This window comes from Streptomyces sp. WAC05374 (assembly GCF_004353505.1).
In the GTDB taxonomy this organism is placed as follows: domain Bacteria; phylum Actinomycetota; class Actinomycetes; order Streptomycetales; family Streptomycetaceae; genus Streptomyces.
This window is the reverse complement of the sequence record NZ_SMNQ01000014.1, coordinates 1-55,436: the sequence shown is the minus strand read 5'-3', so window position 1 is coordinate 55,436 and position 55,436 is coordinate 1. Positions and strand designations below refer to the sequence as shown.

Genomic DNA, 55,436 nt, shown 5'->3' with positions numbered 1-55,436 from the left:
CAACCACCTCGTCGCCGACCGGATCTGCGGACTGCTCGCCGCCCACCTCGGTCGCACCGCCGACGCCACCCTGCGCCGCAAGGTGCTCGTGGCCGTCGAGGCCACCGACGCGCTGCTCCAGCTCGCCTTCCGGGCCGGACCACCCGGGGACCAGGAGCTCATCGACGAGACCCGCGCCCTGCTGCGGGCCTATCTGGCACCGGTCCTCCCGGACTGAACCCCCCGCGCCGGTCCTCGGGGCGGACCGGATCCGACCCGGCGCCCGTCCTCTTGTAAGCGCGCCCCGCGCCGGTCCTCGGGGCGGACCCGACCGGCGCCCGTCCGCCCGCCCCACCCCTCCCCTCCGGGCCGAGCCGGCCGGCCGGTCAGCCCCGCCGCATGCGTCCGCTCCGGACCATCGCCAGCATGCCTACCGGTCGGTATGCTCGGCGGGGTCCGCGCGTCCCCGTCAACGCCGCCGCCCCGGGAGGCCCCATGCCCACCGCCCTCCGCATCTGCCCGCTCTGCGAAGCCACCTGCGGACTCACCCTCACCCTCGACGGCACCCGCGTCACCGGTGCGCGCGGCGACCGGGACGACGTCTTCAGCCAGGGGTTCATCTGCCCCAAGGGCGCGTCGTTCGGCGCACTCGACGCCGACCCGGACCGGCTCCGCACGCCCCTGATACGGGAGGGCGGCGCGTTCCGGGAGGCGACCTGGGACGAGGCGTTCGACCTGATCGCGCGCCGGGTGCCGCCCCTCGTCGAGCAGTACGGCGCCGACGCCGTCGGGGTCGTCCTCGGCAACCCCAACGTCCACACCATGGCCGGCGCGCTGTACCCGCCCGTCCTGCTGGGCGCCCTGCGCACCCGCAACCTGTTCACCGCCTCCACGCTCGACCAGATGCCCAAGCACGTCTCCTGCGGGCTGATGTTCGGCGACCCCTTCGCCGTCCCCGTCCCGGACCTGGACACCACCGCCCACCTGCTGGTGATCGGCGCCAACCCGGTGGAGTCCAACGGCAGCCTGTGCACCGCCCCCGACTTCCCCGGCAGGCTCAAGGCGCTGCGCCGGCGCGGCGGCACCCTCACCGTCGTCGACCCGCGCCGCACCCGCACCGCCCGCCTGGCCGACCGGCACGTCGCCATCCGCCCCGGCACGGACGCCCTGCTCCTCGCCGCCCTCGTCCACGTGCTGTACGCCGAGGACCTCACCGGCCCGGGGGTGCTCGCCGAGCACGTCGAGGGGTTCGAGGAAGTGGAGGCCGCCGTACGGGAGTTCACTCCCGAGGCGGTCGCCGCCGCGTGCGACGTGGACGCCGCGACCGTCCGGGAGCTCGCCCGCGAGCTGGCCGCCGCACCCTCGGCCGCCGTCTACGGGCGGATCGGTGGCAGCACCGTCGCGTACGGCACCCTCACCAACTGGCTCGTCGACGTCCTCAACATCCTCACCGGCAACCTCGACCGGCCGGGCGGCGCCCTGTTCCCGCTCTCCGCCACCGTGCCCGCGCCCCGGCCGACGGGCCCCGGCAAGGGCTTCACGCTGGGGCGCTGGTCGAGCCGCGTGTCGGGCCACCCGGAGACGAAGGGCGAACTGCCCATGGCCGCCCTGGCCGAGGAGATCGAGACTCCCGGGGAGGGCCGCGTCCGCGCGCTCATCACCGTCGCCGCCAACCCCGTGCTCTCCGCACCCGACGGCGACCGCCTCGACCGGGCCCTGGGGCAACTGGACTTCATGGTGAGCGTCGACCCGTACCTGGGCGAGACCTCCCGCCACGCCGACGTGGTCCTGCCCCCGCCGCCGCCCTCGCAGAGCGCCCACTTCGACTTCGCGTTCAACGGCTTCGCCGTCCGCAACCAGGCCCGCTACACCCCCGCGCCCGTCCCCCTGGAGCCGGGCCGCATGGACGAGTGCGAGATCCACGCCCGGCTGATCCTGGCCGTCACCGGCATGTACGGGGCCGACCCGGGCGCCGTCGACGACATGGTCATCGAACGCACCCTCGCCAAGGCCGTCACCGAACCGCACTCACCCGCTCACGGCGAGGACCCCCGCGCGTACGCGGCCCGCCTCACCGGCCGTACGGGAGCCGAGCGGCGCCTGGACCTGATGCTGCGCCTGGGCCCGTACGGCCTGACCCTGGACCGGCTCCGGGAGGCGCCGCACGGCATCGACCTCGGCCCGCTGGGGTCCCGCGTCCCGCAAGTCCTCAAGACCCGAAGCGGCCGGATCGAGCTGCTGCCGGGCCCCATCGCCGCCGACCTGCCCCGGCTGCGCGCCGCCCTGGGCGCCCCCGGCGACCCCCTCGTCCTCGTCGGCCGCCGCCACCTGCGCTCCAACAACTCCTGGATGCACAACGTCCCCGGCCTCACCGGCGGCACCAACACCTGCACCCTCCAGGTCCACCCCGACGACGCGGCCCGCCTCGGCCTCACCGACGGCGCGCCCGCCCGGGTCAAGGCCGAGGGCGGGGAGCTGACGGTCCCGGTGGAGGTCACCGACACCGTGCGGAGGGGCGTGGTGAGCCTCCCGCACGGCTGGGGACACGACCGGCCAGGGACGCGGATGACGGTCGCCGCCGCCCGCCCCGGCGTCAACGTCAACCAGCTCCTGGACGGGACCCGGCTCGACCCGCTGTCCGGCACCGCCGTGCTCAACGGCTGCCCGGTCCACGTATCACCAGCGCTATGACCTGGGCTTTTGCTCGTATTGCTCACGCGTCAACATCTTGTTAAGCGCCAAATGAGGCACCTAACGTCATCCGGGCCGCCGCCCCGGTGGAGTTCAAGGGTGAACGTTAGGTGTCCTCCATGCTGACAGTCCTCGGCTTCGCCATGATCGCGACCTTCCTGGTCCTGATCATGATGAAGAAGATGTCGCCGATCGCGGCGCTCGTCCTCATCCCCGCCCTCTTCTGCGTCCTCGTCGGACAGGGCGCACAGCTCGGCGACTACGTGATCGAGGGCGTGGGCAACCTCGCGCCCACCGCCGCGATGCTGATGTTCGCCATCGTCTACTTCGGCGTGATGATCGACGTCGGCCTCTTCGACCCGATCGTCCGGGGCATCCTGCGCTTCTGCAAGGCCGACCCGATGCGGGTCGTGGTCGGTACGGCGGTGCTCGCCGCGATCGTCTCCCTGGACGGGGACGGCTCGACCACCTTCATGATCACCGTGTCGGCGATGTACCCGCTCTACAAGCGTCTGAAGATGAGCCTGGTCGTGATGACGGGCGTGGCCGCCACCGCCAACGGCGTGATGAACACCCTGCCCTGGGGCGGTCCCACCGCCCGCGCGGCCACGGCGCTGAAGCTGGACGCCGGCGACATCTTCGTCCCGATGATCCCGGCACTCGGCGTCGGCCTCCTCTTCGTCTTCGCCCTGGCGTACGTGCTGGGGCGGCGTGAGCGCAAGCGTCTCGGGTACCTGGCGCTGGACGAGGCCCTGGAGCCCCGGACCGAGACCGTGCTGGTCGCCACCGGCGGGGGAGAGGAGCGTCCCCGGACCACCACCACCGGCGGCGCCGCGGACGGGCCGGAGGCCGTGGAGGGCTTCCAGGGACTCGACCCGGACCGCCCCACCCTCCGCCCCAGGCTGTACTGGTTCAACGCGGCCCTCACCGTGGGCCTGCTCACCGCCATGATCATGGAGCTGCTGCCCATCCCGGTGCTCTTCCTCCTGGGCGCGGCCCTCGCCCTCACGGTCAACTTCCCCCACATGCCCGACCAGAAGGCCCGCATCGCCGCCCACGCCGACAACGTCCTCAACGTCGCCGGCATGGTCTTCGCCGCCGCCGTCTTCACCGGCGTCCTCACCGGCACCGGCATGGTCAAGCACATGGCCGACTGGCTCGTCGGCGCCATCCCCGACGCCATGGGCCCGCACATGGCGCTCGTCACCGGCCTGCTGAGCCTGCCGCTGACGTACTTCATGTCCAACGACGGCTTCTACTTCGGTGTCCTGCCCGTCCTCGCCGAGGCCGGAGCCGCGCACGGCGTCGCACCGCTGGAGATCGCCCGCGCCTCCCTGGTGGGCCAGGCCCTGCACATGTCCAGCCCGCTGGTGCCCGCCGTGTACGTCCTGGTCGGCATGGCCAAGGTGGAGTTCGGCGACCACACCCGGTTCACCGTGAAGTGGGCCGCGCTCACCTCGCTGGTGGTGCTCGGCGCCGGAATACTCTTCGGCATCGTCTGACATGGGCAGGGGCTGGCTGCTGCGCCTCGTCGTCGCCTTCGGCTTCGCGCAGGGGGCGGTGTCGATGGCGCGGCCCGCCGTCTCGTACCGCGCCCTCGCGCTGGGCGCGGACGAGCGCGCGGTCGGGGTGATCGCCGGCGCGTACGCGCTGCTGCCGCTGTTCGCCGCCGTACCGCTCGGGCGCCTCACCGACCGGGGGCGGTGCGCACCGCTGCTGCCCGTCGGCGTGGCGCTGATCGCGGGCGGGTGCGCGCTGAGCGGGGCGGCGGGCTCACTGGCGGGGATGGCGGCGTGGAGCGGGGTCATGGGCCTCGGCCACCTGTGCTTCGTGATCGGTGCCCAGTCGCTGGTCGCCCGCCAGTCCGCGCCGGCCGAACAGGACCGGAACTTCGGTCACTTCACCATCGGCGCCTCGCTGGGGCAGCTCGTCGGGCCGGTCGCGGCGGGGCTCCTCATCGGCGGCGACATGGGCCGCAGCAGCGCCCTCGCCCTGCTGGTCGCGGCCGCCGTGGCCGCCGTGTCCCTCACGTCCCTGTGGCGCGTGGAGCACCGCACCGCGAAGGCGTCCCACGCGCGCGGGGAGCCGGGCACGGTGCCCGTCCACCGGATCCTCCGTACGCGCGGAGTGCCCGCCGGGATCCTCATCAGCCTGGCCGTGCTCTCGGCGACCGACATCCTGACCGCCTACCTGCCGGTGATCGGTGAGCACCGCTCGATCGCCCCCGCCACGGTCGGCCTGCTGCTCAGCCTGCGCGCCGCCGCCACCATCGCCTGCCGGCTGGTGATGACACCGATGATCCGGCTGCTCGGCCGCACGGCGCTGCTGACCGTGACCTGCTTGCTCGCCGGACTGCTGTGCGCGGGCATCGCGCTGCCCGTCCCGGTGTGGGCCCTCGCCGTGATGCTGGCCGTGCTGGGCTTCTGCCTCGGGGCCGGCCAGCCGCTGTCGATGACGACCGTGGTCCGGGCCGCCCCGGACGGTGCCCGCTCCACGGCTCTCGCCCTGCGTCTGACGGGCAACCGGCTCGGCCAGGTCGCGGCGCCCGCGTCCGCCGGGCTGATCGCCGGCCTGGCCGGCACGGGCGCCCCGTTCGTCATGCTGGGCGCCCTGCTGCTCGCGGCCGCGGGTCTGGGCGTGCGGGTGGGGCGGGCGCCCGGGGCCGACCCGGCGGGCGCGGTACGCCGACGGGCACGCCAGCGGGCGTGACGGGGCGCCCACCGCCCGTTTCCGGCCGAATCCGGTGGGTCGGCCGGGCAGGGCGGCGGCGGACCGCCAGAGTGGTCGGCGCTCAGCAACCCGCCGCACGGAAGGGCCCGCCATGCCGCTCCTCACCGCCACCCGCACCCGCCTCGCCGTCACCTCGGCCGCCCTCGTGCTCGCCGCCGGCGCCCCCGCCGCGTACGCCACGCTCGGCGGCGGCCGGGAGACCGGCGGCACGGTCACCGCCCGTGGCGCGGCCTACCTGGAGACCCGCCTGCTCTTCGGCACCGACCGGCCCGACGGCGGCCCGGACGTCACCGACGCGCAGTTCATGGCGTTCGTCGACCGCGAGGTCACACCCGCCTTCCCGGAGGGGCTGACGGTGCAGGAGGGGCGCGGGCAGTGGCGCGAGTCGAGCGGGCGGATCGCGCGGGAGCGGTCGTACGAGCTGATCCTGCTGTACCCGGCGGCGGAGGCGAAGGCCCGTGATCCGAGGATCGAGCGGATTCGCGGCGCCTACGAGCGTGCCTTCGGCCAGGAGTCGGTGGCCCGCCTCGACGAACGGACCTCGGTGGACTTCTGATGTGATGTGGTCGGCCCCGCACCCCCTGGCGCCAGAAAACTACCACCGCTAGTTTGGTGCCGGACGACCATGCGGCACAGCTCCGAAGGCCCACGAAGGAGAAGCGGATGAAGGCGCACGACGGCATGTACATAGGCGGGGCGTGGCGGCCCGCCGCCGGCACCGACACCATCGCCGTGGTGAACCCGGCGGACGAGCAGGTCATCGCCCACGTCCCGGCCGGCACGGCCGAGGACGTGGACGCCGCGGTACGGGCCGCCCGGGCGGCCTTCCCCGCGTGGGCCGCCACCACGCCCGCCGAGCGGGCCGCCCGGCTCACCGCCCTGCGCGACGCGCTCGCCGCGCGCCAGGACGAGATCGCCCGGACGGTGACGGCGGAGCTGGGCGCACCCGCGCAGCTCGCCGAACAGGTGCACGCCGGGCTGCCGGTCCTCATCACCGGGACGTACGCCGAGATGGTGGCCACGTACCCGTTCGAGGAGAAGGTGGGCAACTCCACCGTCCTGCTCGAACCGGTCGGCGTGGTGGGCGCGATCACGCCCTGGAACTACCCGCTCCACCAGGTCGTCGCCAAGGTGGCGCCCGCCCTGGCCGCGGGCTGCACCGTGGTCCTCAAGCCCGCCGAGGACACGCCCCTGACCGCCCGGCTCTTCGCCGAGGCCGTGCACGAGGCGGGGCTGCCCGCCGGGGTGTTCAACCTGGTGACCGGACTCGGGCCGGTCGCGGGCCAGGCGCTGGCCGAGCACGACGGCGTGGACCTGGTCTCCTTCACCGGCTCCACCGCGGTCGGCAGGCGGATCGGCGCGCTCGCGGGCGGCGCCGTCAAGAGGGTCGCCCTGGAGCTCGGCGGCAAGTCCGCCAACGTCATCCTGCCCTCCGCCGACCTGCCCAAGGCGGTCCGGACCGGCATCGCCAACGCCCTGTCCAACGCGGGCCAGCGGTGCAGCGCCCTGACCCGGGTCCTGGTCCACAAGGACCAGTACGACGAGGCCGTGGCCATCGCCGCCGAGGCCGTCGCCGCGTACACCCCCGGCGACCGGCTCGGGCCCATGGTCAACGCCAAGCAGCTCCAGCGCGTGCGCGGTTACATCGACCAGGGCGTCCGGGAGGGCGCGCGGCTCGTCGTGGGCGGCACCGAAGCACCCCTGGACCGGGGCTACTACGTGAGCCCCACGATCTTCGCGGACGTCACTCCCGAGATGACCATCGCCCAGGAGGAGATCTTCGGCCCGGTGATCTCGTTCCTGCGGTACGAGGACGAGGAGGACGCCCTGCGCATCGCCAACGGCACCGTGTACGGCCTGGCCGGCGCGGTGTGGGCCGGCGACGAGACGGAGGCCGTCGCGTTCGCCCGCCGCATGGAGGCGGGCCAGGTCGACATCAACGGCGGCCGGTTCAACCCGCTCGCCCCCTTCGGCGGCTACAAGCAGTCCGGCGTCGGACGCGAACTCGGCGCGCACGGCCTCGCCGAGTACCTGCACACCAAGTCCCTGCAGTTCTGACCGACACCGGGAGCCAACGATCGTGGTCCGCGCCGCCGTCCTGCCCGCCATAGGTGCCCCGCTCGAGATCACCGGCATCGAGCTGCCGGAACCCGGCCCCGGCCGCGTGAGGGTCCGCCTCGCCGCCGCCGGTGTCTGCCACTCCGACCTGTCCCTGTCCAACGGCACCATGCGGGTGCCCGTGCCCGCCGTCCTGGGCCACGAGGGCGCCGGCACCGTCGTCGCGGTCGGCGAGGGCGTCACCCATGTCGCCCCCGGTGACGGCGTCGTCCTCAACTGGGCGCCGTCCTGCGGCTCCTGCCACCCCTGCCGGCTCGGCGAGGTGTGGCTGTGCGCCGACGCCCTCACCGGAGCGGGTGCCGTCCACGCCGTCACCGCGGACGGCACCGCGCTCCACCCGGGCCTGAACGTCGCCGCGTTCGCCGAGGAGACCGTCGTCGCCGCCAACTGCGTGCTGCCCGTCCCCGACGGCGTGCCGCTCACCGACGCGGCCCTGCTCGGCTGTGCCGTGCTCACCGGGTACGGGGCGGTGCACCACTCCGCACGGGTCCGCGAGGGCGAGTCGGTCGTCGTGTTCGGTGTCGGCGGGGTCGGTCTCGCCACCCTCCAGGCGGCCCGGATCGCCGGCGCGGGCACCGTCATCGCCGTCGACGTGTCGCCCGAGAAGGAGGCGCTCGCCCGGCAGGCGGGCGCCACCGAGTACGTCGTCGCCTCCGACACCACCGCCCGGGAGGTGCGCGGGCTCACCGGCGGCCAGGGCGCCGACGTGGCGGTCGAGTGCGTGGGCCGCGCGGCCACCATCCGTACCGCCTGGGACTCCACCCGGCGCGGCGGCCGCACCACGGTGGTCGGCATCGGCGGCAAGGACCAGCAGGTGACGTTCAACGCCCTGGAGATCTTCCACTGGGGCCGCACGCTCTCCGGCTGCGTCTACGGCAACTCCAACCCCGCCGAGGACCTCCCCGTCCTCGCCGGGCACATCCGCGCCGGGCGCCTGGACCTGGGCGCGCTCGTCACCGACCGGATCGCGCTGGAGGACATCCCGGCGGCGTTCGACAACATGATCGCGGGCAAGGGCGGGCGCGCGCTGGTCGTCTTCTAGGCCGCCCGGCCCGCCCTGCCGAACACCCCGGTCGCCCCGCGCGACCGGGGTGTTCGTGCTGCCCGGAAGCGTGCGCGGACCACGGAAAGCGGGCGCGAAAACTGTGACCGTACGGGCCGTTGACCGACGTACCAGCCGGTCGGTACGGTCCCCGTCAACTTCACGGCGCCGCCCCCCTTTCGTCCCCCGCACCCAACCGGAGTGTGCACCCATGGACACGGCACCCCCTCCCGCCTCACCCACCTCCGCCCCCGCCGACCGGCACCGCCGCAAGGTGGCCACCGCGGCCGCCCTCGCCTCCGCCGTCGAGTGGTACGACTACTTCGTCTTCGGCATCGCCGCCGCCCTCGTCCTCGGCGACCTGTACTTCCCCTCCGGCAGCGCCTCCGCCGGGGTCCTCGCCGCCTTCGCCACCTTCGCCGTCGGCTTCCTCGCCCGCCCCATCGGCGGCATCGTCGCCGGGCAGCTCGGCGACAAGCGCGGCCGCAAGCCCATGCTCGTCCTGGCGCTGACCCTGATGGGCCTCGCCACCGCCGGAATCGGCCTCCTGCCCACGTACGAGACGATCGGCGTCGCCGCCCCGCTGCTGCTGGTCCTCTTCCGCGTCCTCCAGGGCATCGCCGTCGGCGCCCAGTGGGGCGGCGCGATGCTCATGGCCACCGAGTACGCCCCCGAGGGCAAGCGGGGCCTGTACGGCAGCCTGGTGCAGCTCGGCGTCCCGATCGGTGTGGTGACCGCCAACACCGTGTTCCTCGTCGCCGGGGCGTTCACCAGCGACAAGGAGTTCGCCGCCTGGGGCTGGCGGGTGCCGTTCTTCGTCGGGTTCCTGGTCCTCGTCCTCGCCTGGTACATCCACACCCGGGTCGAGGAGACGCCCGAGTTCAAGGCGGCCGAACAGGCGCTGGCGGAGCGGGAGAAGAGCGAGGTGCGCTCGCCGCTGGGCACCATCCTGCGCCGGCACCTCGGCACGGTCTTCCTCGCCGGCGGCTCGTTCGCCGTCAACACGGCGACCTTCTACATCATCATCACCGGCGTGCTGGACTACGCGACCCGCGAGCTCCACATGGAGCGCAGCGCCGTCCTGATGGTGTCGCTCGGTGTCAGCCTCACCCAACTGGTGCTGATCCCCGCGGCGGCGGCCCTGTCGGACCGCATCGGACGGCTGCGGATCTACGCGCTCGGCGCGGTCGGCCTGCTGGTGTGGGCGGTCCCGATGTTCCTGCTCATCGACACCGCCTCGCTGCTCTGGCTGGCCGTGGGCACCTTCGTCACGAGCTGCTTCCTGAGCATCATGTACGGGCCGCAGGCGGCGCTGTTCGCCGAGCTGTTCACGGCGGAGATGCGCTACACCGGGGCATCGCTCGGCTACCAGATCGCCGCGGTGTTCGGCGGGGGACTGGCGCCGTTCGTGATGGTCCTGCTGCTGGAGGCGACCGGTACGTCGATGGCCGTCTCCGCCTACATCATGGGCCTGGCCGTGATCGCCCTCGTGTCCATCAAGATCCTGGCGTCCCGGGCCGGTGCCGCCGGCGGCGAGAGGCCGTAGGGATCACCGCGCTCCCGGCCGCCCGCCTTCCTCCCGCGGCCGGGAGCGTGCCGCGCCTGCGGCCTCGTACTGGACCGCCAGTCCGTCGAGCAGCGCCCGCAGGCCCGTCTCGAAGGCCCCCTCGTCGACCTTCTCGCGCCGTTCGGCGAGCAGGTGCGCCTGTCCCAGGTGGGGATAGTCGGCCGGATCGTACGCCGTCGCGTCGTCGACGAAGCCGCGGGCGAACGAGCCGAGGGCCGAGCCGGTGATGAAGTACCGCATCAGCGCACCGATGTGGGTGGCCTGGGCCGGGGGCCAGCCCGCGCGGACCATCGCGCCGAAGACGGCGTCGGCCACCCGCAGGCCGGCCGGCCGGCGGCCCGGACCGCGGGCCAGGACCGGGACGATGTTCGGGTGGTCGGTGAGCGCCGCCCGGTAGGAGACGGCCCAGTCGTGCAGCGCGGTGCGCCAGTCGCGGCCGTCGCCCTCGGCGAACATCGACAGGTCGACCTGGGCGCTGACCGCGTCCGCGACCGCCTCCAGGATCTCGTCCTTGGTGCGGAAGTGGTTGTAGAGCGAGGGCCCGCTGACGCCCAGCTCGGCGGCGAGGCGCCGGGTCGAGACGGCCTCCAGTCCCTCCGCGTCCACGAGCGCACCGGCGGTGGCGACGATGCGGTCTCGGCTGAGGAGGGGCTTGCGCGGTCGGGCCATGCGGCACATAGTAGGCGTGGCACAAGAAACTAGCAGTGATAGTTAAAGTGGGGGTGTCCGCGGGTGAACCTGGAACCGAGCGAGGAGCAGGTGGCGGTCCGGCGGCTCGCCGAGGACTTCGTCACGCGCGAGATCGCCCCGCACGTCGTGGCGTGGGACCGGGCCGAGAGCGTCGACCGGTCGATCGTGAAGAAGCTCGGCGCACTCGGCTTCCTCGGCCTGACCATTCCCGAGGAGTACGGCGGCTCCGGCGGCGACCACCTCACGTACTGCCTGGTCACCGAGGAACTCGGCCGCGGCGACTCGTCCGTGCGCGGCATCGTCTCCGTCTCGCTCGGCCTGGTCGCCAAGACCGTCGCCGCCTGGGGCGACGAGGACCAGAAGCGCCACTGGCTGCCCCGGCTCACCTCCGGCGACGCGATCGGCTGCTTCGGCCTCACCGAGCCCGGCACCGGCTCCGACGCCGGCAGCCTCACCACCCGGGCCAGGCGCGAGGGCGGCGACTACGTCATCAACGGCACCAAGATGTTCATCACCAACGGCACCTGGGCCGACGTGGTGCTCCTGTTCGCCCGCACCGGCGACGAACCCGGCCACCGGGGCGTGTCCGCCTTCCTCGTGCCCACCGACACCCCCGGCCTGACCCGCCGCACCATCCACGGCAAGCTCGGACTGCGCGGCCAGGCCACCGCCGAGCTGGTGCTGGAGGACGTCCGGGTGCCCGCCTCCGCGCTCATGGGGCCGGAGGGCAAGGGATTCTCCATCGCCATGTCCGCGCTCGCCAAGGGCCGCATGTCCGTCGCCGCCGGGTGCGTCGGGATCGCCCGGGCCGCGCTGGACGCCGCCGTGGGGTACGCGGGGGAGCGCGAGCAGTTCGGCAAGCCGATCGCCTCGTACCAGCTCGTCCAGGAGCTGATCAGCGACATCTCCGTCGACGTGGACGCGGCGCGGCTGCTGACCTGGCGGGTCGCCGACCTCGTCGACCGGGGCCAGGAGTTCGCCACCGCCGCCTCCAAGGCCAAGCTCTTCGCCTCCGAAGCCGCCGTACGCTGCGCCAGCAACGCCCTCCAGGTCTTCGGCGGTTACGGCTACATCGACGAGTACCCCGTCGGCAAGCTGCTGCGGGACGCCCGCGTGATGACGCTGTACGAGGGCACCAGCCAGATCCAGAAGCTCATCATCGGCCGCGCCCTGACCGGCGTCTCGGCGTTCTGAGTAGCCCCTGAGTACGGGAGCGGATGCGGGCCGGGGCCGGGCCGCGCATTCTTGCGCCCATGAGTGACACACCGGTCAAGCAGCAGAACACGGCCGCCTACTACGGCCAGGCCGTGGCCTCCTTCGCGATCGCCCTGGGGGCGGTGGCCATCGGCATCGTCAACCTGGAGGCCGATGCCTGGGTGCGCGCCTTCCTGGGCATCGCGGTCCTCTACCTCACGACCTCCGCCTTCACGCTCGCCAAGGTCGTCCGCGACCGGCAGGAGGCCGGGCAGATCGTCAGCCGGGTCGACCAGGCGCGGCTGGAGAAGCTGCTCGCCGAGCACGACCCGTTCCAGAAGCTCTAAGCGCTTGCTCACTGTCGGGGTATGGTGTTCGTCCCCGGGACAGCGGATGGTCCCGGACACGGGAAGGGGCGAACGATGAGCACGGCGGAGGAAACGGCCGGCGGCGAGGACACGCCGTGGGACGAGGTGACCCCCGACGCGGCCAGGCGGCTGCTGGTCGCCGCCGTGGACGCCTTCGCCGAGCGCGGCTACCACGCCACGACCACCCGTGACATCGCGGGCCGGGCCGGGATGAGTCCGGCCGCGCTCTACATCCACTACAAGACCAAGGAAGAGCTCCTCCACCGGATCAGCCGCATCGGCCATGTGAAGGCCCTGGAGATCCTGGAGGCGGCCGCCGGTGGCCCGGGAACCGCCGCCGAGCGGCTCGCCGACGCCGTACGCTCCTTCGTCCGGTGGCACGCCGGGCGCCGCACCACCGCGCGCGTGGTCCAGTACGAGCTGGACTCCCTCAGCGACGAGCACCGCGACGAGATCTTCGAGCTGCGCCGCAGGAGCGACGCCGCCGTGCGCCGCATCATCAACGAGGGCGTGGCGGGGGGCGAGTTCGACGTCCCGGACGTCTCCGGCACCACGCTCGCCGTGCTCTCGCTCTGCATCGACGTGGCCCGCTGGTTCAACACCGAGGGGCGCCGCACGCCCGACGAGGTCGGCGCGCTCTATGCCGACCTCGTCCTGCGCATGGTGGCCGCGAGCCCCGGAAGCCCTCAGAAGTAGTAGCGGGAGACCGACTCGGCGACGCACACCGGCTTGTCGCCGCCCTCGCGCTCCACCGTCACCACGGCCGTGACCTGCACGCCGCCGCCCGCGTCCGTGACGTCCTCGAGGCGCGCCGTCGCGCGCAGCCGTGACCCGACGGGCACGGGGGCGGGGAAGCGGACCTTGTTCGTGCCGTAGTTGACGCCCATCCGCATGCCCTCGACGCGCATGATCTGCGGGACGAACAGGGGGAGCAGCGACAGCGTCAGGTAGCCGTGCGCGATGGTCGTCCCGAACGGCCCGGCCGCGGCCCGCTCCGGGTCCACGTGGATCCACTGGTGGTCGCCCGTGGCCTCGGCGAACAGGTCGATCCGCTTCTGCTCGATCTCCAGCCAGTCGCTGTGCCCGAGCTGCTCGCCGACCGCGCCGCGCAGCTCGTCGGCGGACGTGAAGATCCTCGGCTCTGCCATGTCCCGCTCCCTGACTCTCGATGTCTAAGCGCTTGCTCAGCATGCTGGCGCGGGGCGCTCCTGTCAACGGACCGCCGGGGGCGCCCAGTAGGCTCCGAGGGGTGCCGCAGATTCCAGAGAAGATCCACGAGCTCACCGTCGGCCAGCTCTCCGCCCGCAGCGGAGCGGCCGTCTCGGCCCTGCACTTCTACGAGTCCAAGGGCCTCATCAGCAGTCGCCGCACCAGCGGCAACCAGCGCCGCTACAGCAGGGACGCGCTGCGCCGCGTCGCCTTCGTGCGCGCCGCCCAGCGCGTGGGCATCCCGCTCGCGACGATCAGGGCCGCGCTCGCCGAGCTCCCGGAGGAGCGCACGCCCACCAGGGAGGACTGGGCGCGCCTGTCCGAGGCGTGGCGCTCGGAACTCGACGAACGGATAAAGCAGCTCGGCCGGTTGCGCGACCACCTCACCGACTGCATCGGGTGCGGCTGCCTCTCCCTGGAGACGTGCGTGCTGTCCAATCCGGACGACGTCTTCGGTGAGCGCCTGACCGGCTCGCGCCTCCTGCCCGAGGGGCGCCGGCCGGCGCCGGGGGAGGCGGCGCGGTGACCCCGGCCGCCCGGGCCTCCGGGGGCGGGCGGCGCGTGGGTGTGGCCGCCCGGGCCTCCGGGGGCGGGCGGCGCGCGCCTCCGGGGGCGGGCGGCGCGTGGGTGTGGCCGCCCGGGCCTCCGGGGGCGGGCGGCGCGTGGGTGTGGCTGCTCAGGGCTCCGGGGGCGGGCGGCGCGTGGGTGTGGCCGCTCAGGCCTCCGGGGGCAGCCCGGGCTCGCTCATGCCGGCCGGGCCGGGCTCGCTCATGCCGGCCGGGCCGGGCTCGCTCATGCCGGGGCGGCCGAACAACAGGTCGTAGCCGGGCGGCAGTTGGAGCAGGATGCGGCGCATCAGCTCCTCGTCCGCCGTGTCGGCCACCACGCTCAGGACGGCGCCGATGTCCCACTTGGCCGTCTCCTCGGTGGCGCCCTCGATCCACGCGGCCGTGGCCCGCACGAACCGTTCGGGCCCCAGCGGTTCGGCCGCGGGCAGCGGATTGAGCAGCACCAGCGCGCAGGTCTCCGGCAGGCCGGCGGCCAGCTCGGCCCGCTCGTTGCCGACGAGGTGCGCGCCGAGCAGGGCCAGGACGACGCGGGCGGCCCGGTCGGCCTCCCGCCGGGAGGGGTATTCGCCGCGCTCCTGCACCGCGGCGAGGAACGCGTCCCACTGCATGCGCATCTTTCTCCCTCGGCCTCGATCGATGGGCATGGGCGGGGCCGGGCCGGGAAAGCCCGTCCCCGCCCATCATGCGGCGCGGTGGGCCGGATCAGCCACTGATCTGCCTGCGGTCGCTGCCGCCGCTGATCTCGATCTTCCGCGGCTTGGCCTGCTCGGCGACCGGGATGCGCAGGGTCAGGACGCCCATGTCGTAGGACGCCTCGATGCGCTCGGTGTCCAGCGTCTCGCCGAGGAAGAGCTGGCGGCTGAACGTGCCGGCCGGCCGCTCGGCGATCACCATCTCGGCGTCGCTCTGGGGCGCCGTGCGGCGCTCGGCCCTGACGGTGAGCACATTGCGCTCGACGTCCAGGTCGATGCTCTCGGGGGTGACGCCCGGAAGGTCGAGCAGGACGACGAAGGTGTCCCCGTCGCGGTAGGCGTCCATCGGCATGGCCGCCGGATGCGCGCTGGTGCCCAGCAGGCGTTCGGTGAGCCGGTCGAGCTCACGGAAGGGGTCGGTCCTCATCAGCATCATCGGTTCCTCCTTCGCGCTCACGGATGGTGCTGACCGTCTGCGTTATTTCTTATAGCTCGCTCCGCGAAAGTTGACAAGGGGGCACTCAAGAAAGCTCACTCGTACTCCGTGCCGCCCTTCCGGGTCAGATAGGCGGGGCTGATCGCCTTGGCTATCGCCCGGCCGCCCACCACGGGGCTGTACCGCTCGGTGGCGGACCGGATGACCACGCCTTCGCGCAGGTGCAGCTCCCGCCCCGAGACGGTCTCGCGCCCGGTGGCCAGCTCCAGCACCTTCGCGATCTCGTACGGCCCCGTGTACAGCCGGGGCGCCAGCGGCAGCTCGCCCGCGACCAGCTCGGCCGCGTCCAGCCAGCGGACCTGCCCGTCGATCTCCGCCGACACGTCGAAGACCGCGTACCCCAGCCCCTCGCTGCGTCCGTCGGCGCCGTATGCCAGGTCCTGCACGCCCGCGCCGTAGACCTCCCCGAACACACCCACCCGGGTGGCGCCCAGCGCGGCGGCCAGGCGCGCGGCCACGGCCGGCACGCCGTACGCGCGGATCGCGCGCCAGTACAGATTGCGCGGGTCCTCCCTCAGCGCCAGGCCCTTGGCGCCGAAGCCCTTGGACGAGACGCGCACCCGCTCCTCGGCGGCGACGTACGTCATCAGGCAGGCCGTGCCGTGCAGCTTCTCCGTCAGCACCACCGGCTCGCCCGGCTCGAAGATGCCCGGGTACCGCTGGATGTTCTCGATGTCGACCCACGGCAGCAGGTCCGGCGCCGCCTCCACCTCGCCGCTCATCGTCGTGGGCACCGGAGGCACCCACTTGGTGATGCCCAGCACCTCCGCGAAGTCCGTCCCCTCGGCCGCCGCCCGCGCCAGGTCCACGTCCGCCAGGGCGCGCGGCCGGCACACGATGCCCTGGGACAGCTCCCCGCGCAGCCGCACCGCCTTCACCCGGTCCGACGCCTTCCCGGCCAGCCTGCCGGTCAGGCCCAGCTCCTCGACCAGCGCGGGCGGCAGCACCGCCTGCTCCGGGATGTAGACGGCGACATCGCCGGTGCGGTAGGCGCCCTTGGCCACGACCGCGCGGTACAGGCCCACTTGGGCCAGCTCCAGGGCGTCGGCGTTCGGATGCTCGTGGACGGTCAGCGGCTCGGCGGTGACACGCAGCGTCGACATGGGTGTGCTCCTCGGGGTGCGGTTCTCATCGCCACCCACTGTCGCGGCCGGGGAAACCGCTGGCCCACCGGATTTGGCGCCTGATAGCGTCACGCTCCTCCAACGCCGCAGCGACCAGGCGGGCGTTGGACCGCGCGGGCCGCCCGTCCGGCAGGAGCGCCGTGTCCTCCAGGCCCGTCCGCGCCGCGAGCCCCCGCCGCACCGCCAGGCGCAGCACGGGCCACGCGCCGCCGCCCCGGCCGTGCAGCAGCACGGGCACACCGGGGGCGCCGCCCAGCTCCGCCAGCAGGGCGCGGGCCGACGCCGGGGCCGTCACCGGGTCCCGGTCCGCCACCCCGGCCACCACCCGTGACACACGGGGCGCCAGGGGCGACGCCAGGAACCGCCGCGCCCCGTCCGTCCCCGAGCGGACGTGCGCCTCCACACCCACGCCACGCCCCAGCAGCGCGGCGGCCACCTCCTCGGCACCCGGCTCGTGCCAGTCGACCGACGCCCGGTCGGGCAGCACCGTCCACGAGCGCACCCGCTCCACCCGCCGCCCGGGGTCCGGCTCGGCCCACGCGCCGGTGGGCACCCCGACCGGGACGCCCACCACGTCCCGCACCGCCGTGAGCACCGCGGCCAGCACGCGCGGGGAGAGCGTGTCGTCCCCGCAGGGCGTCCTGGGGTGGACGCGCACTTCGGTGGCCCCGGCCGCGACCGCGCCGGCGGCCGACTCGGCCATCGCCCCCGGTGACAGGGGCACCGCCGCGGAATCCCCCGTTCCGCACGGCCCGTTCAGGCAGACCTGGATCATGCCCCGATGGTGACACCCGCCACTGACAACGGGGGCGTACCGATGCCGGCGCCCGCCCCCGCGCCGTCACGCCCGCCACCGGCCTCAGGCCGACACGAGCTCCCTGCGCCGCCCCCGTTTGGCCGCCGCCAGTGCCCCGGCCGTCAGCACCGGCTGCGGTATCACCACGCCGCACCCCGTGCACACCGGGCCGAACCACGGCTCGCTGGACAGGTCCGGCCGCCAGACGATCTCGTCCGCCGCGCAGATCGGGCAGTGCTCACCGGGCTCCGCCTCCAGGGCCTTGATCAGCCGGCGCAGCGCCTCCGCCAGCGCCACCGTCGGGTGCACCGACGGGTCGTCGCACCGCGCGATGCCGTTGCCGCCCCAGGTGCGCCGGTGCCAGTCGTCGATCCAGCCGGGGCGCCGCAGCCCGTCGTGCTTCTCCCGCTTGCGGCGCTCCGCGAACTTCTCCTCGTACGCGAGCCACACCGCCCGCGCCTCCTCCAGCTCGTCGAGCGCGGCCACCAGCCGCGCCGGATCGGGGTCCCGGTCCTCGGGTCCGAACCTGTGCCTGGTGCACAGGTGGTCCCAGGTCGCCCGATGCCCATAAGGGGCAAACCGCTCAAGGCACTTGCGCAGCGAATACCGCCGCAGCGCCAGATCGCACCCCGGATCACGCACCTGTCTCGCCAGACTCCGGAAACCGGCCACAGCCCTGCCACCTCCGTCACTCGTACTTCGGCGTCGATGAATGGACGTACGGGTTCCCAGTTCGGCTCCATCGAAAAACGAATGGAACCCATCAGCGGGACATCTGACGTGAAATGCCCCCACGGGGCCGCGTGGGGCGGCCCCGCGGAACTGACGGCTCCTCACCTCACTGACGAGGCAGACCGCCCGTGGCCTCCGGTCCGCCCGCCCCCGTCGCGCGGCGCCCGTGCGGCGGGGCCGCGGACGACCGAGAATCGCCACCGCGGCCGTACCCGCCCCCGCCGCCGGGCCGTTGGGGTACCGGCCATCCGCCGCCATCCGCCACACCCTGCCGCGGCGGGCGCGTACCGTCAGCGGTCAGCGGTACAGCAGATACTCCCGCCGCACCGCCCGGAAGGCCGCCAGGTCCGCCTCCCAGGCGCCCACGACGTCGTCCGTCCCCGCGCCGGCGTCGATCATCGTCCGGACCTTCGCCGAACCGGTCAGCTTGTCGATCCAGTTGTCGGCGCGCCAGGCGAAGCCGCTCCAGCTCCGCTTCGCCGTCACCAGCAGGCCGATGCCGGTGCGCACCGGGTCGAAGACCTCCCGGTCGGTCACGTGCACCTGCACCCCGCCCACGGTCTTCCCCTGGAACTTGGAGAACGTGGGCGTGAAGTACGCCTCCCGGAAGCGCACGCCCGGCAGCTCCAGCGCGTTCGCCGCCTCCGCCCAGCGCCGGTCGGCGCCCTCCGCGCCCAGCAGCTCGAACGGCCGGGTCGTGCCCCGGCCCTCGGACAGGTTGGTCCCCTCGAACAGACAGGTGCCGGAGTACACCAGGGCGGTGTCCGGCGTCGGCATGTTGGGGCTCGGCGGCACCCAGGGCAGGCCGGTCCCGTCGAAGAAGTCCGCGCGCCGCCACCCCGACATCCGTACCGTGGCCAGCTCCACCGGCCGCTGCAGGAACTCGGCGTTGAACAGCCGTGCCAGCTCCGCCACCGTCATCCCGTGCGCCTGCGCGATCGGCTCGCGCCCCACGAAGGTCGCGAACGCCCTGTCCAGGACGGGCCCCAGGGCCGCCCGCCCGGTCACCGGATTCGGCCGGTCCAGCACCATGAGACGTTTCCCCGCCAGCTCGGCCGCGACCATGCAGTCGTACAGCGTCCAGATGTACGTGTAGAAGCGCGCGCCCACGTCCTGGATGTCGAACACCACCGTGTCGACGCCCGAGGCGGTGAAGACGTCCGCCAGGGCCCGCCCGCTCTTCAGGTACGTGTCGTACACCGGCAGCCCCGTCGCCGGGTCGTCGTACCGGCCCTCCGAGCCGCCCGCCTGGGCCGTGCCCCGGAAACCGTGCTCGGGGCCGAACACGGCGACCAGGTCCACCCGCTCGTCGGCGTGCATCACGTCCACCACGTGCCGCACCTCGGAGGTCACCCCCGTGGGGTTGGTCACCACGCCCACCCGCCGGCCGGCCAGCGCCGCGTACCCGTCCGCCGCGAGCCGGTCGAAGCCGGTCCGCACCCGGCGGCGGCCCCTCTCGTGCGCGCCCGCCCGGCCCGGTGCGGCGGCCGTCACCCCCGCCGCACCTCCGGCGACCAGCAGACCCCGTCTGGACACGTTCATCCGCCACCTCCGTGACCGTTCGACCGATCCGGCCACGCACGCTAGCGCGCCCGCCCACCCCAGGGAACGAGGCGGGCGACACGGCCTTCCCCCCGCACATACCGACTGGTTAGTCTGTCGCCTCTGACGGCAGAGAGCGGTCACGACGGAGAGGCGGTTGCCGATGAATACGGTCCAGGGCGCGGGCGTGGTCGTCACCGGAGCGGGCGGCGGCATAGGAGCGGCACTCGCCCGGCGGTTCGCGGCGGAGGGCGCCCGGGTCGTCGTCAACGACATCGACCCCGCCCGCACCAAGGCCGTCGCCGACGAGATCGGCGCCACCGCCGTCCCCGGCGACGCCTCCGCCGTCGTGGACGAGGCCCGCGAGGCCCTCGGCGGCACGGTCGACGTCTACTGCGCCAACGCGGGGCTCGCCTCCCCCGGCGACGCCTTCGCCGGGGAGGAGGTCTGGGCGGCCGCCTGGGACGTCAACGTGATGGCCCACGTCCGCGCCGCGCGCGCCCTGCTGCCCGACTGGCTGGAGCGCGGCAGCGGGCGCTTCGTCTCCACCGTGTCGGCCGCCGGACTGCTCACCATGGTCGGCGCCGCGCCCTACAGCGTCTCCAAGCACGGCGCGTACGCCTTCGCCGAATGGCTCTCGCTCACCTACCGCCACCGCGGCCTCAAGGTGCACGCGATCTGCCCCCAGGGCGTGCGCACCGACATGCTCACCGCCGCCGGGTCGGCCGGCGAACTCGTCCTCGCCCCCACCGCCATCGAGCCCGAGGACGTCGCCGACGCGCTGATCGAGGGCATCGAGGCCGACCGGTTCCTGATCCTGCCCCACCCCGAGGTGGCTGACTACTACCGGGCCCGCGCGAGCGAGCCGGAGCGCTGGCTGAACAATATGAGCCACATCCAGCAGAAGTGGGAGGGCGCCGGGCGGTGAACCCGACCTCGATCTACGCGGCCAGACCGTGGCTCGGCCTGCTCAGCGACGCCCAGCGCGCGCCGGTGCACCCGGCCGCCACCGTGCTGCACGCCTTCCGCGCGGCCGTCGCCCGCGCCCCCGGCCACCCCGCGCTGGCGTACTTCGACGGACGCCTGACCTACCGCGAGACCGACGCGCTCTCCGACTCGGTCGCCGGACACCTCGCCGCCCGGGGCGTGGGGCGCGGCGACCGGGTCGCGATCATGCTCCAGAACACCCCGCACTTCGTCCTCGCCCTGCTCGGCGCGTGGAAGGCGGGCGCCACCGTCGTCCCGCTCAACCCGATGTACAAGTCCGCCGAGGTCGCCCACGCCCTGCACGACTCCGGGGCGAAAGCGCTGATCTGCGCCGGCCGGGCCTGGGAGGCGTACCTGCGCGACGCGGCCGCGGGCACTCCCGTACGCGTCGCCCTCACCGCGTGCGAGAAGGACCTCCAGACCCGCGACGACCCGCGCGTCCTCGGCTTCGGGCGGATCCCCGTCCCGGCCGGCACCGACGACCTCCTCGCCGTCGCCCGGGCCGGGCACCCGGCGCCCCAGTACGGCCGGGACCTCACCGCCAGCGACATCGCCCTGATCAGCTACACCTCGGGCACCAGCGGCAGGCCCAAGGGGGCCATGAACACCCACCGCGGGATCATGTACAACGCCGAGCGGCAGCGCACCGGCCACCCCGTCCCCGAGGGCGCCGCGTACTTCGCCCTCGCCCCGCTCTTCCACATCACCGGCATGGTCTGCCAACTGGCCACCTGCCTCGCCAACGCGGGCACGCTCGTCCTCGCGTACCGGTTCGAGGCGGGCGTCGTGCTGGACGCCTTCGCCGAGCACCGCCCCGCCTACACCGTCGGCCCCTCCACCGCCTTCATGGCCCTGGCCGCCCACCCGGCCGCCACCCCCGGCCACTTCGCCTCCTTCCAGGTCGTCTCCTCGGGCGGTGCGCCCCTGCCGCCGGCGCTGGTGGAGCGGTTCCACGCCTCCTTCGGCCCGTACCTCCGCAACGGCTACGGCCTCACCGAGTGCACCGCGCCCTGCGCCTCCGTGCCGCCCCACCGCCGGGCGCCCGTCGACCCCGCCTCGGGCACCCTCTCGGTCGGCGTCCCCGGGCCCGAGACCGTGGTGCGCATCCTGGACGACCACGGCGCGGAGGTGCCGTTCGGCGAGCACGGTGAGATCGCGGTGCGCGGCCCCCAGGTCGTGCCCGGCTACTGGGGCCTGCCCGAGGCCACCGCCGCCGCCTTCCCGGACGGTGAGCTGCGCACCGGCGACATCGGCTTCATGGACCCGGACGGCTGGCTCTACGTCGTCGACCGCAAGAAGGACATGATCAACGCCTCGGGCTACAAGGTGTGGCCGCGCGAGGTCGAGGACGTGCTCCACACCCATCCGGCCGTCCGCGAGGCGGCCGTCGTCGGGGTCCCCGACGCATACCGGGGCGAGACGGTCAAGGCGTACGTCAGTCTGCGCCCGGGAACCTCCGTCGGGCCCGGCGAGCTCTCCGCGTACTGCGAGGAGCGCCTGGCGGCGTACAAATATCCCCGCGAGGTCGAGGTCCTCGAGGAGCTCCCCAAGACGACGAGTGGGAAGATCCTCAGGCGGGAACTGCGTTACCCGGTGTACACGCACGGCGCGTGAACGGCGACAGTACGAGGCACACGAGGAAGGTGGCGGCACATGGCCAGGACGACGGACGGGAACGGCACCCCCGTCCCCCAGAGGCTGCTGGCCACCGCCACCCGGCTCTTCGCCGAACAGGGCTACGACCGCACCTCGGTCCAGGAGATCGTCGAGACTGCCGGTGTCACCAAGGGCGCCCTCTACCACTACTTCGGCTCCAAGGAGGACCTGCTCCAGGAGGTGTACGCGCGCGTGCTGCGGCTCCAGCAGGAGCGGCTGGACGCCTTCGCGGGCGCCGACGCCCCCGTGGAGGAGCGGCTGCGGGACGCCGCCGCCGACGTGGTGGTCACCACCATCGAGAACCTGGACGACGCGTCCATCTTCTTCCGCTCGATGCACCACCTGAGCCCGGAGAAGAACAAGCAGGTGCGGGCGGAGCGGCGGCGCTACCACGAGCGGTTCCGCGCCCTCATCGAAGAGGGGCAGGACGCCGGTGTCTTCTCCTCCGCCACGCCCGCGGACCTGGTGGTGGACTACCACTTCGGCTCCGTCCACCACCTGTCCACCTGGTACCGCCCGGACGGGCCGCTCAGCCCCCAGCAGGTGGCCGACCACCTGGCCGACCTCCTGCTGAGGGCCCTGCGGCCCTGACCGGTCAGGACGTCAGTTCGCGTCCACCAGGTCGTGCGGAGGCACGGTCACCGTCCGCGCGCCCTTCTTGCCGCCCAGCACGATCTTGCGCAGGGCGCTGTTGTTGGTCAGGCTCGTCTCCTTGAGCCGCTTCTCCGGGTTGGCCAGCACCTGGATGTAGTAGGTGCCGTTCGGCAGCGTGGTGATGTCGAACGACTGGCCGGGCAGGTCCTGCGTGTAGGTGTCGCCGGAACCGACGTCGAGCACCTCACGGACCGAGATCGAGTTCTCCTGACCGCACGCCGTGGACAGGTCGGTGTTGTACGGGTGCCAGTTGGCGTTCTTCACCGTGTAGTCCACCGCGTCGGTGTTGGCGAGGCAGAAGGCCTCCTTGCCGCTGCGCACGGCCTCCTTCTGGTCGGCCTTGAGCAGCCGGTAGCTGGCGAAGTCGGTGAAGTGCCAGTGCTCGTGGCCGGGACGCGGGTCCCACTCCATGGTGCCGGTGGGCGTGTAGCCGACCTGCTTGCCCTTGGCGTCGTAGAAGTACTGGTAGGCGTCCATCAGCTCCTTGCCGGGCGAGCGGAAGCCGTCCACGACGAGCTGGGCCGGGCCCGCGTTCCACACGTTGGCGCTGAAGGCGAGGAAGTCCTTGCCCTTGTCGGGGCCCTCGGTGGCGGGCTCGCTGATGGTGATGCCGTAGGCGGGCAGCGAACGCAGGTCGGGCTTGGGCACGTTGGGCACGGTCGCCTTGCCGGCCGGCCGCCTGAGGGCGGGCTTCAGCGCGGGGGCCTTGCGGGAGCCGTCGGTCTGGCCGGTCGTGTCGCCCATCCGGGCCGCCTTGAGGCCCGCCTTCTTCACCGCCCACGGCAGCGCGGGCGGAGCGGGCGTGTGCGGCCCGTGGCCCACGTTGTACGACGGGCCGGCGCCGCTCGTCGGCGCGGCGGGCGTGGCCGGGGCCATCGCGCCGTGCCCGGCGTGGTGACCCGCGTGCCCGGCCGCCCCGGCGCGGCGCGGAGCGGCACCGGAGCCGCCCTCGAAGCTGACCTCGCGCACGGTGAGCCTGACCGTCTGCGGCTTGTCCGCGATGCCGAAGAAGTCGCGGTACCGCTTGGCCACCGACACCTTGGCCGTGTACTTCCCGGCCGGCAGGACGACGGGCTCGGAGTAGGTGCCCGCGTACGTGTTGGCGGCCCAGCCCTTCTCCACACCCCACACGGAGCCGAGCGTGAACGGGTTGGTGGGGCAGCTCTCCGGGTACTTCGAGGTGGCCGGGGCGTCCGGACGCACGCGGCCCGAGGCGTTGTTGGGGCAGAAGTCCTCCGTCCGGTTCACCACCGTCCGGCCGGCCGCGTTCGTCACGGTGACCTGGACGAAGCCCGGCAGGCCCGCGAAGTCCTTCACCATGCCCTTGGGCAGGACCTTCGTGCGGGTCTTCGCCCCGTCACGGATGATCTGGGTGGCGACGACCGGGTCCTTGTAGGACGCGCGGGTCACCTTCAGCTCGAGCGGGGCCTTCTCGGCGGTGAGGTAGGTACCGAGGTCGAGATAGACGCCCGGGTCCTCCTTGTTCGAGTCCAGGGTCACGGCCGCCGAGGCGGCGATCAGGCTGAGCTGCGGCGTGGCCGGGGCCGCCTTGCCGTCGGGCGCGGCGGCGACGATGCCGGCGGTCACGGCGACGGCCGCGGCTCCGGCGATCACCGAGCGCCCGAGACGGGCCTGGTGGGATCTGGTCATCGTTCCTCGTTCTGCGAGTGCCTGTCGGGACGGCGGAGGCCGGCCGGCGCGCGTGGTCATGGCGCGTGGCTGTCCCCGGCCTGTGAGAGGCGGCAGTCGGCCCTGTGGGTTGTCTGTGCGCCGGTGAGTCGCGCATCCTTGGCCGAAATTCGTCCCCGGGCGCCGGTTCCCGCCGTTCTCCCGCCGTTCCCACCGGGCAGGCCGCCCGTACGTGGAAGAGGCCCGGGGCGCAACGCCCCGGGCCTCCGCCGTCCTCCGCACGCGCGGGCGTCCCTCAGAGGTACGCCTTCAGCTCCCGCCGCGCCAGCGACCGCTGGTGCACCTCGTCGGGGCCGTCCGCCAGCTTCAGCGTCCGGGCCGCCGCCCACAGTTCGGCGAGCGGGAAGTCCTGGCTGACCCCGCCCGCGCCGTGGACCTGCACCGCCTTGTCGATGATGTCCACCACCGTGCGGGGCGTCGCGATCTTGATGGCCTGGATCTCGGTGTGCGCACCCCGGTTGCCGACCGTGTCCATCAGCCAGGCGGTCTTCAGCACCAGCAGCCGCAGTTGCTCCACGGCCACCCGGGCGTCGGCGATCCAGCCCTGCACCTGCCCCTGGGCGGCCAGCGGCTTGCCGAAGGCCGTACGGGACACCGCCCGCCGGCACATCAGCTCGATGGCCCGCTCCGCCATGCCGATCAGCCGCATGCAGTGGTGGATCCGCCCGGGACCGAGCCGGGCCTGGGCGATGGCGAACCCGCCGCCCTCCTCGCCGATCAGGTTCGACACCGGGACGCGGACGCCGTCGAAGACCACCTCGGCGTGACCGCCGTGGTAGTGGTCCTCGTACCCGTACACCCGCATCGCCCGGCGGACGTGCAGGCCCGGGGTGTCGCGGGGGACCAGCACCATCGACTGCTGGCGGCGGATGTCCTCGCCGTCCGGGTCGGTCTTGCCCATCACGATGAAGATCGCGCAGTCCGGGTTCATGGCCCCGGAGATGTACCACTTGCGGCCGTCGATGACGTACTCGTCGCCGTCCCGCCGGATGCGGGTCTCGATGTTCGTGGCGTCGGACGAGGCGACCTCCGGCTCGGTCATCGCGAAGGCGGACCGGATCTCCCCGGCGAGCAGCGGCGCCAGCCACCGCTCCTTCTGCCGCTCGTCGCCGAACTGCGCCAGCACCTCCATGTTCCCGGTGTCCGGGGCGGCGCAGTTGAGCGCCGTGGGCGCGAGCTGCGGCGACCGGCCGGTGATCTCGGCGAGCGGCGCGTACTGGAGGTTCGTCAGGCCCGCCCCGTGCTCCTCGTCGGGCAGGAAGAGGTTCCACAGGCCCCGCCGGCGGGCCTCGGCCTTGAGCTCCTCGACGACGGGCGGGGTGTCCCAGGGCGAGGCGAGCTTCTCCCGCTGCTCGTGCGCCACCTCCTCCGCCGGGTACACGAACTCGTCCATGAAGGCGAGGAGCCGCGCCCGCAGTTCCTCGGTGCGCGCGTCGAATGCGAAGTCCATGGGAGGGTCAGCCTTCCTGGAGGGTGGCGAGGCCGTGCTCGATGAAGACGGGGACCAGGTCGCCGATCCGGTCGAAGCCGGCGCCGACGGTCTGTCCGAGGGTGTAGCGGTAGTGGATGCCCTCCAGGATCACGGCGAGCTTGAACCAGGCGAACGCCGTGTACCAGGAGATGGCGGAGGTGTCGCGGCCGGACCGGGTGGCGTAGCGCTCGACCAGCTCGGCGGCCGGGGGGTGTCCGGCGGCGCCCGCGGTGGTGCTGATGGGGGAGCCCGGCAGGTCGAGGGGGGTGCTGTACATGGTCAGCAGGCCCAGGTCGGTGAGCGGGTCGCCGAGCGTGGACATCTCCCAGTCCAGTACGGCGTTGACGCGGTCGTCCTCGCCCAGCAGGACGTTGTCCAGCCGGAAGTCGCCGTGGACGACGGCCGGGGCCGGGGAGGCGGGCAGTTCACGGCCGAGCGCGGCGTGCAGCTCGTCGATCCCGGCCAGCTCGCGGCTGCGCGAGGCGTCCAGTTGCTTGCCCCAGCGCCGCAACTGCCGGTCCAGGAAGCCCTCCGGCCGCCCGAAGTCGCCGAGTCCCACCGCCGCCGGGTCCACCGCGTGCAGGTCCACCAGGGTGTCGACCAGGCCCAGCACCGCGGCCCGGGTGCGGTCGGGCCCCAGCGGGGCGAGCTGCCCGGCCGTGCGGTACGGCGTGCCGGTCACGAACCGCATCACGTAGAACGGTGCCCCGAGCACCTCCTCGTCCTCGCACAGCACCACCGGCTCCGGCACCGGCACCGCCGTCGGGTGCAGCGCGCTGATCACCCGGTGCTCCCGCCTCATGTCGTGGGCGGTGGCCAGGACGTGGCCGAGCGGCGGGCGGCGCACCACCCACCGGCCGGTGCCGTCGGTGACGGCGTAGGTGAGGTTCGACCGGCCGCCCTCGATGAGGCGGGCGCTGAGCGGCCCGCTCACCAGGCCGGGCCGTTCGCGGTCCAGGAAGGCGCGCAACCGCTCGGGATCGAGACCTGGTGGGGGAGCTGAGCTCATCGTTCGCACCTCCGTGACGGGAAGAACAGTAGCCCGTGCAGCATGACCGACCAGTCGGTATGTCGTCCAGTACCGATCCGGAAACCGGCCGCACGGCCCTGGCCGCACGATCACCACCCTGAATACAGTTCACGTATGAATACCGCGCTGCTGATCGACGACGTCCGGCTCACCCCGATCCTGATCTCCGACCCGCCGCTGCTCAACACCCAGGGCGTGCACCAGCCCTACACCCCGCGCCTCATCGTGGAAGTCGTCACCCGGGGCGGCGTCACCGGGGTCGGCGAGACCTACGGCGACGGCGTGTACCTGGACCTCGCCCGCCCGCTCGCCGAGGCGCTGCCCGGCCACCCGGTCACGGACGTGAACGGCCTGTTCGGGCTGGCCGAGCGGGTGTGCGGCGGCTCACCCGGGGCGGAGGAGGGCGTCGACGCGAGCGGCCTGCGGGGCGTCCGTACGGCCGGCAAGCTGCGCCTGTCCGTCGTCTCCGCCTTCGAGGTCGCCTGCCTGGACGCGCTCGGCAAGGCGGTCGGCCTGCCCGTGCACGCCCTGCTGGGCGGCAAGGTCCGCGACGCGGTGGAGTACGGCGCCTACCTCTTCTACCGCTGGGCCGAGCACCCGGGGGGCGGTGAGAAGGACGACTGGGGCGCCGCCCTCGACCCGGCCGGGATCGTCGCCCAGGCCCGGCGCCTCGTCGCCGAGCACGGCTTCGGCTCCTTCAAGCTCAAGGGGGGCGTCTTCGGGCCGGACCGGGAGATCGCCGCCGTCCGCGCGCTGGCCGAGGCGTTCCCGGGCCGGCCCCTGCGCCTGGACCCCAACGGCGCCTGGTCCGTGGAGACGTCCCTCCGCGTGGCCGAGCGTCTCGGCGACGTCCTCGAATACCTGGAGGACCCCACGAGCGGCACGGACCGCATGGCCGAGGTCGCCGCCCGTACCGGCGTCCCCCTCGCCACCAACATGTGCGTGACGACCCTCCCCGAGATCGCCGGGGCGTTCGCCCGCCGCGCCGTCCGCATCGTGCTCAGCGACCACCACTACTGGGGCGGGCTGCACCGCACCCGGGAACTGGCCGCCGTCTGCCGGGCCTTCGGCGTCGGGCTGTCCATGCACTCCAACACCCACCTGGGCATCAGCCTCGCCGCCATGACGCACGTCGCCGCGACCGTGCCCGGTCTCGAGCACGCCTGCGACACCCACTACCCCTGGCAGGCCGAGGACGTCATCACGGCCCGCCACGTCTTCGCCGGCGGGCGCCTCGCCGTCCCGGACACGCCCGGTCTCGGCGTGGAGCTGGACCGCGAACGGCTCGCCACCCTGCACCGGCGCTGGCTCGACGACGACGGCACCCTCCGCGAGCGCGACGACGCGGCCGCGATGCGGCGGGCCGACCCGGCGTGGGTCACCCCGGCCGTGCCGCGCTGGTGAGCGAGGTCAGTGGTCGTCCCAGTGGCCGCCGTGCGCGGCGTGCCGGTGCCCCTCGTGGACGTAGTCGACGTGGTCGCCGTGCGCGACGGCCGGGTGCCCGCAGTCGTCGCCGTGCTCATGGGCGTGGCCGCTGTGGGCGACGTGCTCGCCCGGCTCGCACTCGTCCCAGTGGCCGGAGTGCTGCCGGTGGAGGTGGCCGTCGTGGACGTAGTCGAGGTGGTCGTTGTGGACCACGGCGCGATGCCCGCAGGCCGGGCCGTGGATGTGGGCGTGCGAGGGGTGTTCCTGATGGAGGACGGTCATCGCGCACCTCCGGCGTGGCGTCGGTAACGCCTCCAGGCTAGCCCCTTTTGTCCGTCTGATCCGTTTCGGCTTGCGCGGGGGCGGTACGGGCCGGAGGGTCGGACCATGAAGGCGATCAGCTACCGCCACTACGGCGGCCCGGAGGTCCTCGCCTTCGGCGACCACCCCGACCCCAAGGTCGGCCCCGACAAGGTGCTCGTCGAGGTGCGCGCCGCGGCCGTCAGCCCGGTCGACGTGAAGGCCCAGGCCGGCTACCTGGACACGGTCCTGGACGCGGTCTTCCCCGTGGTCCCGGGCTGGGACGTCTCCGGCGTCGTCGTCCAGCCCGGGGTGTCCGTGCCGGAGTTCGCCGTCGGCGACGAGGTCATGGGGTACGTACGCGAGGACGTGCTGTGCCACGGCACCTTCGCCGAGTACGTCGCCGCGCCCGTGCGCACCCTGGCGCGCAAGCCGCGCACCCTCGGCTTCGAGGAGGCGGCCGCCCTGCCCCTGGCCGGGCTCACCGCCTACCAGGTGCTGCACCGGTCGCTGCGGGTCGGCCCGGGCGACACCGTCCTGGTGAACGCGGCGTCCGGCGGCGTCGGCTCCATGGCCGTCCAGATCGCCCGCCACCTCGGCGCCCGGGTCATCGGCGCCGCCCGTGAGGGCGGCCAGGACCGGGTCCGCGAGCTGGGCGCCGAACCGGTGCCGTACGGCGACGGCTTCACCGCCCGCGTCCGGCAGCTCGCGCCCAAGGGCGTGGACGCCGCGCTCGACACGATCGGCGGCCAGGTCCTGAAGGACTCCGCCCACCTGCTCGCCCCCGCCGGCCGGCTGGCCTCCGTCGCGGACGGCGAGGTGATCGCCCTGGGCGGCGAGTACTACTGGGTACGCCCCGACCCGGCCGACCTGACGGCACTCGCCGGCCTCGCCGAACAGGGCGCCCTGACGGTCCGGGTCGCCCGGACGTTCCCGCTCGAACAGGCCGCCGACGCCCAGCGCGCCCTCCTGGAGGGCGGCCTGAACGGCAAGGTCGTCGTCACCGTGGGCCGGAACGACTGACCACGAGCGGCAGCACCGCACGAACGGCCCGCCCACCGGCGCGCGTTCACACCACCACGCCCACCGCGAACGCCGCCAGCGCGATCGTGCACGCGGCCGCCAGGGCCGCGCCCCGGGGCGCCATCGGCCGCGGACGAAGCGTGGAAAGGGCCCGCACCCGGCGGTGTGCCACGACCAGGAACGCCAGCCACACCAGCAGCGACAGCCCCGCCCCCACCAGCCCGGCCGCCGTGACCCCGTCGTGCACGGCCTGCTTGGCGGCGAGCACCGCCGCCACCGTGGCCGACAGCGTCGTACGCCGCCACGCCAGCCGCGTCCGCTCCGGCTGCAGCCCCGGATCGCGGCCCTCCACGGCCCCGGCGGCCATCAGTCGCGCCAGCCGAACAGGACGACCACCACCATGGCGCCCGCGACCAGGCCCACGGCCAGGCTCAGCAGCGTCGGGAACCGGCTGACGGGCAGGTCCTCGTCCCGCCGCATCGCCTGCTCGCACCGCACCCAGTGGTTCACCGCCCGCAGCGCGCACAGCGCCCCGGCGCCGAGCAGCGCGAGCGCCATCCCGACCCGGACACCCCAGCGCAGGTCGGGCAGGAACTGGTCCACCGCGAACCCGCCGCCGACCAGCGCCAGCGCGGTACGGAGCCAGGCGAGGAAGGTGCGCTCGTTGGCGAGGGAGAAGCGGTAGTCGGGCGTCGTGCCCTCTTCCCGGATCCGCTGCGGCGCGAACCACAGCCGCAGGCCCCGCACGAATTCGCTCACATGATCAGACTACCGGCGCGGTGCGCCCGGAGCCTTTCGTAGGCCGCCAGCCCGTCCGGCACCCACTCCCACGCGCCCAGCCTGGCCGAGAGCTCCTCCTCCGGCAGGAACCCGTGCCAGGCGACCTCCTCCACCTGGGGGTCCACCGGCAGCGTGCACCGCACCTCGTACACGGCCGACCACCACGAACCGCGCCCGCCCGCGTCCTCGTACAGGAACTTCAGCAGCGGCACCGGCCGCGGCAGGCCGCGTACGCCCAGCTCCTCCTCCGCCTCCCGCAGCGCCGCATCGTCGTAGCTCTCGCCCGCCCCGACGACCCCGCCCACGAACATGTCGTACAAGGAGGGGAAGACCAGCTTCGTCGCGGTCCGGCGGTGGACGAACACCCGGTCCCGGGCGTCCCGCGCGAGGACGAACACGCACCGGTGGCGCAGCCCCCGCGCATACACCTCGCCGCGCGGCAACCGCCCCACCACCTCGTCGTGCTCGTCGACGACGTCCAGGATCTCCTCGGCAGCGCTCATGGCGCCATCGAATCACGGCCCACCTGTTGACGTGTTACCGCCGCGTACCGAAGATCGGAGCACCCTGCCGACAAGGATGAGGACCCATGGCGTACGACGCTGATGTGATCGTGATCGGGGCGGGCCTCGCCGGCCTGGTGGCCACCGCCGAGCTGGTCGACGCGGGGCGCACCGTGATCCTCCTCGACCAGGAGCCCGAGCAGTCCATCGGCGGGCAGGCGCACTGGTCCTTCGGCGGCCTGTTCTTCGTCGACTCGCCCGAACAGCGCCGCATGCGCATCCGCGACAGCCACGCGCTCGCCCTCCAGGACTGGCTCGGCACGGCCGGCTTCGACCGCCCCGAGGACCACTGGCCGCGCGCGTGGGCCGAGGCGTACGTCGACTTCGCGGCCGGCGAGAAGCGGGCCTGGCTGCACCGGCAGGGCGTCCGGTTCTTCCCCGTCGTCGGCTGGGCCGAACGCGGCGGCTACGACGCCACCGGGCACGGCAACTCGGTACCGCGCTTCCACATCACCTGGGGCACCGGCCCCGGCCTGGTCGCCCCCTTCGAGCGGCGCGTCCGCGCGGGCGTCGCACGCGGCCTGGTACGCCTGGCGTTCCGGCACCGGGTGACCGGCCTCGGCCGCACCGCGGGAGCCGTGGACACCGTCAGCGGCGAGATCCTGGAGCCGTCGGACGCCGTGCGGGGCACGGCCAGCAGCCGGCAGGTCACCGGGGCGTTCGAGTACCGCGCCCAGGCCGTGATCGTCACCTCCGGCGGCATCGGCGGCAACCACGACCTGGTGCGCGCCCAGTGGCCCGAGCGGCTCGGCACCCCGCCGGAGAAGATGCTCTCGGGCGTGCCCGCCCACGTCGACGGCCTGATGCTCGGCATCGTGGAGCGGGCCGGCGCCCACCACATCAACCGCGACCGGATGTGGCACTACACCGAGGGCATCGAGAACTGGAACCCCATCTGGGCCCGGCACGGCATCCGCATCCTGCCCGGCCCCTCCTCCCTCTGGCTGGACGCGCACGGCCGACGCCTGCCCGTCCCGCTGTTCCCCGGCTTCGACACGCTCGGCACCCTCGAGCACATCATGCGGTCCGGGCACGGCTACACCTGGTTCGTCCTCAACCACCGCATCATCGGCAAGGAGTTCACCCTCTCCGGCTCCGAACAGAACCCGGACCTCACCGGCAAGTCCGTACGCGGCGTCCTCGACCGCGCCCGCGCCGACGTCCCCGGCCCGGTCAAGGCGTTCATGGACCACGGCGCCGACTTCGTCGTCGAGAAGGACCTGCCGTCCCTGGCGCGCGGGATGAACGCGCTCACCAAGGAGCCGCTGATCGACGAGGCCGCGCTGCGCCGCGAGATCACCGCCCGCGACCGGGAGATCGCCAACCCCTTCACCAAGGACCTCCAGGTGACGGCGATCCGCGGCGCCCGCAAGTACCTCGGCGACCGGCTGATCCGTACGGTCGCCCCGCACCGCATCCTCGACCCCGCGGCCGGCCCGCTGGTCGCCGTCCGGCTCAACATCCTCACCCGCAAGTCGCTCGGCGGCCTGGAGACCGACCTCTCCTCCCGCGTCCTCACCCCGGACGGCACCCCGCTGCCCGGCGTGTACGCGGCCGGTGAGGCCGCCGGCTTCGGCGGCGGCGGCGTCCACGGCTACCGCGCGCTGGAGGGCACCTTCCTCGGCGGCTGCCTCTTCTCCGGCCGTGCGGCGGGCAGGGCGGCGGCGAGGGCGGTCGCCTCCTAGGGGGTGTCCTGCCGTCACTCCGGCTGCCCCGGCCGACCGGGGTGCCGGGTCGGCCGGGGCGGCGGCGGTGGGCCGGTGTCAGGGGCAGTTGACCATGGGGTCCCCGGTGTCGCGGGTGCAGGAGTCGAAGGAGAGACCGCCGTCGAGGTTGTCGTTGGCGCTGACGCCGTCGGTGGCGGCGAGGGTGTCGTTCCCCTCCTCGCCGTTCAGCGTGTCGTTGCCGGAACCGCCCGTCAGGGTGTCATTGCCGGTGCTGCCGTTGAGGGTGTCGTTGCCCTCGTTCCCGTTGAGGGTGTCGTTCCCCGCCGCACCGCTGATGGTGTCGTTGCCGCCCAGGCCGGAGATGGTGTCGTTGCCGGGGCCGCCGTTGATGGTGTCGTTGCCCGGCGTCGCCGCCGCGAGACCGGGCCGCCCGGCCGGGTCGTCGCCGACCAGGTGGTCGGCGTGGGGGCCGCCGTTGAGCAGGTCCTTGCCACCGCCCCCGTACAGCGTCGCCGGGGCGTCGACGTTCGGCGAGACCGTGATGGCGTCGTCGCCGTCCTCGCCGGCGACCTGGACGGCGCCGGGCAGCGGGCACTCCGCGGTGTGCGGCGACCTCGACACGCAGGGCGCCCCGGCGCGTACCACGGCCGCGGTGTCCGACACCAGGACGACGCCGCCCTGGCGGCGGACGGTGATGCCGTTGGCGACGCCCTGGTCGGCGCTCACGAGCAGCGTGCGGCCCGACATCTCGACCACCGTGTCGCCCGCCCGGGCCCGGGGCGCCTCGGCGGCGAGCGGAGCCGCCGAGGCGGAGGTGGCGGTCAGCACGGCGCAGAGGAGTGCTCCTGCCGACAGGATCAGGTGGGTTCGTCGCACTGCCATGTCTCCGCGTCTCCTTCGTCGTCGTGGTACGTGAGTGACGGGGGCGTCCCCGCCCCGCCGGTCGCCGGTCACGGACACTCGGTGACGCTGTCGCCCAGGTCGGCCGAGCAGGTGTCGGTGTGGGTGCCGCCCTGGACGTAGTCGTTGCCGCCGGTGTCGTCGACGGCGTTGAGGTTGTCCCGCCCGGGGCCGCCCTCCACGAAGTCGGTGCCGCTGCCCGCGACCACCCGGTCGTGCCCCTCGCCGCCGCTGACCACGTCGTTGCCGGCGCCCGCGTCGATCGTGTCGGCGCCGCTGCGGCCCTCGATCGAGTCGTTGCCGGCTCCGCCGAAGACGCGGTCCGGGTCGGCGGCCCCGGTGAGGGTGTCGTTGCCGCCTCCGCCGGAGAGGAAGTCGGCCCCCTCGTCGCCCTCGAGCGTGTCGTTGGCGCTGCCGCCGTAGAGGCTGTCGTCGCCGGCGCCGCCGATCAGGGTCACGCCCGGACTCGCGAGGTACGACGTGACGTTGTCCGCCTGGTCACCGGCGTTGACGACGAGTTCCGTGAGGCTTCCCGCCCCCGGGCAGACGACCTCGGAGGCGCCGGCCTGGACGCATGTGCCGAGGGCCACGACGGTGTCCCCGGTGTCCCGCACCCGGATCGTGTCGCCGACCTGCCACACGGAGAGGGAATTGCCCAGACCCACGGCGGCGGTGATGGTGACCGACGTCCCGTTCCTGCTCACCAGCGTGCCGGCCGCGGACCCGTCCGGCGTCCGTGGCCCGGGGGCCGCGCCCGCCGGGACGCCGAGGCCGAGTGTGCAGCCGAGCACCACGGTCATCAGACCCGCGGTGCGCAGGCCCGTGCGGAAGAGCGCCTTGGCCATGATCTGCCTCCAGAGAAGAAGCGTGCGAGGACATCAAGCAGCCGATTCGGGGGCGTTCAGAATGGTTGACCGTTGATATTTTTCGCCCTGCACACGGTCATGTTCGCGCCGTGCGAAGCCTGGGTATTTCCGTGGTCAACCAATAAGCGTTCTCTGTGCCGGGTGGCGGAATTCCGCCCGCGCGGGACCGGCCTGCGCTGTGTCCTTCACCTGTGCCGACGAGGGATGACGCGCCTGACAGCCGTCCGGCTGCCGGACCTGAGTATGCCGTGTGAAGGCCTTGTGGAGGAGAGGTTTTAACGCCACTGCCGGAACAATGCGGAATACCCCGCAAAAGGCGGCTCGAGCTGTGGGAACAACGGCATGACGACACAAGCGCGCTCAGGAAAAGGTGGCGAGAACGCGAGCGCGGGCCAGTGACGCGCGGCGCTGTGGAATCACGTCACCGGCCCCCGCCCGGTGGAGCGGTGCGCCGCCCCCTCTGCTCGGGGCGGTACCCGGCGGACGTGCCCACCGCACGACAGTTGCCGGCCACGCGCGGTCGCGGACGTCGGCCCGTGCGGTGCGGATGGCGGCATGGCCGGCCTTCACCCCAGGAAAGCGCGAGGTCAGGGCGTGCCCTGCGGCACCGGCGTCGCCTGGTGGTGGTACAGCCGCCAGACGCCGCCCGCGTCGGGGTCCCGGCGCCACAGTGAGCTGCGCCGGGCCCGGCGGCCCGCGATGACCGTCTCGTACGTCAGGTGCACCACATCCGGCGCCAGTTGGACGCCGGTCATGCCGGACACCTCGTAGCGGGGCCCACCGGGATCGCCGCCCGTCATCTCCGGCAGCGCGGCCAGCATGTCGTCCCGGCCCCACCGCCGTCCGGACGCGCCGACCTCCGTGAACTCCGGGTGCAGCAGCCGCGCCGCCTCGTCCGGTGACGTCCGTACGGCCGGGTCGACGAGCCGCAACTCGCCCGCGACGGCCTCCTCGACGCCGGTCACCGCAGCCGCTCCACCACACGGAAGCGTTCCGCGACGACCAGCGTGGTGTCGTCGACCGTGAAGTCCGGGTCCCCGAGCGCCTCCCGCATCTCGGCGCTGTGCCAGAACCTCTCGTGGTCCTCCCGCCACTCGGCGACCGAGGTGTGGCCCTCACCCTCGTCGAGCGCGTGCCGCAGGTCCACCTCGCCCAGCGGCAGGACCCGTACCCCGGTCAGTTCCAGCACCGCGACCTCGCGCCCGTCCGAGTCGATGAGCGCCGACCGCTCGCCCACCGGGGGGAGTTCCTCGTCCTCCGCCTCGTACTCGACGAGCAGTCCGGTCGTGGACGTCTTCTCGCCGGACAGGACGGCGGCGACCAACCGGTCGCGCAGGGGGCCGGGGAAGGCCAGCAGGTAGGGCTTGAGCTGTTCGCGGTTCGCCATGGGGCGACAGTCTGGCAACCCGCCGCCCCACCCGCGAGGCAATAACCCGTGGCGCTACAGCACCAGCGACAGCAGCAGCACGCACACGATTCCGACGACCGAGATGATCGTCTCCATCACCGACCAGGTCTTGATCGTCTGGCCGACGTTCATCCCGAAGTACTCCTTCACCAGCCAGAATCCGGCGTCGTTGACGTGGCTGAAGAAGAGCGAGCCCGCCCCGATCGCCAGCACCAGCAGCGCGGCGTGCGAGGTCGACATGTCGGCGGCCAGCGGTGCGACCAGCCCGGCGGCCGAGATGGTGGCGACGGTCGCCGACCCGGTGGCCAGCCGGATCGCCACCGCGATCAGCCAGGCCAGGAGCAGCGCCGGGATCGCCCAGTTCTCGGAGAACTCCAGGATCATCTGGCCCACGCCCACGTCGATCAGGGTCTGCTTGAAGCCGCCGCCCGCGCCGACGATCAGCAGCACACCCGCGATGGGGGCGAGCGACGTCTCCACGGTCGAGGAGATCCGCTCCTTGGTGAAGCCGGCCGCCCGGCCCAGCGTGAACAGGCCGACCAGCACCGCCGCGAGCAGCGCGATCAGCGGCGATCCGATGACGTCGGTCACCCGCTGGACGTGGTTCTCCGGGTCGTCCACGACGATGTCCACCAGTGCCTTCACCATCATCAGCACCACGGGCAGCAGCACGGTCGCCACCGTGGCGCCGAAGCCGGGCCGCCGCTCCAGGTCGTCCGACGTGCGCTGGGGGATCATGTGCTCGGGCGCCGGGATGTCCACCCACCGCGCCGCGTACCGGGAGAAGAGCGGGCCCGCGACGATCACGGTCGGGACGGCGACCAGGATGCCGAGCGCCAGCGTCACGCCCAGGTCGGCACCGATCGCGTCGATGGCGACCAGCGGGCCGGGGTGCGGCGGGATCAGGCCGTGCATCACGGACAGGCCGGCCAGCGCGGGCACACCGATCCGCATCAGCGAGTAGCCGCCGCGCTGGGCGACCATCAGCACCACCGGGATGAGCAGCACGATGCCGACCTCGAAGAAGAGGGGCAGCCCGATCACCGAGGCGATCAGCACCATCGCCCACGGCATGGCGCGACCGCCCGCCTTCGCCAGGATCGTGTCGACGATCCGGTCCGCGCCGCCCGAGTCGGCGAGCAGCTTGCCGAGGATCGCGCCGAGCGCGATGAGCACGCCGACGCCCGCCACGGTCGAGCCGAGGCCCTTGGTGAACGACGCGATGGTCGCGTCGAGCGGGGCACCGGCGAAGGCGCCGAGGCAGAGCGAGCCTATGGTCAGCGCCAGGAAGGCGTGCAGCTTGAATCTCGTGATGAGCAGGACGATGACGGCGATGCCCGCCAGGACGGCGACGCCCAGTTGGGCGTTGCCGGCCGACGTGATCGGTTCGGTGGCGTCCGCTGCCAGCATCTCGACGTTGAGACGGGTCACAGGAGGTCCTCGGGGTCGTGAGGGGCGGGTCGGGTGGCGGGGCCGGCGAGCCGGCGCAGCGCGGCGACGGCCCGGTCGGTGATGTCCTCGGGGGAGCCGGAGACGTCGACGGCCACTCCGGCCTCGTCGTCCCCGAGAGACTGGAGGGTCGCGAACTGCGAGTCCAGCAGCGCGGCGGGCATGAAGTGCCCCTTGCGGGCGGCCATCCGCTCCTCGATCAGCGTCCGGTCGCCGGTCAGGTGCAGGAAGACGACGCCGGGCGCGGCCGCCCGCAGCCGGTCGCGGTAGGCGCGCTTCAGCGCCGAGCTGCTCACCACCCCGCCGAGCCCCGCGCGGCCGTGCGCCCACTGCCCGATCGCGTCGAGCCAGGGCCACCGGTCGTCGTCGTCGAGCGGGACGCCGGCGGACATCTTGGCGATGTTGGCCCCGGGGTGGAAGTCGTCGCCCTCGGCGTAGGGCACGCCGAGGCGCTCGGCGACCAGCGGACCGATGGTGGTCTTGCCGGTCCCGGCCACGCCCATCACGACGACGACTGGCGGTTGCTGCATGGGTGGTGCCTCGCTGTCTTCCTCGACATCGATTCCGTCGCCGCACACTGAAACCCATGAGGTACGACGTATTCAAGAGCCTGTGACATAAAAGTCATACTTTTGAGCGGCGGTTACGCTATGCACATGACGACACAGGCACAGGGGCTCCATACGCATGTGCTGGACACCCTGGGCCTCGCGATCACCGCGGGTGAGTACCCGCCGGGCAGCGTGCTGCGCACCGACGAGCTGGCCCAGCGCTTCGAGGTGTCCCGCACCGTCGTCCGCGAGGTCGTCCGCGTCCTGGAATCCATGCGCCTCGTCGAGTCGCGCCGCCGCGTCGGCGTCACCGTGCGTGCCGCCGAGCAGTGGAACGTGTACGACCCGCGCGTCATCCGCTGGCGCCTCGCCGGCGCCGACCGCCCCCGCCAGCTCCGCTCGCTGACCGTGCTGCGGTCGGCCGTGGAGCCGGTGGCCGCCGGTCTCGCGGCCGTCCACGCCACCCCCGAGCAGTGCCGGGAGCTCACCGAGCAGGCCCTCGGCATGGTCGCCACCTCGCGCGGCGGGAAGCTGGAGGCCTACCTGGTGCACGACATCGCCTTCCACCGGGTCGTCCTCAACGCCTCCGGCAACGAGATGTTCGCCCGCCTCGGGGACGTCGTCGCGGAGGTCCTCGCCGGCCGCACCCACCACCACGTGATGTTCGAGGACCCCGACCCGGCCGCCGTCACCCTCCACGTCCAGGTCGCGGAAGCCGTACGGGAGCGGGACGCGGCGCGCGCCGAGCGGCTCACCCGGGAGATCGCGACGGGCGCCCTGCGCGAGCTCGACGTCCTGGCGCCGTAGTCGCGCCCCGTAAGCTGCTCAATGCTGCTTAACCAGCCGGTAACCTCAAAAACACCTCAGATCAGCCTGTACGTGACATAGGCCACAGCCAAAACGGCAGCCCAGCCGTGACTATGTGCCCTGGCCTTCATGCCACGGTGACCACCTTCATCACCGGCGTACGGCTGATACCGCACGACCCCCTCACAAAGGCGACTTCTAGATGAGTGACCGCACCATGCCTGCGGCCGACACCCTGAGCCCCGGTACCCCGGCGGCGACGGGCGCCCCCCACATCGACGCCGGTGACGCCGGTTACAGCAAGGACCTCAAGTCCCGCCACATCAACATGATCGCCATCGGCGGCGCGATCGGCACGGGCCTCTTCCTCGGTGCCGGTGGCCGCCTGGCGGGCGCGGGTCCCTCCCTCGCGATCGCGTACGCCGTCTGCGGCGTCTTCGCCTTCTTCGTCGTCCGGGCCCTCGGTGAGCTGGTGCTCTACCGCCCGTCCTCCGGCGCCTTCGTCTCCTACGCCCGTGAGTTCATGGGAGAGAAGGGCGCCTACACGGCCGGCTGGCTGTACTTCCTGAACTGGTCGACCACCGCGGTCGCCGACATCACCGCGGCCGCGACCTACGCCCACTTCTGGGCCATGTTCAGCGATGTGCCGCAGTGGATACTCGCCCTGATCGCCCTCGCGGTCGTGCTCACCGCGAACCTGATCTCGGTGAAGTACTTCGGCGAGATGGAGTTCTGGTTCGCGATCATCAAGGTCGCCGCGCTGGTGATCTTCATGTGCGTCGGCATCTTCCTGGTGGCCACCTCCCACGAGGTGGGCGGCCACACCCCCGGCCTCGCCACCATCACCGACAACGGCGGCATCTTCCCGATGGGCATGCTGCCGATGCTGATGGTCGTGCAGGGCGTCGTCTTCGCCTACGCGTCCGTCGAGCTCTGCGGTGTCGCGGCCGGTGAGACCAAGAACCCCGAGAAGATCATGCCCAAGGCGATCAACTCGATCATGTGGCGCGTCGGCCTCTTCTACGTCGGCTCGGTCGTCCTGCTCGCGCTGCTGCTGCCGTACACCTCGTACTCCGGCGACCAGAGCCCGTTCGTCACCGTCTTCGACAAGCTGGGCATCCCGGGCACGGCCGGCATCATGAACCTGGTCGTCCTGACCGCCGCCCTCTCCAGCCTGAACTCCGGCCTGTACTCCACCGGCCGCATCCTGCGCTCGATGGCCATGGCGGGCTCCGCGCCCAAGTTCACCGCCCGCATGAACAAGGGCCAGGTCCCCTACGGCGGCATCCTGCTCACCGCCGCCTTCGGTGTCCTGGGCGTCGGCCTGAACTACGTGATGCCCGGCGAGGCGTTCGAGATCGTGCTGAACCTCGCCTCCATCGGCATCCTCGGCACCTGGGGCATGATCATGCTCTGCTCGCTGCTGTTCTGGTCGCGCTCCAAGGACGGCAGGGTCACCCGCCCCTCCTACAAGCTGCCCTGGGCCCCGTACACGCAGATCGTGACGCTGGTCTTCCTCGCCACCGTCCTGTTCCTGATGTGGTACGGCGGCGGCATCGGCCGCACGACCGTCAACCTCGTCCCGGTCATCGCCCTCCTGCTCGTCGGCGGCTGGTTCGCCGTCCGCAAGCGGGTCAAGGCGCTGGCTGACGGGCAGCAGCAGGACTGACGCACCGCGCCCCGCGCACGCGAGCCCCCGCCGGACACCGTCCGGCGGGGGCTCGCCGCATGTGCCTCGCGCGGCCCGGCGGTTCAGGAGCCGCGGGCGGCCGCGGTGATGCCCAGCCGTTGCCGCACGGGGTGCAGACCGTCCGCGACGAGCCCGGGCCGCGTCCAGCCGAACTCCAGGTCGCACGGCTTGTCGTCCAGCCGGCGCAAGGTCACGGAGACCGGCTCGCCCTTCAGCAGGACCGCCCCGGACAGCGGGGACCTGTCCTCCAGGGAGCCCTTGAACGGCCAGAAGCCGCCATCGGTCAGCGTGAAGGGCTCCTGTGGACGATCCCCCACGGTCAGCCTCACCTCGACGGACGACGCGGCGCAGCCGGAGACCGAGACGGCGCCGTCCCACGCGATGACGGAGGCCTCCTCCGGTGTTCTCGGCACCAGAACCGTGGACCGGGCCGCACCCCGCGGCAGCGTCCACGTCCACACCGGGTCCTGCGGGGCGCACCCGCCCCCTCCCGGGTTGAGATCGGGGACGCAGGGAGTGTCGTGCGCCGGCCTGTCGCCGGAGCGGTAGGACAACAGCACGGCGTTCGACGTGCCGGCGTAGAAGACCCCCATCCCGATGAGTCCCCCCAGCACCAGGGCCACCTGCGCCACGCCGGGCACCACCGGCAGCAGGAGTTTCCGCGGCCGAGTGGCGCGCCGGGTCCCGTAGACCGACCGGCGTGACGGCCGGGGAGCCCCACCGCTCAACTGCTCCTGGAGCCGGTTGTGCCGGAACTGGTGGACCGCCCCCGTCTGGCGCAGCACGCCCAGGGCATGGGCCTCCTCCAGGAACCTCATGGGCCGCCACGGAAGCCGGCGGGTGAGCCACAGCCAGGTACGCGTCACCTGGTACGAACCCCAGGCCGACCCGAGCAGCGTCGCGACGCCGTAGGCCCCGCCGACGCGCACGGCATAGTGCCAGGCCGTCCGTGGCTCCGCCCCCAGCGTGCCGCTCATCCAGGTGCTGACGCCCGCCCCCGTCGCACAGGCCACCACCAGACCCAGCAGCACGCCGATGAGCCTGTACCGGGGGAACGTGGCTCGCGGCCCGTGGTGGGCGTCCTGCGTGACGTACACCTGCCGCAGCTTCGCGCGGAAGCGCACGTGCACGCCGTAGCTCACGGTTCCGGTCAGCAGGCCGGCCAGCGCACCGGCCGTCGCACCGAACAGGGCGGTGAAGAACCACCCGCACACGCCACCGAAGGCGAGACCCACCACCAGCCCCGTGACCACGGAGTCGAGCTGCCACCAGGCGAAGTCGAACGTGCCGTCCCGCCGCATCCTGCGGGCGACGACCTCCAGGTATCGCTTCGCCCGTTCGGGCCCGTAACGGGAGCGGGACCGCTTGTCGTAGACGGCGGGCAGGTAGCTCTCCAGCAGATGGGTCTCGAGCTCGTCCTGCTCGGTGTACGTCAGCAGCTTCCCGGGGTCGGTCACGGCCGCCCGGTAGGCCGTGCGTGCCAGGTGCAGCATCAGCGGGGACGTGAAGGACCGGGCCAGCGGTGACTGCGGGTCGGTGCGCAGGACGTCGACGACCCCGGTCCAGCGCTCGTCGCCGTCCACGCTGGACCACAGGAGGTACGCGATCGCCTCCCCCGGTCTGACCTCGGTGAGCTCCACGGCGTCGGCCCTGGTGAGGCGCTCACCGGTCGTGCGCACGATGGTCTCGTACTCTTCGGCACGGCAGGCCAGCAGGAGGGGAGCGGCGGCCTCCGTCTTCGCCTCGATCTGCTGGACGGCGTCCGCGTGCAGCGGCACCGGCAGCTCGTCGAGGCCGTCGAGCACGGGCATCACCCGCCCCTCCGCGACCAGTTGTGCCGCGACCGTCTTGCCGGACCGGTGCTCCTCGGTCTGCCCGGTGAGCAGTTCCTGGACGTTCCGGACCATCCAGTCCCGTAGGTCGACCGTGGGCCGCCACGCGGACAGCGGCAGCAGCACCGGGACGTGCTCACCGGCCGGCCACACGTCGAGCAGGCTCCTGGCGAGCAGCAGGGCGAGGGCGCTCTTGCCCGCGCCCGGCAGACCCAGCACCACGAGGTGCCCCCGGCGCGGCCCGCCGAAGTACGCGGCCAGGTCCCGCAGATCACCCGCCGGGGGCAGCTCGTTGTGCAGCACCTCCGACCGGGAGCGCACCGGGCGCTTCGTGCGGACCCAGCGGAGGGGGATCGGCTCGGGGCGCTTCAGCGACCGCCGGGTGATCTCCTCGTCCAGCCGCTTCAGGACCGCCTCGCGCAACGCGACGGCCGCGTCGTCGAGGACCGGGTCCGCCCTGCGGCCTGGACCGGGCGCGTCCGCTCCCGGTATCAGCCCGGCGATGCGCTCGGCGAGCCGCCGGACGTCCTCGGCGAGGAACCGCCTGCGCACCTCCGCAGACTGGTGGTTCGTCAGGTCGCGTATGTCCTTTGGCAGTACGTCCGGAGGTGGCAGCTCGGCGCCGTCCAGCAGCACCGGAATGATGGCGATGTCCCGGGCGAGAGCGCGGCGGATCTCCCGCCGGACCCAGTCGTCCTCCCGGTCGACCAGGCGCCGCCCGCCGTCCGGCGCCGACGGGTCGGGGGCCAGCCAGCGGGGGCCGATCAGGACCAGCAGGACCCGCGTCTCCTCGAGCGCCCGCCGGATGGCGTCGGGGTACCGCTCGCCGGGGAGGATGTTCTCGCAGTCGAAGAAGACGCGATCCTTGCCGAACCTCGTGCTCAGCATCTCGTGACAGGCGGCTGACCCGTATCCGGCGTCGAGCGTACGGTAGTTGACGAAAATATCGATCACGGTGCGTCCCCGGCCCCCTTCCGACGATGTCCCCGAGACTAGCGGCGAGGCGGGCCCCCGGGGGGGGCACCGGCAGGGGAGTTGGGGGGACGGATTGACGGCGGTGGACGAGACCGGTCCGGGTACCGCGCGGGTACCGGTACCGCTGGGCGACGAGCGGCTCAAGCACCTGGAGTTCCTCCAGGCCGTCATCGCGCGGCTGGCGAACCATTCCTTCCTGGTGAAGGGGTGGGCGCTCACTCTGGCGGCGGGGTTCTTCGCCGTGTCGGCCAGTCAGCAGAACTGGCAGGTGGCCGCGAGCGGCCTGGTGCCGCTGCTCTGCTTCTGGAGCCTCGACGGCTTCTTCCTCCGCCAGGAGCGCCTCTTCCGGTACTTGTACGACGACGTACGCCGGCCCGGCTCCGCGGTGGAGACGATGTCCATGAACGTGGCACCGTACACCGGCCGGATCAGTTGGCTGCGGGCGGCGCTCTCCCCGACGCTCCGCCTCTATTACGGCGCCCTGTTCCTCACCGAGGCGTCGCTGGTCGCCGTCAACCTGTGAGACGCGCCGCCGCGGCGGCGATGCGGCGGGCGATCCCGTCCAGATGACCCGGGTCGCCGGCCCCCTCGTCGCCGGTGGCCCGGGCCGGCCAGATGGGGCCCATCGCGTCGCCCGGCCACCGCGGCACCAGATGGACGTGCGTGTGCGGCACCGTCTGCGTGGCGGCCGCGCCGGCGGAGCTGATGACGTTCATCCCGGCCGGACGCAGCGCCTCGCGCACGGCCCGGCCGAGGCGCACGGCGGCGCCGAGCAGCCGCTGGGCGTCCTCGTCCGGCATGGCCCACAGGTCCGGCGCGTGCGTCCTCGGTACGACGAGGGTATGGCCGTCCGTCGCGGGCCGCAGCGGCAGGAACGCGACGACGCCGGCGTCCTCGTGGACGATCCGCGCCGGGGCCCGGTGCGCGGCGATCTCGCAGAAGACGCACTCCGCCATCGGTACCTCTCCTCCCGCGCGGCCACCGGACGCCGCCCTCGTACCGCAGTGGTCACCCAATCCGGCCGGAATATGCCCCCGTGCCGCCGTTCCGCCCGCGATAGTGGTGCCGGACAACCGTACGGCGAAGGGAAGAGCCGCCATGGCGCAGCAGGTCAGAGGGGTCATTGCTCCGGGGAAGAACGAGCCCGTCCGGGTGGAGACGATCCTCGTCCCGGACCCCGGCCCGGGCGAGGCGGTCGTGACCGTCCAGGCGTGCGGGGTGTGCCACACGGACCTGCACTACAAGCAGGGCGGCATCAACGACGATTTCCCCTTCCTCCTCGGCCATGAGGCCGCGGGCGTGGTGGAGTCGGTCGGCGACGGTGTCACCGACGTCGCCCCCGGCGACTTCGTGATCCTCAACTGGCGCGCGGTGTGCGGGAAGTGCCGGGCGTGCCGGCGCGGCAGGCCCTGGTACTGCTTCGACACGCACAACGCCACGCAGAGGATGACGCTCCTGGACGGCACGGAGCTGTCACCGGCGCTCGGCATCGGGGCGTTCGCCGAGAAGACTCTGGTGGCCGCCGGTCAGTGCACCAAGGTCGACCCGTCCGTGGCCCCGGCCGTCGCCGGGCTGCTGGGGTGCGGCGTGATGGCCGGCATCGGCGCGGCGATCAATACCGGCCAGGTCGGCCGGGGCGACTCCGTGGCCGTCATCGGCTGCGGCGGCGTCGGCGACGCGGCGATCGTGGGCTCACGCCTCGCGGGCGCCGCCCGGATCATCGCCGTCGACATCGACGACCGGAAGCTGGAGACCGCCCGGTCGATGGGCGCCACCCACACCGTCAACTCCCGTACCACCGACCCCGTCGAGGCCGTCCGGGAGCTCACCGACGGGTTCGGCGCCGACGTCGTGATCGAGGCGGTCGGCCGCCCCGAGACGTACCGCCAGGCGTTCTACGCCCGCGACCTCGCCGGCACGGTCGTCCTCGTCGGCGTACCCACCCCGGAGATGAAGCTGGAGCTGCCGCTGCTCGACGTCTTCGGGCGCGGCGGCGCGCTGAAGTCCTCCTGGTACGGCGACTGCCTGCCGTCCCGCGACTTCCCCATGCTCATCGACCTGCACCAGCAGGGCCGCATCGACCTCGCCGCGTTCGTCACCGAGGAGATCGGCCTCGGTGACGTGGAGAAGGCGTTCGCCCGGATGCACGAGGGCGACGTGCTCCGCTCGGTGGTGATGTTCCGATGACCGCCCGCATCGAGCACCTCGTCACCTCCGGCACCTTCTCCCTGGACGGCGGCACCTGGGACGTCGACAACAACGTGTGGATCGTGGGGGACGGCACCGAGGCGATCGTCATCGACGCCGCGCACGACGCCGACGCCATCCTGGCCGCCCTCGACGGCCGTACGCTGCGGGCCGTCGTCTGCACCCACGCCCACGACGACCACATCGGCGCGGCCCCCGCCCTCGCCGCCGCCACCGGCGCCCGCGTCCTGCTCCACCCCGACGACCTGCCGCTGTGGAAGCAGACGCACCCCGACCACCACCCGGACGGCGAACTCGGCCACGGCCAGACGCTCACCATCGCGGGCACGGACCTCACCGTCCTGCACACCCCCGGCCACGCGCCCGGCGCGGTCTGCCTCCACGCGCCCGAGCTGGGCACCGTCTTCACCGGGGACACGCTCTTCGCCGGCGGCCCGGGCGCCACCGGACGGTCCTTCTCCCACTTCCCGACCATCATCGACTCGATCCGCGACCACCTGCTCACCCTGCCGCCGGAGACCGTCGTCCGCACCGGGCACGGCGACACCACCACGATCGGGGCCGAGGCCCCGCACCTTCAGGAGTGGATCACGCGGGGCCACTGAGCGTCAGCCGGGTGGTGAACCGCATCGGGGCACCCGTGAGCGGGTCGGTGAACTCCAGCGCCCGCGCCAGCAGGCGCAGCGGACGCGTGTAGTCCTCCGGCCCGTCCTCCCGGACGACCGGGTACAGCGGGTCGTCCAGGATCGGCACGCCCAGGCGGGCCATGTGGACCCGCAACTGGTGGGTCTGGCCGGTCGCCGGGACCAGTTGGTACCGGCCGAGCCCGCCCCGGTGCGCCAGCAGCTCGATCCGGCTCTCGCTGTTGGGCTCGCCCGGCACCTCACGCGCCGCCGGCACGCCCCGCTCCTTCACGATCCGGCTGCGCACGGTCACCGGCAGCGCCAGCCCCGGATCGTGGCCGGCCACCGCCTCGTACTCCTTGCGCACCCGCCGGTCGCGGAACAGCGTCTGGTACGCGCCCCGGTCCTCCGGCCGCACCACGAAGAGCACCAGGCCCGCCGTCAGCCGGTCCAGCCGGTGCGCCGGCTGGAGCTCCGGCAGGTCCAGGTCGCGCCGCAGCCGCGCCAGCGCCGTCTCGGTGACGTGCCGCCCGCGTGGCGTCGTGGCCAGGAAGTGCGGCTTGTCGGCGACGACGATCCGCTCGTCCCGGTGCACGACGCCCACCTCGAACGGCACCCGCTCCTCGGCCGGGAAGTCCCGGTGGAACCAGACGTACCGCCCCGCCGCGTACGGCTCCGCCGCCCCGACCGGCGCCCCGTCCGCCCCGACGAACCGCCCCTCGGCGAGCATCGCGTCCACCCGCTCGGCGCCGATGGCCCCCGCGTACCGCCCCAGCAGATGGTCCCGGACGGTCGCCCACGCACCGCCGGGGTCGGCGGGCAGGCGCAGCCGCACCGGGTCGATCCCGGCACGCTGCGGCAGCGGAGCCACGGGGGCCTTGGTTCTGCGTCTCACCCGCCCACGGTATACGCCCTCGTCACGGCCGCCCCAGGGCTCCGGCGGCGGGCAGGGCGGCGGCGATCCGGTCCCAGGCGGCACGGTCCCGCGCGACCGGAGGCAGCGTCTCGCCCGTCCCGCCGCCCCAGTTCGTCGCGACGGCCACCGGGTCCTCGCCGGTCGTGGCGCCCGCCGCCAGCGCGGCGGCACCGAGGGCGACCAGCTCGGTGGCACGGGGCAGGACGACCGGCCGCCCGGACAGGCGGCGCACGGTCTCGACCCACGTACGCCCCCGGGCGCCGCCGCCGATGAGCCGCAGCGGCACGTCCTCGCCCGTGCGGGGCAGGGCGTCCAGGGCCCGCAGCACGGTGAACACGGCCCCCTCGTAGGCGGCGCCGAGGAGCTGCTGCCGGGTGGTGGCGTGGCGGAGCCCGGTCAGCAGCCCCGAGGCATGGGGAAGGTCGGGCGTGCGCTCGCCGTCGAGGTACGGCAGCAGAACGGCCTCGCCGCCGGGTACGGCGTCCTCGCGGTCCAGGCCCAGCAGCGCGGCCACCTTGTCGACGGCGAGCGTGCAGTTCAGGGTGCACCCGAGCGGCAGGTGGACGCCGGCCCCGTCGGTGGCGGCGAAGCCCGCGAGCGCGGCCGTGGCGGGGCGGGTGCGGGTCGCCGCGAAGACCGTGCCCGACGTGCCGAGGGAGACCACCGGGTGGTCCAGCAGGCCCTGCCCGCCCAGCCCGAGGCCGACCGCGGCGGCCATGTTGTCCCCGGTGCCCGCGGCGACGGCGATGCCCTCCGGCAGGCCCAGCTCCCGCGCCGCGGCGGCGGTCAGCGACCCGGCCCGGGTGGCGCCGGTGGGCGCGACGGCCGGGAGGAGGGCCGCGTCCAGCTCCAGCAGGTCCAGCAGACCGGAGTCGTACGCCCCGGTCGCGGGGGAGTACCAGCAGGTGCCGGACGCGTCGCCCGGGTCGGTGGCGGCCGTCCCGCTCAGGCGCTCGGTCAGGAAGTCGTGGGGGAGGCGCACGGCGGCCGCCGCCCGCGCCGTGCGCGGCTCGTGCTCGCACAGCCACCGCCACTTGGCGGCCGTCATCGACGCCACCGGTACGGAGCCGGTACGGGCCAGCCAGCCCTCCGCGCCCAGCTTCGCGGTCAGGGCGGCGGCCTGCGGCGCGCTGCGGGTGTCGTTCCACAGCAGGGCGGGGCGCAGCGGGCGGCCGGAGGCGTCCAGGGTGACCAGCCCGTGCTGCTGGCCGGCGACCGCGATGCCGGTGACCGCCCGGGCGTCGAGCCCTGCCAGGGCGCGGGCGACGGCTTCGGCGAGCGCCCGCCACCACTGCTCGGGGTCGCTCTCGCGGGCACCGGCCGTGCCGGTCACCGTGTGCGCGGCCCGGCCCGTGGCCAGGACGCGCCCGGAGGAGGCGTCCACGACGACCGCCTTGGTGGACTGGGTGGAGCTGTCCACCCCGATGACTGCCGGGGACGACGGCATCGCGTACCTCTCAGACGTCTTGGCCGGGGAGCATCCGTAGCGTATTAGTAATGTGAGAAAACAAATAGACCGGAGGACGGAACATGTCGGAACGCTTCATCCCCACACCCGAGGACCGCTTCACCTTCGGGCTCTGGACCGTCGGCTGGCAGGGCGCCGACCCCTTCGGCACCGCGACCCGCCCCGCCCTCGATCCCGTCGAGTCCGTGGAGCGCCTCGCCGCCCTCGGTGCGTACGGTGTCACCTTCCACGACGACGACCTGATCCCCTTCGGGTCCTCGGACGCCGACCGCGAGGCCGTGGTCAAGCGGTTCCGGGCGGCCCTGGACCGCACCGGCATGAAGGTGCCCATGGCCACCACCAACCTGTTCACGCACCCCGTCTTCAAGGACGGCGCCTTCACCGCCAACGACCGCGACGTACGCCGCTACGCGCTGCGCAAGACCATCCGCAACATCGACCTGGCCGTCGAGCTCGGCGCCACGGTGTACGTGGCCTGGGGCGGCCGCGAGGGCGCGGAGTCCGGCGCCGCCAAGGACGTACGCGCCGCCCTCGACCGCATGAAGGAAGCGTTCGACGTGCTCGGTCAGTACGTCACCGAGCAGGGCTACGACCTGCGCTTCGCCATCGAGCCCAAGCCCAACGAGCCGCGCGGCGACATCCTCCTGCCCACCATCGGCCACGCCCTCGCCTTCATCGACCGCCTTGAACGCCCCGAACTCGTCGGCGTCAACCCCGAGGTCGGCCACGAGCAGATGGCGGGCCTCAACTTCCCCCACGGCATCGCCCAGGCCCTGTGGGCCGGCAAGCTCTTCCACATCGACCTCAACGGCCAGTCCGGCATCAAGTACGACCAGGACCTCCGCTTCGGCGCGGGCGACCTCCGCCAGGCGTTCTGGCTGGTCGACCTGCTCGAGAGCGCCCGCTACGACGGCCCGCGCCACTTCGACTTCAAGCCCGTGCGCACCGACGGCTCCGAGGGCGTCTGGGAGTCCGCCAGGAACTGCATGCGCAACTATCTGATCCTCAAGGAGCGCGCCGCCGCCTTCCGGGCGGACCCCGAGGTCCGGGCCGCCCTCACCGCCTCGCGCCTCCCCGACCTGGCCCGCCCCACCGCCGACGACGGCCTCGCCGCGCTGCTGGCGGACCCCTCCGCGTACGAGACCTTCGACCCCGCCGCCGCGGCCGCGCGCTCCATGGCCTTCGAGCGCCTCGACCAGCTCGCCCTGGAGCACCTCCTGGCCACCCGCTGAGACCGCCCGGCCGCCATCTGCCCGGCGGGCGCGGCCGGCCTGACCGGGCGCCGTCCCCGCCCCGACCGTGGCCGGCCGCGACCGACCTCCGGCCGGCCCGGTACGGTCACCGCTCCGCGCGGCCCGCGTACCCCGCCGGGTCGGCCATCACGTCCCGCACCACCAGCGCGGCGGCACCCCGCGCCGCGTCCCCGGACGACGACGAACCCCGCAGCCGCCCACCGCCCGCCGGCCACAGCCCCGACACCACCCGCAGGGCCAGCTCCCGGTCCGCCGCCGGACCCAGCCACGGCATCAACGGCCGGTAGATCCCGCCCAGCACCACCGCCTCCGGGTCCAGCAGGTTCACCGCCCCGGACACCACCAGGCCCAGCATCCGCCCGGCCCGCTCCAGCGCCGCCACCGTCCGGACGTCACCGGCGCGGGCACGCCGTTCCAGCTCCGCCACCCCGGGCAGGCCGGACGCCTCGTCGAGGCCCGCGTCCCGCAGCAGCGCGGCCTGACCCGCGTACTGCTCCAGGCACCCCCGCGAACCGCACCGGCACTCCGGCCCGTCCGCGTCCGCGACCACGTGTCCGATCTCCCCGGCGAACCCGTGCGCCCCGCGCAGCAGCTCACCGCCGACGACGACCGCGCCGCCCACCCCGATCTCGCCCGTGAGGTACACGAAGCTGCGCACTGGCTCCGGCCCGCCGAACCACAGCTCCGCCAGCGCCGCCGCGTTCGCCTCGTTGTCCGATCCCACCGGCAGCGCCGGCCGGCCCGGCCGCAGGGCGCCCAGCGCCTCCCCGAACAGCCCCTCCGCGGCCACCCGGTCCCAGCCGAGGTTCGGCGCCTGGAGCACCGTGCCGGCGGAGACCAGCCCGGGCAGCGCGAGCCGCGCCCCCGCCGCGTACAGCTCCTGCCCCGCCGCCGACTCCAGCGTCCGCGCCGCGATCCGCGCGGCCCGCCCCAGCACCTCGCCGGGCGCCGCGCCCCGGTTGTCCACCTGCTCGGTCAGCCGCACCCGGTCGGCACCGGAGAGGTCCACCACGCACACGGAGACGTAGTCGACGTTGATCTCGACGCCCAGCCCGGCCGGACCGGTGCGCGCCACCCGCAGCGCCGTGCCCGGCCGCCCGGCCTGCCCGCTGAACGTCTTGCCCCGCTCGGTCAGGAACCCGCCCGCCAGGAGCTGTTCGACCAGTGACGACACCGCCGCCCGCGTGAGCCCCACCCGCGCCGCGACCGCCGCCCGGGTCGCCTCGCCCTCGTCGTGCACGGCCCGCAGCACCAGGCTGAGGTTGTGCCGCCGCACGGTGTCCTTGTCGGCCTTGGGCTCCAGCGGACCGGGAGTGTTCTTCATGGTGCGGCCGAGCCTATGCGAAGCCCGTCCACACGGAAGCGCGGGCCCGGTCTGCCGACCGGACCCGCGCTCTCTCTGTGTCCGAGGGGGGACTTGAACCCCCACGCCCGATAAAGGGCACTAGCACCTCAAGCTAGCGCGTCTGCCATTCCGCCACCCGGACAAGGTGTCTGTCTCGCGGCCCGTGGCCGTTCCGACGTGGAAAACCATAGCAAACATTGGGAGTGCCCGATCACGCCCCCATGCGCGCCGGGGGAGGGGGCAGGATGGGAGCACCCAGCAGCAGCTACGCGGGAGGAACGAGCGTGAGCGAGTCGAGCACGGCGCGAACCGCCACCGTCAGGGGCGAGGACGAGGTCACCGGCCTCTGCCGCGACCTCATCCGGATCGACACCAGCAACTACGGCGACCACTCGGGCCCGGGGGAGCGGGCGGCCGCCGAGTACGTCGCCGAGAAGCTCGCCGAGGTGGGGCTCGAGCCGAAGATCATCGAGTCCCACAAGGGACGCGCCTCCACCGTGGCGCGCATCGCCGGCGAGGACCCCTCCCGGCCGGCCCTCCTGATCCACGGCCACACCGACGTCGTCCCGGCCAACGCCGACGACTGGACGCACCACCCGTTCTCCGGCGAGATCGCCGACGGCTGCGTCTGGGGACGCGGCGCGGTCGACATGAAGGACATGGACGCGATGACCCTCGCGGTCGTACGGGACCGGCTGCGCAGCGGCCGGAAGCCGCCGCGGGACATCGTGCTGGCGTTCCTCGCCGACGAGGAGGCGGGCGGCACGTACGGCGCCCGTTACCTGGTCGACAAGCACCCCGACCTGTTCGAGGGCGTCACCGAGGCGATCGGCGAGGTCGGCGGCTTCTCCTTCACGGTCAACGAGAACCTGCGCCTGTACCTGGTGGAGACCGCCCAGAAGGGCATGCACTGGATGCGGCTGACCGTCGACGGCACGGCCGGCCACGGCTCGATGACCAACCGCGACAACGCCATCACCGAGCTGTGCGAGGCGGTGGGGCGGCTCGGCCGGCACACCTGGCCGGTACGGGTCACCAAGACCGTGCGGTCCTTCCTCGACGAGCTGTCCGACGCGCTCGGCACCCCGCTGGACCCGGAGGACATGGACGCCACGCTCGCCAAGCTGGGCGGCATCGCCAAGATGATCGGCGCCACCCTGCGCAACTCCGCCGCCCCGACCATGCTCGGCGCCGGCTACAAGGTCAACGTCATCCCCGGACAGGCGACCGCCCACGTCGACGGGCGCTTCCTGCCGGGGTACGAGGAGGAGTTCCTGGCCGACCTCGACCGGCTGCTCGGGCCGCGCGTCCGGCGCGAGGACGTGCACGCCGACAAGGCGCTGGAGACGAGCTTCGACGGGGACCTGGTGGACGCCATGCAGTCCGCGCTCAAGGCGGAGGACCCCATCGCCCGGGCGGTGCCGTACATGCTCTCCGGCGGTACGGACGCCAAGTCCTTCGACGACCTCGGCATCCGCTGCTTCGGCTTCGCACCGCTGAAGCTCCCCCCCGAGCTGGACTTCGCGGGCATGTTCCACGGCGTGGACGAGCGCGTTCCGGTGGAGGGCCTGAAATTCGGCGTCCGCGTGCTGGACCGCTTCATCGACGCGAGCTGAGGCAGGGGGCCGGCACCCTGGACCTATTACCTGGAATAGTCGGCTGAAACGAAACTCCAATAATCGCCCGCGTGTGCACATCTGACCGAAAAGGGTGAACGGAGTCATCGGGTCGTAGCTCGAATACCTCCCTGTCGTTACAGGTGGTGCGGTCCGCGGCTGGGACCGCATTGCCAACAAGGAGGAATAATGATCAAGAAGGTCGCCGCTGTCGCGGCCGCCACCGGTGGACTGGTCCTGGCGGGCGCCGGCATGGCCGTCGCCGATGCGGGTGCGCAGGGTGCCGCCGTGGGCTCCCCCGGTGTCATTTCGGGCAATGTGATCCAGGTTCCCATCCACATCCCGGTCAACGCCTGCGGCAACACGGTGAACATCATCGGCCTGCTGAACCCGGCCTTCGGGAACGTCTGCGTCAACGACTGACGTTGAGCCTCGACCCCTCAGGGGTCTGAGCCCGGCCGGCCCCGGAGCGCGCGCCATGCGCTCCGGGGCCGGTGGACATTCGGCCTCCGTGCGCTGTGCCCGGAGGCATATACGGAAAGCCCAGAAGGCAGGGAACCAGCTATGCGACAGGTCACGCGAAAGGGCCTGACCATCGTGGCGGCCGCGGGCGGCGTACTCGCCCTCGGTGGGGGATTCGCCCAGGCGCACACGGGCGCCGACGCGCACGGAGCCGCGACCAATTCCCCCGGCGTCGCGTCCGGGAACAATGTGCAGGCGCCGGTGAGCGTGCCGGTGAACGCGTGCGGCAACACCGTGAACGTCGTCGGGGCACTGAACCCGTCGTTCGGGAACAAGTGCGTCAACAAGTCCAGCGGTGCCAAGGCGAGCGGGGCGGCCGCCAATTCCCCGGGCGTCGCGTCCGGGAACAACGTCCAGGCGCCGGTGAACGTGCCGGTGAACGCGTGCGGCAACAGCGTCAACGTCGTCGGCGGGCTGAACCCGGCGTTCGGCAACGAGTGCGCCAACGGCCACCCGCACAAGCCGGGCAAGCCGGGCAACCCCGGGAACCCGGACGAGCCGGGCAACCCCGGGAACCCGGACGAGCCCGGTAACCCCGGGAACCCGGACGAGCCGGGCAACCCCGGGAACCCCGATGAGCCGGGCAACCCCGACGAGCCCGACGAGCCGGGGAAGCCGGACGAGCCCGGCAAGCCCGGTGAGCCGGGTGAGCCCGGCAAGCCCGGGACGCCGGACAGCCCGGACGAGCCCGGTTCACCGATCGAGCCCAACGAGCCCGGCACGCAGACCGTCACCCCGCCGAAGGCGGACGACGAGCTCGCGCTGACCGGTGGAGCCCCGCTCGGCATGCTGATCCCGGCGGGCGCGGGCCTGCTGCTCGGGGGCACGGTCCTCTACCGTCGCACCCGGCAGTCCGCGTAGCCCCCGCTCCCGCGGACACGACGGAGCGGGCCCCATGATCGCGGGGCCCGCTCCGTTCCGTTCGCCACCCTCACCAGGTGGCGCGCACCTGACGAATGATGCGCCGGCGCAGCCGCACACGGCGGCTGCCGTCCCGGTGCAGACTCAGGCGGTCCAACTCCCAGTGTCCGTACTCGGCATGGTCGGTCAGCAGACGGGTCGCCTCCTTGCGGGAGACCCCGCGAGGTACGTACACGTCGACAAATTCGTATTCCGGCATCGCATCTATTGTGCGGGCACCGGCCCGGTACGGATAGCGTCTGCACTATGTCTGATGCTGCGCAGCCCACCGCTGCCGAGGTACGCGCCGCCGCCGAGGCGGTCAAAGCCGCACTGGACCGTCACCTGGAGGCGGTCGAGAACCGCACGGGTGATGACGACCCGGCCGTCTACGCCGCCTTCAACGCCCTCGCCACCGCGGCCGAGGCCTACGACGAGCGGCTCTACGACCGCTACGACGAGGTCACGCCGTTCGAGATCCCCGGCGTGGAGGACTCCCTGCCGCCGTACGAGGGCCCGGAGGCGCCGAACGCGCTGACGGTGCTGATCCGCCGCGACTACGCGGTGGCCGAGCCACAGCGGCTGCTGGCCCAGGCGCAGCGCATCGCGGACCTCGACCGGGAGGACGACGGCGCGGACGCCGCCGCCGTGGTGGGCACGAGCGTGCACGCGGCACTCGGCGTGCTCTTCGGCGAGTTCGAGCCGGACGAGATCGCTTCGCGGCACAAGGAATTCGGTCTGGAGGAGGGCGACTCCACGCTGTGGGTCGCGGCCGCGGACGAGCTCCCGGAAGCGGGCGAGTGGCTGAGCACCCCGTTCGACCAGGCCGACCCGGGCCGGGTGATCTGCCGCTTCGACGTGAGCGCGGTCTTCGACGAGGACGAGATCCACGGCGACCCGGAGGCCGCCCGCCCGGACACCCCCTGACCGTTCCGGCCACCACGCCGTACGCGGGCCGCTCCCGCGTACGCCGTTCGCCCGCCCGGACCCACTGAACGGCCGCGCCCGGCGCCCCCTGCACGGGGGCACCGGGCGCGCGGCGTGTGGGGCGCGCCCGCCGGCGCCGGGCACCGGGCGCGCGGCGGCGTGGCGGGGCCGGGAGGCCCCCCCTGCCCGGCCCGGCGCGGCGCCCCCGCCCGGCGCCCCGGGGCCCCCGCCCGCCATGCGTCCGGGGGGGCCCCCGGGGGGGGCGGGGGGGGGGGGGGGGGGGGGGGGGGGGGGGGGGGGGGGGTTCCCCGCGCCGCGGCCCGGGCGGCCCCGGCCACGCCCGGCGGCCGCCGGGGGGGCCGGCCCCCCCCCCCCGCACGCGGCGCCGGCCCCCGC

55 protein-coding genes and 1 tRNA gene (1 of these 56 running past the window's edge) are annotated in these 55,436 nt (G+C 73.3%); 28 read left to right on the top strand and 28 right to left on the bottom strand.

What is annotated here, in order from left to right; genetic code table 11:
* From E2B92_RS23820 to E2B92_RS23785, 8 genes are all read left to right on the top strand, one after another.
* On the top strand, positions 1-217 hold the 3' portion of the coding sequence (locus E2B92_RS23820) for a TetR/AcrR family transcriptional regulator (RefSeq protein ID WP_126889129.1). The gene continues 431 nt to the left of window position 1, outside the view; only the last 217 of its 648 coding nucleotides appear in the window; its start codon lies beyond the left edge, outside the window; it ends in the stop codon at positions 215-217.
* A gap of 257 nt (positions 218-474) precedes the next feature.
* Positions 475-2,670: a molybdopterin oxidoreductase family protein gene (locus tag E2B92_RS23815; protein ID WP_126888911.1), complete on the top strand. Its 2,196-nt coding sequence runs from the start codon at positions 475-477 to the stop codon at positions 2,668-2,670.
* A gap of 119 nt (positions 2,671-2,789) precedes the next feature.
* Positions 2,790-4,172, top strand: coding sequence for a CitMHS family transporter (locus tag E2B92_RS23810; protein ID WP_126888912.1), 1,383 nt, complete (start codon positions 2,790-2,792; stop codon positions 4,170-4,172).
* Position 4,173: 1 nt separating this feature from the next.
* Positions 4,174-5,379: an MFS transporter gene (locus E2B92_RS23805; protein ID WP_126888913.1), complete on the top strand. Its 1,206-nt coding sequence runs from the start codon at positions 4,174-4,176 to the stop codon at positions 5,377-5,379.
* 112 nt (positions 5,380-5,491) lie between these two features.
* Positions 5,492-5,956 (top strand): DUF3574 domain-containing protein, encoded by a 465-nt coding sequence (locus tag E2B92_RS23800; protein ID WP_126888914.1) that lies wholly within the window; start codon positions 5,492-5,494, stop codon positions 5,954-5,956.
* A gap of 107 nt (positions 5,957-6,063) precedes the next feature.
* Positions 6,064-7,458 carry an aldehyde dehydrogenase family protein gene (locus tag E2B92_RS23795; RefSeq protein ID WP_126888915.1) on the top strand — a complete coding sequence of 465 codons (1,395 nt, stop codon included), beginning with the start codon at positions 6,064-6,066 and terminating at the stop codon, positions 7,456-7,458.
* A 22-nt stretch (positions 7,459-7,480) separates the two neighbouring features.
* Positions 7,481-8,560, top strand: a complete 1,080-nt coding sequence (locus E2B92_RS23790) for a zinc-binding dehydrogenase (protein WP_126888916.1) — start codon at positions 7,481-7,483, stop codon at positions 8,558-8,560.
* A gap of 211 nt (positions 8,561-8,771) precedes the next feature.
* Positions 8,772-10,106, top strand: coding sequence for an MFS transporter (locus E2B92_RS23785; protein WP_133087680.1), 1,335 nt, complete (start codon positions 8,772-8,774; stop codon positions 10,104-10,106).
* Between the two features lie 3 nt (positions 10,107-10,109).
* Here the strand turns inward: E2B92_RS23785 and E2B92_RS23780 are convergent, their stop codons facing one another.
* The gene (locus tag E2B92_RS23780) at positions 10,110-10,796 is read right to left on the bottom strand and encodes a TetR/AcrR family transcriptional regulator (RefSeq protein WP_126889328.1); all 687 of its coding nucleotides are present in this window, start codon (positions 10,794-10,796) and stop codon (positions 10,110-10,112) included.
* Between the two features lie 63 nt (positions 10,797-10,859).
* Here E2B92_RS23780 and E2B92_RS23775 point away from each other — a divergent pair, with 63 nt between their 5' ends.
* The 3 genes from E2B92_RS23775 to E2B92_RS23765 all read left to right on the top strand — a co-directional run bounded on the left by E2B92_RS23775 (position 10,860) and on the right by E2B92_RS23765 (position 13,075).
* Positions 10,860-12,011: an acyl-CoA dehydrogenase family protein gene (locus E2B92_RS23775; RefSeq protein WP_126889329.1), complete on the top strand. Its 1,152-nt coding sequence runs from the start codon at positions 10,860-10,862 to the stop codon at positions 12,009-12,011.
* A 59-nt stretch (positions 12,012-12,070) separates the two neighbouring features.
* Positions 12,071-12,358 (top strand): YiaA/YiaB family inner membrane protein, encoded by a 288-nt coding sequence (locus E2B92_RS23770; protein ID WP_126889330.1) that lies wholly within the window; start codon positions 12,071-12,073, stop codon positions 12,356-12,358.
* Positions 12,359-12,433: 75 nt separating this feature from the next.
* Positions 12,434-13,075 carry a TetR/AcrR family transcriptional regulator gene (locus E2B92_RS23765; protein WP_126889331.1) on the top strand — a complete coding sequence of 214 codons (642 nt, stop codon included), beginning with the start codon at positions 12,434-12,436 and terminating at the stop codon, positions 13,073-13,075.
* Here E2B92_RS23765 and E2B92_RS23760 read toward each other — a convergent pair.
* The gene (locus E2B92_RS23760) at positions 13,066-13,527 is read right to left on the bottom strand and encodes a MaoC family dehydratase (protein ID WP_126889332.1); all 462 of its coding nucleotides are present in this window, start codon (positions 13,525-13,527) and stop codon (positions 13,066-13,068) included. The two genes, E2B92_RS23765 and E2B92_RS23760, sit on opposite strands and share 10 nt — an antisense overlap.
* 101 nt (positions 13,528-13,628) lie before the next feature.
* On the opposite strand from E2B92_RS23760, the gene soxR reads away from it, so the two are divergent.
* Entirely contained in the window at positions 13,629-14,114 is a 486-nt protein-coding gene (soxR, locus tag E2B92_RS23755) for a redox-sensitive transcriptional activator SoxR (RefSeq protein ID WP_126889333.1), read from the top strand.
* Between the two features lie 189 nt (positions 14,115-14,303).
* Here the strand turns inward: soxR and E2B92_RS23750 are convergent, their stop codons facing one another.
* From E2B92_RS23750 to E2B92_RS23725, 6 genes are all read right to left on the bottom strand, one after another.
* Positions 14,304-14,771, bottom strand: a complete 468-nt coding sequence (locus E2B92_RS23750; RefSeq protein ID WP_126885572.1) for a DUF2267 domain-containing protein — start codon at positions 14,769-14,771, stop codon at positions 14,304-14,306.
* An 88-nt stretch (positions 14,772-14,859) separates the two neighbouring features.
* Positions 14,860-15,282 carry an Hsp20/alpha crystallin family protein gene (locus E2B92_RS23745; RefSeq protein ID WP_185923601.1) on the bottom strand — a complete coding sequence of 141 codons (423 nt, stop codon included), beginning with the start codon at positions 15,280-15,282 and terminating at the stop codon, positions 14,860-14,862.
* Between the two features lie 98 nt (positions 15,283-15,380).
* The gene (locus E2B92_RS23740) at positions 15,381-16,448 is read right to left on the bottom strand and encodes an RNA ligase (ATP) (protein ID WP_126885570.1); all 1,068 of its coding nucleotides are present in this window, start codon (positions 16,446-16,448) and stop codon (positions 15,381-15,383) included.
* Between the two features lie 25 nt (positions 16,449-16,473).
* Positions 16,474-17,244, bottom strand: coding sequence for a 3-keto-5-aminohexanoate cleavage protein (locus E2B92_RS23735; RefSeq protein WP_126885569.1), 771 nt, complete (start codon positions 17,242-17,244; stop codon positions 16,474-16,476).
* Positions 17,245-17,328: 84 nt separating this feature from the next.
* Entirely contained in the window at positions 17,329-17,937 is a 609-nt protein-coding gene (locus tag E2B92_RS23730) for a hypothetical protein (RefSeq protein ID WP_126885568.1), read from the bottom strand.
* A gap of 357 nt (positions 17,938-18,294) precedes the next feature.
* Positions 18,295-19,539 (bottom strand): exo-beta-N-acetylmuramidase NamZ family protein, encoded by a 1,245-nt coding sequence (locus tag E2B92_RS23725; RefSeq protein ID WP_126885567.1) that lies wholly within the window; start codon positions 19,537-19,539, stop codon positions 18,295-18,297.
* A 163-nt stretch (positions 19,540-19,702) separates the two neighbouring features.
* Between E2B92_RS23725 and E2B92_RS23720 the strand changes: the two genes are divergently transcribed.
* Genes E2B92_RS23720 through E2B92_RS23710 form a run of 3 tightly spaced genes read left to right on the top strand, consistent with a single transcriptional unit; the run spans position 19,703 to position 22,773 of the window.
* Positions 19,703-20,467 (top strand): SDR family oxidoreductase, encoded by a 765-nt coding sequence (locus E2B92_RS23720; protein ID WP_126885566.1) that lies wholly within the window; start codon positions 19,703-19,705, stop codon positions 20,465-20,467.
* Positions 20,464-22,140, top strand: coding sequence for an AMP-binding protein (locus E2B92_RS23715; RefSeq protein WP_126885565.1), 1,677 nt, complete (start codon positions 20,464-20,466; stop codon positions 22,138-22,140). Before E2B92_RS23720 ends, E2B92_RS23715 begins: the two co-directional genes overlap by 4 nt.
* 39 nt (positions 22,141-22,179) lie before the next feature.
* Complete coding sequence (locus E2B92_RS23710) at positions 22,180-22,773, top strand: TetR/AcrR family transcriptional regulator (protein WP_126885564.1); 594 nt, start codon at positions 22,180-22,182, stop codon at positions 22,771-22,773.
* Positions 22,774-22,785: 12 nt separating this feature from the next.
* Here E2B92_RS23710 and E2B92_RS23705 read toward each other — a convergent pair whose 3' ends face one another.
* The 3 genes from E2B92_RS23705 to E2B92_RS23695 all read right to left on the bottom strand — a co-directional run bounded on the left by E2B92_RS23705 (position 22,786) and on the right by E2B92_RS23695 (position 27,005).
* A complete protein-coding gene (locus E2B92_RS23705; RefSeq protein ID WP_126885563.1) occupies positions 22,786-24,486 on the bottom strand; it encodes a lysyl oxidase family protein in 1,701 nt (566 codons plus the stop codon).
* Positions 24,487-24,760: 274 nt separating this feature from the next.
* A complete protein-coding gene (locus tag E2B92_RS23700) occupies positions 24,761-25,975 on the bottom strand; it encodes an acyl-CoA dehydrogenase family protein (RefSeq protein ID WP_126885562.1) in 1,215 nt (404 codons plus the stop codon).
* Positions 25,976-25,982: 7 nt separating this feature from the next.
* A complete protein-coding gene (locus E2B92_RS23695) occupies positions 25,983-27,005 on the bottom strand; it encodes a phosphotransferase family protein (protein WP_126885561.1) in 1,023 nt (340 codons plus the stop codon).
* A 135-nt stretch (positions 27,006-27,140) separates the two neighbouring features.
* On the opposite strand from E2B92_RS23695, the gene E2B92_RS23690 reads away from it, so the two are divergent.
* On the top strand, positions 27,141-28,430 hold the full coding sequence (locus tag E2B92_RS23690) for an enolase C-terminal domain-like protein (protein ID WP_126885560.1): 1,290 nt from the start codon (positions 27,141-27,143) through the stop codon (positions 28,428-28,430).
* A gap of 6 nt (positions 28,431-28,436) precedes the next feature.
* Here E2B92_RS23690 and E2B92_RS23685 read toward each other — a convergent pair whose 3' ends face one another.
* Positions 28,437-28,733: a hypothetical protein gene (locus E2B92_RS23685; protein WP_126885559.1), complete on the bottom strand. Its 297-nt coding sequence runs from the start codon at positions 28,731-28,733 to the stop codon at positions 28,437-28,439.
* A gap of 105 nt (positions 28,734-28,838) precedes the next feature.
* Here E2B92_RS23685 and E2B92_RS23680 point away from each other — a divergent pair, with 105 nt between their 5' ends.
* The gene (locus E2B92_RS23680) at positions 28,839-29,774 is read left to right on the top strand and encodes an NADP-dependent oxidoreductase (RefSeq protein ID WP_126885558.1); all 936 of its coding nucleotides are present in this window, start codon (positions 28,839-28,841) and stop codon (positions 29,772-29,774) included.
* 46 nt (positions 29,775-29,820) lie between these two features.
* On the opposite strand, the gene E2B92_RS23675 is transcribed toward E2B92_RS23680, so the two are convergent.
* Genes E2B92_RS23675 through E2B92_RS23665 form a run of 3 tightly spaced genes read right to left on the bottom strand, consistent with a single transcriptional unit; the run spans position 29,821 to position 31,057 of the window.
* Positions 29,821-30,141, bottom strand: coding sequence for a DUF202 domain-containing protein (locus E2B92_RS23675; protein ID WP_126885557.1), 321 nt, complete (start codon positions 30,139-30,141; stop codon positions 29,821-29,823).
* Positions 30,141-30,533 (bottom strand): YidH family protein, encoded by a 393-nt coding sequence (locus E2B92_RS23670; RefSeq protein ID WP_126885556.1) that lies wholly within the window; start codon positions 30,531-30,533, stop codon positions 30,141-30,143. Before E2B92_RS23670 ends, E2B92_RS23675 begins: the two co-directional genes overlap by 1 nt.
* The gene (locus E2B92_RS23665) at positions 30,530-31,057 is read right to left on the bottom strand and encodes an NUDIX hydrolase (RefSeq protein ID WP_126885555.1); all 528 of its coding nucleotides are present in this window, start codon (positions 31,055-31,057) and stop codon (positions 30,530-30,532) included. The genes E2B92_RS23670 and E2B92_RS23665 overlap by 4 nt, the downstream gene beginning before the upstream one ends.
* A gap of 86 nt (positions 31,058-31,143) precedes the next feature.
* Here E2B92_RS23665 and E2B92_RS23660 point away from each other — a divergent pair, with 86 nt between their 5' ends.
* A complete protein-coding gene (locus E2B92_RS23660) occupies positions 31,144-32,802 on the top strand; it encodes an FAD-binding dehydrogenase (RefSeq protein ID WP_126885554.1) in 1,659 nt (552 codons plus the stop codon).
* Between the two features lie 78 nt (positions 32,803-32,880).
* Here E2B92_RS23660 and E2B92_RS33845 read toward each other — a convergent pair whose 3' ends face one another.
* The 6 genes from E2B92_RS33845 to E2B92_RS23630 form a co-directional block, all read right to left on the bottom strand.
* Entirely contained in the window at positions 32,881-33,666 is a 786-nt protein-coding gene (locus tag E2B92_RS33845; protein WP_126885553.1) for a calcium-binding protein, read from the bottom strand.
* A gap of 68 nt (positions 33,667-33,734) precedes the next feature.
* Positions 33,735-34,529 carry a calcium-binding protein gene (locus tag E2B92_RS23650; protein ID WP_126885552.1) on the bottom strand — a complete coding sequence of 265 codons (795 nt, stop codon included), beginning with the start codon at positions 34,527-34,529 and terminating at the stop codon, positions 33,735-33,737.
* A gap of 608 nt (positions 34,530-35,137) precedes the next feature.
* Complete coding sequence (locus E2B92_RS23645; protein ID WP_126885551.1) at positions 35,138-35,515, bottom strand: nuclear transport factor 2 family protein; 378 nt, start codon at positions 35,513-35,515, stop codon at positions 35,138-35,140.
* Positions 35,512-35,937: an ASCH domain-containing protein gene (locus E2B92_RS23640; protein WP_126885550.1), complete on the bottom strand. Its 426-nt coding sequence runs from the start codon at positions 35,935-35,937 to the stop codon at positions 35,512-35,514. Before E2B92_RS23640 ends, E2B92_RS23645 begins: the two co-directional genes overlap by 4 nt.
* A 54-nt stretch (positions 35,938-35,991) precedes the next feature.
* Complete coding sequence (locus tag E2B92_RS23635; protein WP_126885549.1) at positions 35,992-37,389, bottom strand: GntP family permease; 1,398 nt, start codon at positions 37,387-37,389, stop codon at positions 35,992-35,994.
* Positions 37,386-37,937, bottom strand: coding sequence for a gluconokinase (locus tag E2B92_RS23630; RefSeq protein ID WP_126885548.1), 552 nt, complete (start codon positions 37,935-37,937; stop codon positions 37,386-37,388). The genes E2B92_RS23635 and E2B92_RS23630 overlap by 4 nt, the downstream gene beginning before the upstream one ends.
* A 126-nt stretch (positions 37,938-38,063) precedes the next feature.
* Here E2B92_RS23630 and E2B92_RS23625 point away from each other — a divergent pair, with 126 nt between their 5' ends.
* Both E2B92_RS23625 and E2B92_RS23620 read left to right on the top strand, forming a co-directional pair.
* Positions 38,064-38,765, top strand: coding sequence for a FadR/GntR family transcriptional regulator (locus E2B92_RS23625; RefSeq protein WP_126885547.1), 702 nt, complete (start codon positions 38,064-38,066; stop codon positions 38,763-38,765).
* 202 nt (positions 38,766-38,967) lie between these two features.
* Positions 38,968-40,434: an amino acid permease gene (locus tag E2B92_RS23620; RefSeq protein WP_126885546.1), complete on the top strand. Its 1,467-nt coding sequence runs from the start codon at positions 38,968-38,970 to the stop codon at positions 40,432-40,434.
* An 83-nt stretch (positions 40,435-40,517) separates the two neighbouring features.
* Here E2B92_RS23620 and E2B92_RS23615 read toward each other — a convergent pair whose 3' ends face one another.
* Complete coding sequence (locus E2B92_RS23615) at positions 40,518-43,241, bottom strand: toll/interleukin-1 receptor domain-containing protein (protein WP_126885545.1); 2,724 nt, start codon at positions 43,239-43,241, stop codon at positions 40,518-40,520.
* A 103-nt stretch (positions 43,242-43,344) separates the two neighbouring features.
* On the opposite strand from E2B92_RS23615, the gene E2B92_RS23610 reads away from it, so the two are divergent.
* Positions 43,345-43,785, top strand: a complete 441-nt coding sequence (locus E2B92_RS23610; protein WP_235023950.1) for a hypothetical protein — start codon at positions 43,345-43,347, stop codon at positions 43,783-43,785.
* On the opposite strand, the gene E2B92_RS23605 is transcribed toward E2B92_RS23610, so the two are convergent.
* Positions 43,775-44,218 (bottom strand): HIT family protein, encoded by a 444-nt coding sequence (locus E2B92_RS23605; protein WP_126885543.1) that lies wholly within the window; start codon positions 44,216-44,218, stop codon positions 43,775-43,777. The two genes, E2B92_RS23610 and E2B92_RS23605, sit on opposite strands and share 11 nt — an antisense overlap.
* Before the next feature lie 142 nt (positions 44,219-44,360).
* On the opposite strand from E2B92_RS23605, the gene E2B92_RS23600 reads away from it, so the two are divergent.
* Positions 44,361-45,449 carry an S-(hydroxymethyl)mycothiol dehydrogenase gene (locus tag E2B92_RS23600; RefSeq protein ID WP_126885542.1) on the top strand — a complete coding sequence of 363 codons (1,089 nt, stop codon included), beginning with the start codon at positions 44,361-44,363 and terminating at the stop codon, positions 45,447-45,449.
* Positions 45,446-46,075 carry an MBL fold metallo-hydrolase gene (locus E2B92_RS23595; RefSeq protein ID WP_126885541.1) on the top strand — a complete coding sequence of 210 codons (630 nt, stop codon included), beginning with the start codon at positions 45,446-45,448 and terminating at the stop codon, positions 46,073-46,075. Before E2B92_RS23600 ends, E2B92_RS23595 begins: the two co-directional genes overlap by 4 nt.
* Here the strand turns inward: E2B92_RS23595 and E2B92_RS23590 are convergent.
* Both E2B92_RS23590 and xylB read right to left on the bottom strand, forming a co-directional pair.
* Positions 46,059-46,988 carry an RluA family pseudouridine synthase gene (locus E2B92_RS23590; RefSeq protein ID WP_133087679.1) on the bottom strand — a complete coding sequence of 310 codons (930 nt, stop codon included), beginning with the start codon at positions 46,986-46,988 and terminating at the stop codon, positions 46,059-46,061. The genes E2B92_RS23595 and E2B92_RS23590 overlap by 17 nt on opposite strands.
* A gap of 22 nt (positions 46,989-47,010) precedes the next feature.
* Positions 47,011-48,456: a xylulokinase gene (gene xylB / locus E2B92_RS23585; RefSeq protein WP_126886452.1), complete on the bottom strand. Its 1,446-nt coding sequence runs from the start codon at positions 48,454-48,456 to the stop codon at positions 47,011-47,013.
* Between the two features lie 83 nt (positions 48,457-48,539).
* Between xylB and xylA the strand changes: the two genes are divergently transcribed.
* Complete coding sequence (gene xylA / locus E2B92_RS23580; RefSeq protein WP_126886450.1) at positions 48,540-49,709, top strand: xylose isomerase; 1,170 nt, start codon at positions 48,540-48,542, stop codon at positions 49,707-49,709.
* Between the two features lie 106 nt (positions 49,710-49,815).
* Here xylA and E2B92_RS23575 read toward each other — a convergent pair whose 3' ends face one another.
* Positions 49,816-51,054, bottom strand: a complete 1,239-nt coding sequence (locus E2B92_RS23575; RefSeq protein WP_126886448.1) for an ROK family protein — start codon at positions 51,052-51,054, stop codon at positions 49,816-49,818.
* Positions 51,055-51,132: 78 nt separating this feature from the next.
* Positions 51,133-51,217: transfer RNA gene (locus E2B92_RS23570), tRNA-Leu, on the bottom strand.
* Positions 51,218-51,359: 142 nt separating this feature from the next.
* On the opposite strand from E2B92_RS23570, the gene E2B92_RS23565 reads away from it, so the two are divergent.
* From E2B92_RS23565 to E2B92_RS33040, 3 genes are all read left to right on the top strand, one after another.
* Positions 51,360-52,691, top strand: coding sequence for a M20/M25/M40 family metallo-hydrolase (locus E2B92_RS23565; RefSeq protein WP_126886446.1), 1,332 nt, complete (start codon positions 51,360-51,362; stop codon positions 52,689-52,691).
* Positions 52,692-52,880: 189 nt separating this feature from the next.
* Entirely contained in the window at positions 52,881-53,114 is a 234-nt protein-coding gene (locus E2B92_RS23560; protein WP_126886444.1) for a chaplin, read from the top strand.
* Positions 53,115-53,255: 141 nt separating this feature from the next.
* Complete coding sequence (locus E2B92_RS33040) at positions 53,256-54,074, top strand: chaplin (protein ID WP_185923628.1); 819 nt, start codon at positions 53,256-53,258, stop codon at positions 54,072-54,074.
* Positions 54,075-54,144: 70 nt separating this feature from the next.
* On the opposite strand, the gene E2B92_RS23550 is transcribed toward E2B92_RS33040, so the two are convergent.
* Positions 54,145-54,333, bottom strand: coding sequence for a DUF5703 family protein (locus tag E2B92_RS23550; protein ID WP_005319466.1), 189 nt, complete (start codon positions 54,331-54,333; stop codon positions 54,145-54,147).
* A gap of 47 nt (positions 54,334-54,380) precedes the next feature.
* On the opposite strand from E2B92_RS23550, the gene E2B92_RS23545 reads away from it, so the two are divergent.
* On the top strand, positions 54,381-55,040 hold the full coding sequence (locus tag E2B92_RS23545) for a hypothetical protein (RefSeq protein WP_126886441.1): 660 nt from the start codon (positions 54,381-54,383) through the stop codon (positions 55,038-55,040).
* The last annotated feature ends 396 nt before the right edge of the window (positions 55,041-55,436 follow it).

Coding starts and splice junctions, on each gene's coding strand:
- E2B92_RS23705 (WP_126885563.1), bottom strand. CDS start 24,486: ATGACCAGATCCCACCAGGCCCGTCTCGGGCGCTCGGTGATCGCCGGA.
- E2B92_RS23660 (WP_126885554.1), top strand. CDS start 31,144: ATGGCGTACGACGCTGATGTGATCGTGATCGGGGCGGGCCTCGCCGGC.
- xylB (WP_126886452.1), bottom strand. CDS start 48,456: ATGCCGTCGTCCCCGGCAGTCATCGGGGTGGACAGCTCCACCCAGTCC.
- E2B92_RS23800 (WP_126888914.1), top strand. CDS start 5,492: ATGCCGCTCCTCACCGCCACCCGCACCCGCCTCGCCGTCACCTCGGCC.
- E2B92_RS23760 (WP_126889332.1), bottom strand. CDS start 13,527: ATGGCAGAGCCGAGGATCTTCACGTCCGCCGACGAGCTGCGCGGCGCG.
- E2B92_RS23785 (WP_133087680.1), top strand. CDS start 8,772: ATGGACACGGCACCCCCTCCCGCCTCACCCACCTCCGCCCCCGCCGAC.
- E2B92_RS23805 (WP_126888913.1), top strand. CDS start 4,174: ATGGGCAGGGGCTGGCTGCTGCGCCTCGTCGTCGCCTTCGGCTTCGCG.
- E2B92_RS23780 (WP_126889328.1), bottom strand. CDS start 10,796: ATGGCCCGACCGCGCAAGCCCCTCCTCAGCCGAGACCGCATCGTCGCC.
- E2B92_RS23640 (WP_126885550.1), bottom strand. CDS start 35,937: ATGGCGAACCGCGAACAGCTCAAGCCCTACCTGCTGGCCTTCCCCGGC.
- E2B92_RS23725 (WP_126885567.1), bottom strand. CDS start 19,539: ATGAACGTGTCCAGACGGGGTCTGCTGGTCGCCGGAGGTGCGGCGGGG.
- E2B92_RS23765 (WP_126889331.1), top strand. CDS start 12,434: ATGAGCACGGCGGAGGAAACGGCCGGCGGCGAGGACACGCCGTGGGAC.
- E2B92_RS23665 (WP_126885555.1), bottom strand. CDS start 31,057: ATGAGCGCTGCCGAGGAGATCCTGGACGTCGTCGACGAGCACGACGAG.
- E2B92_RS23680 (WP_126885558.1), top strand. CDS start 28,839: ATGAAGGCGATCAGCTACCGCCACTACGGCGGCCCGGAGGTCCTCGCC.
- E2B92_RS23620 (WP_126885546.1), top strand. CDS start 38,968: ATGAGTGACCGCACCATGCCTGCGGCCGACACCCTGAGCCCCGGTACC.
- E2B92_RS23700 (WP_126885562.1), bottom strand. CDS start 25,975: ATGGACTTCGCATTCGACGCGCGCACCGAGGAACTGCGGGCGCGGCTC.
- E2B92_RS23650 (WP_126885552.1), bottom strand. CDS start 34,529: ATGGCCAAGGCGCTCTTCCGCACGGGCCTGCGCACCGCGGGTCTGATG.
- E2B92_RS23690 (WP_126885560.1), top strand. CDS start 27,141: ATGAATACCGCGCTGCTGATCGACGACGTCCGGCTCACCCCGATCCTG.
- E2B92_RS23595 (WP_126885541.1), top strand. CDS start 45,446: ATGACCGCCCGCATCGAGCACCTCGTCACCTCCGGCACCTTCTCCCTG.
- E2B92_RS23575 (WP_126886448.1), bottom strand. CDS start 51,054: ATGAAGAACACTCCCGGTCCGCTGGAGCCCAAGGCCGACAAGGACACC.
- E2B92_RS33040 (WP_185923628.1), top strand. CDS start 53,256: ATGCGACAGGTCACGCGAAAGGGCCTGACCATCGTGGCGGCCGCGGGC.
- E2B92_RS23810 (WP_126888912.1), top strand. CDS start 2,790: ATGCTGACAGTCCTCGGCTTCGCCATGATCGCGACCTTCCTGGTCCTG.
- E2B92_RS23770 (WP_126889330.1), top strand. CDS start 12,071: ATGAGTGACACACCGGTCAAGCAGCAGAACACGGCCGCCTACTACGGC.
- E2B92_RS23630 (WP_126885548.1), bottom strand. CDS start 37,937: ATGCAGCAACCGCCAGTCGTCGTCGTGATGGGCGTGGCCGGGACCGGC.
- E2B92_RS23795 (WP_126888915.1), top strand. CDS start 6,064: ATGAAGGCGCACGACGGCATGTACATAGGCGGGGCGTGGCGGCCCGCC.
- E2B92_RS23685 (WP_126885559.1), bottom strand. CDS start 28,733: ATGACCGTCCTCCATCAGGAACACCCCTCGCACGCCCACATCCACGGC.
- E2B92_RS33845 (WP_126885553.1), bottom strand. CDS start 33,666: ATGGCAGTGCGACGAACCCACCTGATCCTGTCGGCAGGAGCACTCCTC.
- E2B92_RS23815 (WP_126888911.1), top strand. CDS start 475: ATGCCCACCGCCCTCCGCATCTGCCCGCTCTGCGAAGCCACCTGCGGA.
- E2B92_RS23545 (WP_126886441.1), top strand. CDS start 54,381: ATGTCTGATGCTGCGCAGCCCACCGCTGCCGAGGTACGCGCCGCCGCC.
- E2B92_RS23750 (WP_126885572.1), bottom strand. CDS start 14,771: ATGCGCATGCAGTGGGACGCGTTCCTCGCCGCGGTGCAGGAGCGCGGC.
- E2B92_RS23675 (WP_126885557.1), bottom strand. CDS start 30,141: ATGGCCGCCGGGGCCGTGGAGGGCCGCGATCCGGGGCTGCAGCCGGAG.
- xylA (WP_126886450.1), top strand. CDS start 48,540: ATGTCGGAACGCTTCATCCCCACACCCGAGGACCGCTTCACCTTCGGG.
- E2B92_RS23600 (WP_126885542.1), top strand. CDS start 44,361: ATGGCGCAGCAGGTCAGAGGGGTCATTGCTCCGGGGAAGAACGAGCCC.
- E2B92_RS23560 (WP_126886444.1), top strand. CDS start 52,881: ATGATCAAGAAGGTCGCCGCTGTCGCGGCCGCCACCGGTGGACTGGTC.
- E2B92_RS23550 (WP_005319466.1), bottom strand. CDS start 54,333: ATGCCGGAATACGAATTTGTCGACGTGTACGTACCTCGCGGGGTCTCC.
- E2B92_RS23745 (WP_185923601.1), bottom strand. CDS start 15,282: ATGCTGATGAGGACCGACCCCTTCCGTGAGCTCGACCGGCTCACCGAA.
- E2B92_RS23720 (WP_126885566.1), top strand. CDS start 19,703: ATGAATACGGTCCAGGGCGCGGGCGTGGTCGTCACCGGAGCGGGCGGC.
- E2B92_RS23695 (WP_126885561.1), bottom strand. CDS start 27,005: ATGAGCTCAGCTCCCCCACCAGGTCTCGATCCCGAGCGGTTGCGCGCC.
- E2B92_RS23605 (WP_126885543.1), bottom strand. CDS start 44,218: ATGGCGGAGTGCGTCTTCTGCGAGATCGCCGCGCACCGGGCCCCGGCG.
- E2B92_RS23710 (WP_126885564.1), top strand. CDS start 22,180: ATGGCCAGGACGACGGACGGGAACGGCACCCCCGTCCCCCAGAGGCTG.
- E2B92_RS23735 (WP_126885569.1), bottom strand. CDS start 17,244: ATGATCCAGGTCTGCCTGAACGGGCCGTGCGGAACGGGGGATTCCGCG.
- E2B92_RS23625 (WP_126885547.1), top strand. CDS start 38,064: ATGACGACACAGGCACAGGGGCTCCATACGCATGTGCTGGACACCCTG.
- E2B92_RS23740 (WP_126885570.1), bottom strand. CDS start 16,448: ATGTCGACGCTGCGTGTCACCGCCGAGCCGCTGACCGTCCACGAGCAT.